Origin of the sequence: Psychrobacter sp. AH5 (assembly GCF_040371085.1) — a bacterium.
Lineage (GTDB): Bacteria > Pseudomonadota > Gammaproteobacteria > Pseudomonadales > Moraxellaceae > Psychrobacter.
This window is the reverse complement of sequence record NZ_JAMBMT010000001.1, coordinates 1845486-1903156: the sequence shown is the minus strand read 5'-3', so window position 1 is coordinate 1903156 and position 57671 is coordinate 1845486. Positions and strand designations below refer to the sequence as shown.

Here is a 57671-nt window from a genome sequence, read left to right as displayed (position 1 = left end):
CGTCACCCTCGATAGTAACTCAACCACTCGCGGCGCTGCTGCCGATTATATCGAAACCTTTCGCGAACACGTAGAGCGGGTAGGCAACCTGCATTATCCGCCGCAAGCGCGAGCGCAAGGCATCACGGGCGAAGTGCGATTGATGGTCATTATCAGTAATGATGGCACTATCAAAGCTATCCGTCTGCTTGAGAGCTCTAACTCCAACATTTTGGATGAAGCGGCGAAGCAATCGGTAAGGCAAGCTGCGCCATTTGGTAGATTTACTAAAGATATGCAAGATATCGTTGAGCTACGCCTGATTCGCACCTATCGTTATAGTGATAAAATAGCTGTTAGTTATTGACAGTTATTAGTGTTTATTGATTAAGTGGTTATTAACGACGGGTTGATGCTCATTTTTACATAAAGCTATAACCAAACTCATTTATAAACCCAGATATAAAATAAAGAGTCTGTATGGAATTTTTAGGTTTTACCCTTGATGCCGCCGCATTGACCGAAAGCGCTATAACTATAGCAATAAAAATCGGCCTTGCGCTATTGATATTTTGGGCAGGGCGCTGGCTGGCCAAAAAACTAGTGACTTTTGCTAATCGTCTGATGATTCGTAGCCATCTAGAGACGACTGCAGCAAACTTTTTGAGTCGTTTATTATACGGTATTTTATTAGTGGTCGTGGTGTTAGCCGCCCTAAATCAGGTCGGCGTTCACACCACCTCAGTGGTAGCGATATTAGGCGGCGCGGCGGTCGCTATTGGCCTATCACTCAAGGATCAGCTGTCAAACTTTGCCGCTGGCATTATGATTGTGACTTTTCGCCCTTTTATAAAAGGCGATTATGTACAAATTAGCAGTTACACTGGCACGGTGGCTGAGATTACCTTAGTTAATACCCATCTCACTACCATTAATAATCACGATGTTATTATTCCCAATAGCGATATTACCACCTCAGCGGTGATCAACTATACCGCGCTACCTAATCGCCGTGTCGATATCACTATTGGAGTCGGCTACGATGCCAATCTAAAAACTGCCAAAGCGCTGATATTAAAATTAGCCAAAGAAAATCCGATGTCTTTTAATGATCCTGAGCCTATCGTCAGAGTGACTAATTTGGGCGATAATGCAGTCGATCTAACTCTTAATGTCTGGACGACTAACGCGGATTGGTGGTCAATGCAGTGCGATCTACTTGAGCAGTTCAAAGAAGTGTTTGATAATGAAAAAATAGATATTCCGTTTCCGCAGCGTAGTGTGCACATCAAGGGTTTGGATCAGATGATCAATACCATGGACCAATCACAAAAGCTGCCCATGGACAAAAAGTCATAAAAACTGATTTTTGACTGTCTAAATATAAGGATTGGGTAGATGCAAACGCGCTAAAATAGTAATCTCCAACGCTTCCATCTCTTCTTGCTCCGCTTGACCTATTTCATGATCAAAGCCTAGCAGATGCAGTACGCCATGGACGATCAAATGGCTAATGTGCTGCGTTAGGCTTTTATCTTGCTCGCTTGCTTCACGCGCAATCACATCATGACAGATAATCAGCTCGCCTAGTGGTAGGGTTGGCATCAGCTCAATAACGCTGACTGGCATCTCACTAGGATAAGAGAGAATATTGGTAGCATAATCTTTGCCACGCGCCTCCAGATTTAGCGCTTTTCCCTCTGTAATATCGGTAATATAAATATCCAAAGCTTTGACTTTACTTCGCCATAACTCCTCATCAATATCTGCAAAGTAAGGTAGGCTTAAGCCCTTACTGAGGTGCTCATCGATATAGCTCAATGTCGCGGTTACCACGGGTAATATCCGCTCTTCGCTATATAGCTCTGCCACTAATTCATCCGTTATACTCTCTATAGCGCTGATATCTAGTGCCGCTAAATTAGCGTTTATCTGCTCATCATTTGGCATACTATTATGCTCCTTTGTAAGTCTTGATTATCGTTACTTATAAGCCTTTATTTTACTACAGATTCTTTTATTAGCCTTCTAACACGGTAGTGACGTTGCTGTTAATAATCATTAGTGTGAAGATATCATTAGCGCGAAGATAATGGCTAAAGTATAAAAAAACCGAACGTAGAGTCCGGTTTTTATTCATAAGTTTATTAAGTAATTGCGCCAAATATCACAGCTTAGCCGCGGCATCGGCCATTGCGGCGCGGCGATGTTGTTCCGCTAGGCGCTCTTGTTTGCGCTTTTCTTCAATGATTAATTGCTCATCATCATAGTCATCATAAGCTTCGACGATTTTTTGTACTAGCTGATGACGAACCACATCTTTTGAATCAAACTTAGTGATATGAATCTCTTCGATACCGCTCAAAATCTGTAACGCCTGTGTCAAGCCGGATTTAGCGCCGCGTGGTAAATCGACCTGAGTAATGTCGCCAGTGATAACCGCGCGTGAGCCAAAACCTAAACGAGTCAAAAACATCTTCATCTGCTCAGGTGTGGTGTTTTGCGCTTCATCCAAAATCACAAAAGAGTTATTCAAAGTACGACCGCGCATATAAGCTAGCGGCGCCACTTCAATGATTTGACGCTCAATCATTTTGCCCACTTTCTCAAAGCCTAGCATCTCATACAGCGCGTCATACAAAGGGCGCAAGTAAGGATCAATTTTTTGCGTCAAGTCGCCCGGTAAGAAGCCTAACTTCTCACCCGCTTCAACCGCCGGACGCACCAGCAAGATACGCTCAATCTCATTGCGCTCGATCATATCGACCGCGCACGCTACTGCCAAGTAAGTCTTACCAGTACCGGCAGGGCCAATACCGAACGACACATCGGAGCTGAGCACGTTTTTGACATAGCGCTGCTGATTGCCGCCGCGTGGGATGATTTTGCCTTTACGAGTACGTAAGCTGATAGGCGTAAACTCATCAGCAGCGTCAAAATCATCATCGCTCTCGCTCTTTACTTCTGCATCATCTCTCATATCTTCGTCACGAGAAATGCTCGATTGAATAATGAGATGCAGCTCTTCGGCAGTGATGTCTTTTGAATTTTGCGCCTCATCGACTAGCTTATAGATGATACGCTCGCCGCGCTCAACACCAGTGATATCACCACTTAAACAAAAATCTGTTTTGCGCTGACTGATCTTGATATCAAGACGCTCTTGAATGTATTTGATATGTTTATTGTATTCGCCCAATACCGTTTTTAGCTGGGCTTGGGTCAAAAATTCAAATGTTATATTACGGCTAATGGATTGAGTCAAGCGATTATCCTTGTCATAAATGCCCACTTTCTTGGGCTAAATAAGTAATGAAGTTGTCTTTATTATGGTTGATAATTATTTAAATTCAAGCCTTAGAAGTGGCTTGGCGCTACTGTTTTGTATGTCGATTGCAACGGCTTATTTTATTAATAGGATAGCTTTTATTTAACTATAGAGGCTTTATTTTACTCAATTTAGTACTCGCTGATTATCGCAACGAGGAGTCTCGATAATTAGCTTTAAGCCCACAGAGTTGACAATGATTTGTGGTAACCTATAGCTTATATAACTGACTAAAGCAGATGCTTTAAAATCTAACCAATAACTTATTTTAGCCAGTGGTTTTAGCCAATAGTTTTAATCCGTATTCTTTAGCTCGCATTTTTAGTTTTAGCCACTAGATAAAAACAACGATAAATCTCGCTAATTTTTTATAGCAAATACGAGGAGTAGTAATGCCAAGTTCTGAGTTTGATACTTCGCCCATTCAAAATAATATCTCTAAGTCTGAGCATAAGGCTAATAAAGACCGTCATTCTAGTGCTGCTACTGATCAGCAAGTGCTTATCGCTGGTGGCGGTCATGTCGGCTTATCTTTTGCTTTATTGCTCGCCCATCGCGGTATTGCCAGCACTTTGCTCGAAAAAAACAGCTATCCTGAGATGGGTCCTGAGGATGATGAGCAACGTAGTCATTATTTAGACAGCCGCAACACTGCCTTGTCACGTCGTACGGTGCAGATTTATCAAGAGATAGGGCTGTGGCCAGAGCTACAAAGCCACGCTTGCCGAATTGACGCGGTACAGATTAGCGAACAAGGCAGCTTTGGCCGCGCCCAGCTCAAAAGGGAAGAGGAAAAAGTCGAATCCTTTGGACAAGTGATGGAAAATGCTTGGCTTGGCCGCAAATTACTATTAGCCGCACAAAATGAGCCGCTGATTACCTTGATTGACAATGCCGATGTCACTGAGGTCAAGCAGCACGCCGATAGCGTTAGCGTTACTTTTAACTATTATGGCAGTAGTGAAGGCGAGCAGCAGCTGCAAGGTAGCGTGTTAGTGGCCTGTGATGGTCGCGACTCGACAGTGCGCCAGCTTTTAGGGATTAGCACTACTGATTACGACTATAAGCAAACGGCTATCGTAGGCGTGGTACATACCGATAAGGCTCATGAGCATATTGCCATTGAGCGCTTTAGCCCAGCAGGACCATTAGCGGTCTTGCCACTCACTGATCCAGAGGGTGATGGTAATAATGACTATCAACAGGGCTTTCGACGTTCGGTGGTTTGGGTTTGTCCTAAAGGCGAGGAGCAGCAATATTTGGAGGATGACGCGCATTTCTTGGCGACGCTACAACAAGCTTTTGGCGAGCGCGCAGGCAAGTTTATCGCTACGGGGCGTCGCGGCGCTTATCCCTTGACGCGTGTGCTCGCTGACAAGCAAGTTGATGGCCGCTGCGTCATCATGGGTAATGCGGCGCATACTTTGCACCCGGTAGCGGGTCAGGGCTTTAACCTGTGTATGCGTGACGCGCACGTCTTGGCGCAAATGATGAGCGAACAAGTCAAAAAAGGTGCAGATATCGGCGATACTACTATGCTAAAAAGCTATGAGAAATCACGAAAAACCGATCAAAAACGAGTAGTTTTGTTTTGCGATGCGGTGGTACATGGTTTTACTCATACCAATCCAGCCATCAAGCTGGCGCGTAATGTGGCCTTAGTTGCTTTTGATAAGCTGCCTAATATTAAGCCGTTAGTGGCTACTTATGCAATGGGGCTCAAGTCTTAATTGGTTTTTGTGCTCATTATCTATAGCTATTTAATTTGGAAAAAATATGAAAAACAACCATAGCTTAATTATCGGTGGCGGTATCGTTGGCGCAACCTTAGCGCTAAAGCTAGCCCAAGCCAAACGCCCTGTGACTTTAGTCGATGCTACTCCTGAGCGTGATAAAGAGAGTTGGCAACAGTTATTACGTCAACGTGATGCACGCGTTTATGCGCTTAGCCTCGCTAGTATTAATCTGCTAAAAGCGGTTGGCGCTTGGCAAAACATTCAAGCTAGCGGCCGCAAAGCTGACTATACTCAAATGCAGGTTTGGCAGCTCAACGGCTTAGGCGAATTGCTATTTGGTGATAGCGAGAGTCACAACAATACAGCGCCTATACTCGGCAGTATGGTTGAGCCATTAGTCATCGAACACGCCCTCTGGCAGCGCTTAAACGATACCGATGTCAGCGACTATCTAACAGTCATTAAAGGACAAAAAGTAGTCGCCATGGATTGGTTAGGCGCGCATAAAGGCTATCAAGTCAATTTAGAAAATGGCGAGCGTATTATCGCTAATTTATTGATTGGCGCCGATGGTCGCGGCTCATTTGTACGCAAACAAGCCGCTATTGAGCTTGACACCTTAGACTATAAGCAAACGGCGATTTGCTGCGCCATTCAAACCGATAAACCCCACCTTACTACTGCGCGACAAGCCATGCTGCCGACGGGTACATTGGCATTATTGCCGCTCGCTGATATCACCGATAGTGATAAAGCTAAGCCGCAGCACTGGCAATCGGTAGTTTGGACGCTGCCACGCAATCAAGCGTTAGCTCTTTTAGAAGAAGAGCCGCGCTTTATCGCGGATAAACTCGCTGCCGCTAGTAACTATGAGCTTGGCTCAATAAATAAAATAGAATCTATCGCCAGCTTCCCATTAGCAGCGCAGCAAGCCAAAAGCTACGTGAGTGACAACTTAGTATTGATAGGTGACGCGGCGCACGGCGTCCATCCATTAGCCGGACAAGGGCTCAATTTAGGCATGCTTGATGTACAAGCATTATTTGAGCAACTAGAGCATGACTATATGCGCAGTGGCAATAAACTCTGGGGTAGTCAGCAGACTCTACGCACCTATGAGCGCTTGCGTCGTCCACATAATAGTCTAATGATGCATAGCTTTTCGGCGCTGAATTGGTTATTTGCAGGCACGCTGGCGCAAACTCGTCCTATACAGCAGATTCGTAGCGAAGGCATGTACCGGGTTGGTAAGATTAAGCCGCTTATGCGCTTGTTTGCTCGGCAGGCGAGTGGGGTTTAAATCTAATTAGAGAGTATAGTGTGATGAATAAGTCATGGACGACAGTAGGTATTATATTCGGCGCTTTGGCATTGTCAGCGTGTCAGGCTTTCTCACTACCTTCTTCTAAGTCAAATGCTATACCTAAAAGTTCTAATAGTTATGAAAGTGAAAATCATGAAGCCCCTGTAACCTTAGTACCAGCTATTCCAGATTCAGACGGTGATGGTGTTTTGGATAATATAGATGCTTGCCCTAAAACGCTTGAACATGCAGTAGTGGATGATAAAGGTTGTCCTGCTGCTATAGACTTAATAGGCCGATTGAGTATGGATGTTCGGGTGTTCTTCGGTGCTCAAAGTTTGACACTTCAATCTAGTGACTCTATTTATAATGAATTAAATAAAGTAGCAATAAAAATGCGGGAGTTTCCACAAGCAACGACTGCTGTGTTTGGAAATATCTCGACGATAGAGGCACAAACGAATCCGAAAAACCGATTAGCGCATGATAGAGCGCAACTAGTAAAAGAAATATTGACTACTCAAGGCGTGCCTGCTAACAGTGTACAAACCTTTAACTGTGGCGATCGTAAGCAAATTGCGTCCAACGATACTGAGGCAGGCGAGATACTTAATCGCCGAGTCTACGTGCAAATGTTTCATAATGATGAGAATGACTATTTAGCTCAAAAAGATACCCACGATTGTACGCAATTTTAAGGGTTTTGAATTATGAAAAAGTTATGGACAATAATAACGATTTTAGGAAGCGCTTTGACATTGTCAGCGTGTCAAACGCCAATACAAAATTCTGCTTCAATGAATCAAAAAGATCAGATTGTTGATGTTTCTGTAATGGCAATCAATGATGATAGCGACGGTGATGGCGTCCCTGATGATTTAGATCAATGCCCGGCTACGCCATATAACATGGTAGTGGATGAAAGAGGCTGTCCCTTTGCGCCTATTGGCATAGGTTTAAAAATGGAATATCGAGCTTTTTTTGAAAAAGGAAGTAGTGAGCTATTACCTAAGTATCAAATTGAGCTGGATAAAGTAGCAGCGAAGATGAATGAATACGATAAATCCACTTTTAGAATTGAAGGCAGTGCTTCAGAGGATGAAATGGATAAGGGGCTAAACTCCTTAGCTAAAAATAGAGCGCTGATGGTCAGAGGTTATCTTTTATCAAAACACAGTATAGATGCTAAGCGTTTCATTACTTCAAGTTGTGATGCTAGAGCACCTATCGCACCTTCTGATAGCGAAGACGTATTTCTAAACCGTCGAGTTTATGGATTATTAACTGAACCTGAAGCAGAAAGCAACTACTTATACCCAGATGACTCAATGCCAAAAACCTGCGTTGAATTTTAAATAAAGCTATTATTGGTTATAGCTTTTAGCGTTATTTAGTTTAAAAGTTGATGCTTATTATATTAAGGAGGAGTAGTAATGATAATTGAAAGTCGTTTTGTGTTTTTACTACTAGCGGTATCTATAACTCTGACAGGATGCCAGACTGCTATCACTGTGCCGTCAAAGACTATACCTCAGTATGAAGACATCAAAACGATGCCAACGCTTACCGTTAGCATAGACAGTGATGGTGATGGCGTACCTGATGACTTAGACAGGTGCCCTAATACGCAACAGAATGCCGTAGTAGACGAAAGAGGCTGTCATATAACTACTGGGCCTGATAAGCGTTTAAAGATTGAACATCGAGCCTTTTTTGCTGACGGCAGTAGTGAGCTATTGCCAAGATATCAAGCTGAATTGGATATCATAGCAAGCAGAATGGATGAGCATAAGACAGCGACTATGCACATCGAAGGACATATTTCTAAAAGCGAAACGGACAATAATGATTTAGCTAATCAATCGAATGCGTTAGCAAGAAATAGAGCGATGATTATCAAGAATTACTTAATCATGAAGCATAAAATTGCCGCTGAACGCATCATGACGTATGACTGTGGCACTGAGATTCAGATCGCGCCTAACGATACGGTAGAAGGTAGGCATATGAACCGCCGCGTTTATAGCATAATCACTGAACCTAAAGCTACTGAACCTACAGTCACTGAGCCTGCTGAAGAAGTCGTTACTGACTATCCGCAGTATATACAATCAAAAGTATGTACTGAGTTTTGATATTGCAATTGAAAAGGCTTGTTTGATAGCCAAACTTCTAAACTATCCCAAAGCCGAAAAAACCACCATCAACACCGGCGAGACAATATTAATAATAAAGCCAAAGCTAATCGCTAATGGCACAACTTTAAGGCCGCCCGATTGCTGAATGATTGGGAGCGTAAAATCAAGACTCGTTGCACCGCCAAGACCAACCGCTGCCGATGGGTATTTACGCATAAACACCGGTATAAATATCAATGCAAAAAACTCGCGGATTAAATCATTAAACAGCGCCACACTGCCCCAAATCGCCCCATAAGCGTCCGTCATCACGATAGCAGAGAGCGAATACCAGCCAAAGCCCGACGCCAGTGCTAAGCCTTTGGTCCATGACACCTCGCTAAACAGCATGGCAAAGAGGAGTCCGCCAACCAATACGGCAAAGGTGAAGATAATGCTCATCTCCACGCCGCGCTTATTAAGTAGTACCTCTTTTAGAGTAATGCCTGAACCTTTAAGACCAATACCCACTAATAGAATCAAAATCATCAGCAAGATAGTCATCGTATTCTCTGGTGGTAAATAGTCCATCGGTAATAAATAACCAATCACCATACCGATAACCACGCAAAACACTTGCGCTAGGCTACCGCGAATACTGACGCGATGCTCCTTGGATTTGGCCACGGGTTTTTTGGCTTGCCAAGGTTTTAGCCGATCAAAGATCATCAGTCCAAACAGCCCTGTACCAATAGTCAATATCGCTAAAGCGGTAACATATAATGCAATCTCGCCCAACTGGCTTCCTAAGCCTTCCACTTGTGATAGTTCAATACCAATCAAGGTCAAGATAATGAACACCAGATAAGATAGGCCTTTATCAGCCAGGATAGTCATTCTGCGATTAGAGGGAATGGCAAAGCCAATGAACATCGGCATTAATACCAAAACTAGGGTAACTAGACTTTGCATAGGGCAGGCTCGACATAGCGGGGCAAATAGAACATTCACAACATTTTTACAAGCCGGCGATTGTATCATATTGAAGGCTGAATTTAGCGGATAAAATTGCTATATCAAGTTTGATAAAATAGCCACTATTGGCTCATATGCTAATTTTAACTATTAGCCAAAAAGCCAGTAAGCTAGCGTAAATAATGGCACGCCAATCAGTAAACTATCTGTTTTATCGAGGATGCCGCTATGCTCTGCTAGCATGTTACTAGTATCTTTGACCCCGTGCTGACGCTTAAAAGCTGACTGTAATAAGTCTCCTGCGATAGCGCTGATCGCTAGAGCATAAGCGCTGATAAAACAGATCCACTCGTTAAACGGCGTCAACCAAAGTCTTAGTAATGTCGCTAATAAAGCGGCAAATAAGCTACCTAATAGCGCCCCTTCCATACTTCTATTAGGACTGATTTTGGCTGCAAGACCACGGTTAAAGAGCTTGCCTTTAAAAAGCTTATTGCATAAATATTGAGCGATATCACTGAGCAGGCTAGCGAACAACACAAATAATAACACCCCGTATTGCTCACGATGCCAAGTCAGCTGCTGCAAAAACACCAAGCTGATAATGAGCAAAATAAACGCGCCGCTAAACAGTCCATCTAGCAAGTTTAGATAAATATAAGGTTGAATATTTGTATTGGTAGAGTTCTCAGTAGAGAGGTGGCTATTAGCAAAAGAAGAGCTTGAGTGTTGTTTTAGTAGTTTATTTTGTGAGACGGGTAAGGCCAAAGCGTTAGCTTGTAGACCACGGGCTTGTAGCTTACTAATTAGCAGAGCTTTGGTCTCAGAGCTCCATAAGCGACTGATCTCATAGCTACCGCGTAAACCAATAAGCACAAAAAAAGCGGCTAATAACCACTGATAAGGGTAGGAGATATCAAAAAAGCGACTACCATCGTTCAGCTTAGCAAGCAGATAACAGCCACAAAAAGCGGCAAGCAACCACCACCAAGACCGAGCAGTTAGATAAGCGCTAGGTAGCTTTGCCCGCAGCTTAGGGAGCGCTAGCAAGCTCCAAACCAAGCTGACGGTGAGCATAAGTAAGATAATGAATAGCGTATCAGTGGCCATTAGCTAATCACTCTGTAAGTTATTGTATCGTTAACTTACTGTACTGGATAATTTAGCTATTAAATAGTAGCGAGCGTCCGTAAAGACTCATGGCTAGCCTGAGTCAGTTTGCCGATATGGAGATATTCATGGTTATAATTGCTCTCACCCGCTATTGGCTTATTATCGCTTGGCGGTTCAATAACGCTAACTAAAGCCACGTCAGTTAAGTTTGGAAAGTCCAATCGATAATGCCCACCGCGGCTTTCATGCCGTTGTAGAGCCGATTGTACAATCAAAGTCGCTAGTTGTAATTGTCGCTGCAATTTAAACAGCTTTAATGGTTGAGCCGTTATAAGCGTTTCGGGAGCGTGTTGATTTTGTGCATTATCATTGTGGTCTAGGCTTAGTGTTTCTAATGTTTTCAACGTCTCCAATATTTTTAATGTCTCTGATGTTTCAAAGGCTTGAATCGTTTGTTGCCATTGCTGAATTTGCCCTAACGCTTGCTTGAGCTGCTTAGCATGGCGAACGATACCCAGATGGCTACTCATTAATGTCTTTAATGATGAAGTAATATCATCGCTATCGTTATTGTTGATATCCTCATTATTTAAATCAGTAGTTGTCGCTAGAAGAGGCTCGCTAGCGTAAGCGCTACCATTAGTTGTGATATTAGCCGTGACACTATTAGCAGTGACATTAAAAGCTTTGTTTTTTGCTAGACAGATAGTTTGAGGGTTTGCCACAGTAGTCGCGCGCCAGCTATCATCCACTAAATAATGCGGTAAATGCTTAGCAATATTGCGACCGACGACGATGCACTCTAATAGCGAATTGCTTGCTAAACGATTGGCACCATGCAGCCCAGTATAGGCCACTTCACCAGCTGCATACAGACCTCTGACATCGCTTAAACCTTGAGCACAAGTGACGATACCACCGCAGCTATAATGGGCGGTTGGCGCTACTGGAATAGGGTCGCTTGTGATATCTATGCCTAGCGCTAAAAGCGTCTGATAAATCTGCGGAAAGTGCTCGCGCAAAAATGAGGCTGGCAGGTGACTAACATCTAAATGCACATAACCCAAGCCGTTATTGGTGATTTGCTCAGCGATAGCGCGAGCGACAATATCACGCGGCGCTAATTCTGCTCGCTCATCAAGCTCTAACATAAAGCGCTTACCAGACAATGGACAATACAGTCGTCCACCTTCACCGCGTAAGGCTTCAGAGATCAAAAAGCTGGAATCCCCCAAAGCAAGACCTGTGGGATGAAACTGCACAAATTCCAAATTAGCTAAACGGCAACCAGCTTGCCAGGCCATCATCAAGCCATCACCGACGCAGACATTAGGGGCGCTGGCACGAGCAAATAATTGCCCTAAACCGCCGCTTGCCATTACGACCGCCGCACTATGAATAGTCAAGAGTTGCTGCTTATCATGATCAAAAGCTATCGCGCCTCGGCAGCGCTTGTCTTTGGATGTTTGTTGTGGTGCTGAAGTTAATAAGCTCAAGGCTTCACAAAAGGGCAGAATAGTGATATTGCTAGCCTTTTGTGCTTGGATGAGTAGCGCATTCATTACGTGGCGACCAGTAGCATCATCAGCGTGAGCCACGCGCCGACAGCCATGCCCGCCCTCTTTAGTCAAATGCAAGTCAGCGGTAGTTAATACAGTTTTTGTCGCTATTGTAGTAGGGCTTATCTCTGCACTTGCCAGTATTTGAGACACAGAGGTAAAAGGTACGCCTTGCTCGCATAGCCACTGCACCGCTTGCTGACCAGCACTTAGGATACTAGTCGTGTTATCCAAAGCACAGAGTCCAGCGCCCGCGACTAAGGTGTCGGCCACGTGATCGGCAACGCTATCGCTTTTATCTAAGCTTGCAGCGATACCGCCTTGGGCGTAATGACTAGAGCAAGCTTGCAGCTCCGCTTTACTTAAGATAGTGATGTTTAGCGATTTTGGCAGCGACAATGCGCTGCTAAGCCCTGCTAAGCCTGCGCCTATGATTAATACATCAGTGGTTATGACTTTTTTACTATCATTGCTAGCTGCTACAGTCGGCTTGGCATTAGCTATCGCGCTCATATTAGGCGGCTCCTACTTTTTCAAATAAGGGACGGTCTTTAACGATATCGCCGCTAGTCGCTACGCGCTGTTGTTTATTAGCGGCAAAGTCGAGCATGCGTTGTAGGGGTTTTCGAGCGGCGGCTGCCAGCTCAGTGCTCATAGTAATCTCAACGTTACTATTGCCATTATTTTGGCCACTGTTATTAATTAAGCATTGCTCAATAGCTAATAGACCATTCATCGCCATCCATGGACAAAAAGCGCAGCTCTTACAGCTAGCACTTTCGCCAGCTGTCGGCGCGGCTAAAAAGCGTTTATGGGGCGAGCGTTTTTGCATCTCATGCAAGATACCCAAATCCGTCGCCACGATAAAGGTATCGGTATCCATCTCATAAGTTGATTGCAATAGTTTACTGGTCGAGCCGACCACATCCGCGAGCGCTACCACACTATCTGGCGATTCAGGATGCACCAAAACCTTGGCCTCAGGGTATTGCTCTTTGAGCTGCATGAGCTCAGTCGCTTTAAACTCATTGTGCACTAAGCAAGAGCCTTGCCATAACAGCATATCTGCACCTGTTTGCTGTGCAATGTAGTTGCCTAAGTGACGATCAGGCCCCCAAATGATTTTCTCGCCTTGCTGGTGCAAATGACGGACGATATCGATACCGACAGAAGAGGTCACTACCCAGTCCGCGCGCGCTTTTACCGCCGCACTCGTATTGGCATAGACCACCACCGTACGCTCAGGATGTGCGTCACAAAAGGCTGAGAACTCATCGACAGGGCAGCCTAAATCAAGCGAGCATTCCGCTTCTAGATCAGGCATCAGTACTGTCTTCTCCATACTCAGTATTTTGGCAGACTCTCCCATAAAGCGTACCCCTGCGACCACTAAAGTCTGAGCACTATGCGCTTGACCGAAACGCGCCATCTCTAGCGAATCACCGACACAGCCGCCCGTGGCTAGGGCCAAATCTTGAATAAAGGGATCGACATAATAATGCGCGACCAATACGGCATTATGCTTAGTCAATAACTGCTTGATACTAGCTTCAACTTGCAAACGCTCAGCGCGTGGTAGCTCAGAAGGTAGTCTAGCTTTTGCGTATTCAATATCGGTTTGTATAGCGCTGCGTTTGTCAGCACTCAATATAGGAGCGTCATAGGGATAGTTTTTCATAAGCTTGAGCCTTATTTATGCCGTAATCTTTATTGAAAGGTAAGTCAGTATTGAAAGTTATGGCTAGCAGTAATGATAAATTTGCACTGGTTTATATTATGCTCATTTTGAGCATATATACAAGTATTTTTATTTAATTAATGGTTTGGTAGCAGTGGCTTCTCCTAGTTCATTTAAATTTATGACGACGACCTCTTTAACCGGCTATAACAAGGATAAAACAGCATAAAAAATAACATTCAAGTTATACTTAGTATTCCTAGTTAGAATGCTTGCTGCTTGAGACTCGAGTTCCTTCTCAATAGTGCTCATTCTTTTTATATGTTTTCATTAATTAAGGATAAAGATTACCAATATGAGCTTGTCTTATTCACATGCGCATCAGCAGGGCAGTGGTACTACCGAAGTGGTGGCGGTATTGATTGCTATCACCGATCATAAGGCGCGAGTATTGACGGTTGATCAGGGTAAGCTGTTGCCTAATGGGCCGCTGATGCCGCTACATCGCTCATTGCAAGCAGGTGTGCGCCAATGGGTTGAGGAACAAACGCAGCAGCCACTTGGGTATTTGGAGCAGCTATATACCTTTGTAGATACCAATAGGCGCAATGTCGATGGCCATGCTTTGGTCTATGTGAGCTATTTGGGCTTAGTGCAGGAGACGCAAACTGAGCTACAAAGTAAGGCAGTTTGGCGCGATTGGTATGATTATTTTCCTTGGGAGAACCATCTGCAAGGTGTGCCGCAGATTATTACTAGTTTTATCGTGCCAGCGTTAGTCGCTTGGGCTGATAGTGCCGAGGATAAGCGCATTAGACAGCGTCGTTACCAGCGTATTGAGCTGTGTTGGGGTGTGGAGTTGACGGACGATAAGCCAAAGCAAAAACTAGCAAATAGCGCTTATCATTATGGTGAATGGGTAGCAGAGCATGTATTGCTACGCTACGAGATGCTCTATGAAGCAGAATTAATACCAGAAGCTTCTAATTATCAGCCTAGTAAATTACCAGAGAACTGGTCAAAGATGATCGGTATGCCTATGTATTATGATCATCGCCGCGTGATTGCTACTGCTATCTCAAGACTGCGCGCCAAGATAGAATATCGTCCGCTTATCTTTGGTCTGATGCCCGATGTCTTTACCTTATCTGAATTACAACAGAGCGTTGAGGCTTTATCAGGAACCGCTTTACATAAACAAAATTTTCGCCGGCTGCTTGATTCGCAGAATTTAGTGCTGCCGACAGGTGAGAGTAGCAGTGCCCAACGTGGTCGTCCGGCCAAGCTCTATCGCTTTTGTCACGATATCGAGCTGCAAAGCCTACTTATGGATAGTAAATTACCCAAGCGTAAGTAGCCTAACTGTTTATAAATCACCTTCTATAAGTCAGTTTAGCCCAAATCATAATAATATCTTGCAGCTAATCTTAGTTTACGTTATATTTATGCTCATTTTGAGTTTAAAGAAAAGTAGCTTTATTATCTATACTTTAAACTTATATCAAGCATAGGATACAACCCTACGATGAAAAACCAATTAGAGCCGGCACTAGATCAAGTACTGCTAAAGCCTTTAGTTCGTGCTGCCTTAACAGAAGATTTGGGTCGACGGGGCGATGTCACCTCACAAGCGACTATTCCAGCTGATAAGCAAGCACAGCTACAGATCAAGGCGCGGCAAGCTGGAGTGATTTGCGGTATGGATTTGGCAAGATTAGCTTTTGCACTAATTGATGAACAGATTGAATTTGTAGCCAAAATTCAAGATGGTATGTCTGTAGAAGCGGGTACGATATTAGCGATAGTAAGCGGTAATGCGCGGCATCTATTGACAGCAGAGCGCACCGCTTTGAATTTTTTAACCCATCTAAGCGGTATCGCTACTGCGACTCAGCAAATCGTCGCTAGCGTCGCTGATTATCCAGCACAAATTACTTGTACCCGTAAAACCATTCCAGGGCTACGCACTATCCAAAAATACGCAGTACGCTGCGGTGGTGGCCGCAATCATCGTTTAGGCTTAGATGATGCAATCTTAATCAAAGACAATCATATTGCCATTGCCGGTGATATCCAGAGCGCTATCAAGCAAGCGCAGGATCTCGCCGGACATCTCATTCCTATCGAGGTTGAGGTCGATACTTTAGAGCAATTAGCGCTAGCATTAGAGGCCGGAGTTAGTTTGGTACTATTAGATAATATGAGTCCGGACACGTTGTCGCAGGCAGTTGCTATGTGTAAAGGCCGCGCCAAAACCGAAGCTTCAGGCGGCATTACTCCTGAGACAGTGCGAGCGGCGGCGCAGACAGGAGTCGATTTTATTGCTATGGGTTATCTAACGCACAGCACGACCGCTTTAGATATAGGGCTTGATTTTAGCGCTTAAAACGCTGCTGCGCTAACGCTATTTATTATTATCTGCTCTAGGTAAGTTAATGATTTAAGTCGCTTATCTGTCTATGCTACAATAACATTATCAAAAAATACTGGGTCATCGCTGCAATCGCACGATGGCCTTCTGTTATATCATCCAGCGCCGTAAAACCACGTCCTTCTAGGGCGTGGATATCAGGTGTCAACCGTTGTCACCTAAGATTGAGATTGCATTGATAACCAAACCCATTGAGATCATAATCATTCCATGAAAACGCTCAAACTACGCATCAAAGACAAACACGCGAGTCAGCTTAATATCTTAGCTGGTTCGGTCAACTTTGTCTGGAATTACGTTAATGAGCTAAGTTTTAAACATCTTAAGCGCACAGGTCAATTTTTTTCATCCTATGACTTGGCTACTTACACCAAAGGCGCGGGTGACTACCTAAATCTGCACAGTCAAACATTGCAAGCGATTAGTGAGGTTCACGCTAAATATCGCAAACAGTTTAAAAAAGCCAAACTGAACTGGCGAACCAATAATCATAAAGCCAAGAGAAGAAACTTGGGCTGGATTCCTTTTAAAAAGACCGCCATTAAGCATATCAGCACCAGACAGAGTGGTAAAAAATCTCTAAAGACCACTCTGCAATTTAGTCTGGCTAACAGCCAAAAGCTGATCATTGATTTGTGGGACAGCTATAACCTCTCCCTGTACAGCATTAATACTTGTGAGTTGGTACAAGACAATCGCGGCCACTGGTATACCTGTATCACCGTCAAAGAATTTCCAAAAACAGCTTGTGGCACGGGCCAAGTCGGTATTGATTTAGGCTGTAAAGATTCCGCAGTCAGTAGCGATGGTGATAAGCTACAAACCAAAGTCACTCATCAATATGCTGAAAAGCTGGCTATCGCTCAAAGAGCTAAGAATAAAAAGCGGGTTAAGGTCATTCATGCTAAGATCAAAAACACTAGATTGGATTTAATTCATAAATTCACATCAAGGCTTGTTAAAGCCAACAGCCTAATCGTTGTTGGAAAAATAAACACAAAATCGTTCACTTCAAGCAAACTGGCCAAATCCATCTATGACGCGGGTTGGTTTGAGATTAAGCGACAACTGTATTACAAATGCAAGTATGCAGGTTGTCACTATATCGAAGTGAATGAAGCGTACACCACCCAAACCTGCTCGTGTTGCGGCTGCCGCCAAGACAGTCCGAAAGGTAGATCAGCGCTTGGTATAAGAGAATGGTTTTGCAGTTCTTGTCAAACTGCCCATAACAGAGATGTTAATGGAGCAAAAAACATTCTCGCGGTCGGGCTTGACCGTCTTTAGTAGGAATTCCTGTTCCTTTAAGTCGGGGAGGAAGTCAAATTGAACTCACTATACAAGCGAGCGCTGAGTGAACACTGAAATTATCAAAATTATCTTAGCTTTTATGGTGTTGATCAATCCCTTTAGCGCTTTGACGTTATTTTTGGATTTGACTCGCGGCTATTCGATGATTAACCGCCGTAAAGTGGCGCGTATTGCTTGCTTGACTATTTTTATCACCATCAGCTTTTTTACCGTAGCAGGTGAGACGTTACTTAAGGCTTTGGGTATCTCTATCGGCTCGTTTCAGCTGGCAGGTGGCATCTTAGTCTTTTTAATCGCGCTAAATATGATGAACGGCGAGGGTAACCCGGTCAAACCCGATCAAGAGAACTTCGATGTCGATCATGTCCAAGACTCACCGCCCACCACAGCGGCGGCGGTAGTGCCGTTAGCTATTCCCATGATGATTGGTCCGGGTGGTATCTCAACGGTGATTATTTACTCCTCTCAAGTCTCTGGTATTTTGCAAATATCCGCTATCATTATCGCCGGTTTATTGATTAGTATCTTTTGTTATTTAGCCTTGATGGCCGCAGGGCGTATCAGTCGTCTGTTAGGTGATACTGGACTCAATATCATGAGCCGAATTATGGGCATGTTATTGGCCGCGGTCTCTATCGAGATTATCGTTAATGGCTTACGCACCTTGTTTCCTGACCTTATCTAACCTTTTTTATAGCTCTCTTATCAATATCTATAGCTAACTTATAGTGCTAAATAATAAACCATTGTCAGTTAAATAGCTTTGATCTGAGTTTGCTGCTAATAAGTCAAATTCTCCAAAAAACCGCCATCGATTACTAACGATATCTTGCCAAAACCTCATCCATGAAAATATGTTATAATAGGGCTCAACTATTTTAACAGGAGTAAATCTTGAGTAACAAAAGAATTGCTATTTTAGGAGCAGGTCCAAGCGGGTTGGCACAATTACGTGCCTTTGAAGCGGCGCGTTTAGCAGGTGCTAAGGATTTGCCAGAAATTATTTGTTATGAAAAACAGAACGCTATCGGTGGTATGTGGAATTACAATTGGCGTACCGGTTTAGATAGAAACGGTGAACCCGTTCACGGTAGTATGTATCGTTATTTATGGTCTAATGGACCAAAAGAATGTTTAGAGTTTGCTGATTATTCGTTCGAAGAACACTTTGGTGAACCTATTCCTTCTTATCCGCCGCGTGAAGTGCTAAAAGACTACATCATGGGCCGTATTGATAAGCAAGATATCCAAAAATATATTCGTTTTGAATGCCCTGTCCGCTGGGTGACTTTCGATGATGACACCAAAAAGTTCACCGTGACAGTTATGAATCACAAGTCTGGTGAGCAAGAAGTTGAAGAGTTTGATTATGTGGTAGTCGCTACAGGTCATTTCTCAACGCCGAATATGCCTTATTTTGAAGGGTTAGAGGCGTTCCCAGGCCGCGTATTGCATGCGCATGATTTCCGTGATGCTCTAGAATTCAAAGACGAAGATATTTTACTAGTCGGTAGTAGCTATTCTGCAGAAGATATCGGCACTCAGTGCTATAAGTATGGCACAAAGTCGGTAACTATTAGCTATCGTAGTCAGGCGCTTGGTTATGATTGGCCTGATGGCATTAGCGAGAGACCGCTAGTGACTCACTTTGAAGGCGATGTGGCCCACTTTGCTGATGGCACCAGTAAGAGCTTTGACGCTATCATCATGTGTACCGGTTATTTATTCCACTTTCCCTTTATGCCTGATGAGCTGCGTTTGCAAACGCATAACTGCTTGTATCCAGCAAATTTATATAAAGGTATCTTTTGGCAGCCAAATCCTAAGCTTATCTATTTAGGCATGCAAGATCAGTACTTCACTTTCAATATGTTTGACGCTCAAGCTTGGTATGCGCGTGATGTGATAATGGGCAATATTGAATTACCAGATCTAAAAACTCGTCAACAAGACGAGGAAAAATGGTTAGCCACTTATGATAAAACAGTCACTGTCAGCGATTCAATCGACTTTCAAGCAGCTTATATCCGTGACTTGACTAACGCTACCGATTACCCTGAGTTTGCTGTAGAAAAGCAAGGCGAGCTACTCAAGCAGTGGCAAAAAGATAAAGCTGATAATATCATGACTTTTAGAGAAAAGGCTTATCGCTCCACCTTGACCGGTAGCCTAGCTCCTGAGTTGCCTGAACCATGGCTTGATATCACTGATGATTCGCTAGAGCACTTTTTGAATTTAGCTTTTATCAAACCAAAAAAGCGTAAAAAGGCTTCTTAGAGTCATTTAAATGATTTAGCTGAGCTGATACTGTTTAGCTTCTATGGTATAGAGCTTAAGCTAAAAAGTAGTAAAACCAAACACTCTTTATAAGGGTGTTTGGTTTTTTTATGGGCGCTAGCCTTTATATTGAAGTGTCTTTATTTTTGAAAATGACTTTTGATAGATTTAGCTGTTATAAAGATGCCAAGCTAAATACAGCATTAATAAACCGACTAAGGCGTCGAGGATATTCCAAGCTTTGGGTTTGGCAAATAACGGTCTAAGTAGCCTTGCACCATAACCTAAAGCAAAAAAGAACACAAATGAGGCGCTGATTGCACCAATAGCAAAAGTCAATTTGCTGCTAGCGCCGGTTGAAACCATGCCTACTAGCACCAAAGTATCTAAGTAGACATGCGGATTGAGCCAAGTAAACCCAATGCATAATAGCAGCGCTTTTTTTAGGCTACCTACCGCTTGACCTTCAGTGGTTAACGCATGTGACAAGCGTACGCTAGCGTATAAGCTTTGCAAGCCATAAACCAATAAGAAAATTACTCCAGCGAACTTAGCGATTTGTACCAGCTGCGGAAAGCGAGCGGTCACTGCACCGAAACCTGCAACGCCAGCTGAGATTAATAAAGCATCACTGACCGCACAGAACAGACAAATAATAAAGACGTGTTCGCGCTTAAGACCTTGCTTTAGTACAAAGGCGTTTTGTGAGCCGATAGCAATAATTAGCGATAGCCCAAGCAAAAAACCAGAGAAGTAATCCGTAGTATTCATAATAAATTTTTATAGCTCACTTGTGCAAAGAGAATCATAAGCTTGAAAAGTTACTGCCTAGAAAGAGCAAAAGAGGAAGGTGCTATAGTGGATAAACTAGAGCACAAAACCTAGACGTTCGCTTACTGGCAGGCACGCAAAAAGCTGTTAAGATAAGCTATTAAATTGCTGAGTGCAATAGCGATTCACAAACGATATAACAGCGAGGAGCAGCGTAGGTCATGGTCATCAGTTTGGCAAGAATGCTACAGTCATTTGGGCAAGTCCAAGACGATCTGCCGACTAGGGCTGCCAAAAACGTACAACAGGCCGCAAGTCTTGCGAGCAGCGAAACTACTGCTAGTGAGGTGCAGACTGCCGCTTATAATGACGCCGCTAACGCTGAGCAATCAAAGCCAACCGCGCTAACAGCGCCTAAGCGTGCTGAGCGTATTTATAATGCTCTAGCTGAGGTCAGTGATATCGGTACGCCAACGCCGCTTACGGATCGCTATTTGGCCAACCGTGCTGCGTGGCGCTCCCCTAATCGACCTCCTTTTGACCCTGATACGTTATGGTATCTCAAACATGGACGCTGCCCAATTATGACTGAACTTGTCGATGTGGTTGATGAGGCCACTTTAAATGCCATGCCTATTGAGGCGGTAGCTATCTTAGATCGAATCAATGGCAAACTTAAGCGCTATCGTGACTGGAGTGACGAGCTTAATGAAGAGCAACAACAGCAGCATAATGAGCGTCAATTCGTCATCGATAAGCTAGTTAATGAAAGTATTCCTGAAGCGCTGCGCCATTATGAGCAGCTACTACGCTTTAGCCCGCACCGAACCAAAAACAGTATGGTGCAAGGCAAGATGACCGCTGGCGATATGCTAACCGATCTATTCTTAGAGATTGATTATGAGCTTGATGAGCTATTGGATGAGCTGCATCAAACGGTGCTCAATCGCTTGGCCTCGACGCATCGTTATGTCAAAAGTCGCACACAGAGCTAAACTTTATTAACTTTTAAAAAATAAAAGCTATTTAAATAAAATAGAGACGCTATATTAAGACGTGCTACTGGTATAAATTTTCCTGGCGTGCTGCGTTCCCAGAGGCTGCATAAAATTCATCCCAGTAGCACTACATTTATTTTATAGTGGATCGACTGCATATATTTTTATATCAGATTAACTATATTAACTACCAAAATTAGAGCGCTAAATAATAACAAGGATACCTTAATGACCCAAGTAACCGCCATGTTTGTGATGTTTATCCTATACGGTGTACTACCAGCCGCTGGCTTGTACTTGGGTTATCGCGGTATCAAAAAGGTAACCGCGCCAAAGATGCTTGAATATAAGGCTATGCCGCAATTGGGCTATATTCCCGAAAAAAGCTTGCCAGCTGAGGTAAAAGCATTGCTTGATGAGATCAATAAAAAAGGCGAAAAATTGCGAGTTATTTATGGCGATAGTAATAATGATGGCAAAATCGACGACACTGATACCGTCACCGAAACTTATATTATGATTCAAAACTTAATGGATAAGCATATCCCTGAGGCGGTTGCGGACTATCGTCGTCTTCATGACTTAGATGGCGCTCGTGCTGATACTACCAAGATTAAGCACTCTGATGTCACCGGTAAAGAAGCTTTATTAGAAGTGCTCAGCACCATAAACCGTCAGTTCGATGATTTACTTGAGGCCTCCTACCATCAAGATGGACAAAAGCTACTGATTACCAATCGCTATTTACAACAGCGCTTTGATAGCTCTAATAGTACAAATCTTTCACAGGCTCCACACATCGCTAGAGCTGAGACAGCACTAACAGATGATAGCAAGTCGTAACTATGATAAAGATTTTAGCCATTCATGATAGTAAGCGGCGTCAACACAATAAAGGGTAAAAGAATAAAGGGTTTAGTGCTATGAGCATACTGATAGGCGTTGGCATTGCGGCTACCATCGGCGTCATTTATGCAGGCAAAAAAAGCTGGCAAGCATTGCATAAAGCGGTCGGTATTACGCCAGGTGTGCTAGTGTATCAAGATCCTAACAAACCGCTAGCATTAGCCGATATACGTTGGCGACAGCTGACTTTGCATAAACAACATCTAGCGGTTTTGACTGAGCAGCAGTGGCAACAGCTACAGCATATTGATGAGCGAGTAGCAGTTTATAACGACTATCAGCACAGCTTGCAGCAGCAAAATGTTACCTTAGCCTTTACTGAGCAGCAGTTTGTACTACATAAGCTATTACATACGCGCCTGCCTGAGATGCTAGCCAGTCATTATCATTTGCTTAAACAAGAGAGTAAGACTGAAGATAGTAAGCAACAAGAAGCAAGCCAGTTATTGCAAGCGATGTTAAATGATATTGAGATAAGGCTGGAGTCATTATTAGAGCAAATGCAAAATAAACATTTGCAAGATTTACGAGTGATGAAGCAGTATATGGATAGCCATAGTTAAGAGCTTATGCTCAATAGTAAGGCGTTTTCGTAGATACCATCTTGCCGAATCATAATCAAGCAGCAATTTTTGTGGTTTGAGGCTGATAAGGCATTTGGTGTTTTAGAACACCAAAGCAGATATGTACCAGTTTACGCATGGCTGCACAGATGGCCTGCATCTTGCATTTACCATTAGCTAGCAGACGTTCGTACTGTGCTTTAATATCAGGGTTGTATCTCGTTGAGACCACCGCTGCCATGTAGAGCTTAGCTCTGATGCTACTTGAGCCGTTCTTAGCTAAGCGAGTTTTACCTCTAAACTGACCCGACTGTACTTGTTTGGGTATCAGTCCTAAGAAGGCAGCCGCTTGTGAGGCTTGGGTAAAGCTTTTATTGTGCATAAGCGTTAGCATCTGTCTTGAGGTGGCAGGACCGACGCCTTTAATACTCTTAAGTAGCTCTTGGTCTTGCTTAAGGTTCGGATGATTATTGATATGATCGTCAATATCACCGTTTAGCTTGGCAATGGCTTCTTGTAGAGCAGCTATCATCTGCTCAATGGAGGCACTAACAATGGGCGCAGTGTCCGTAGCCTCAGCTTTTTCTTGGCGATTTTGCTCTCGCTGTAAGTCATGTTGCAGAGCATCTAAGCGCGAAAGCAATGACTTTAGATGACGCGCCTCAGCTGGCGGCGGTGTCCATAAGTCCGGTTTCGTAGTCGCGGTATAGCGAGCTAATAGTATGCTGTCTTTCTTGTCGGTCTTATGACGCGAGCCTAAGCTGTCCGCATAGCTTCTCACAAATGCAGGATTGACGATACTCACTCTAAGACCTTGGTCATGCAGGTAGTAGGCAAGGTTTTCGTGATAAACGCCAGTAGCTTCAACCGTAATGTGAAGGTTGCTTAAGTCTTCAGTTACGTTCGCTTTGAGCCAGTGAATAAGGTTGGGATAGTCAGCGTGTTCATTTTTATAGACTTTGGTTTTAACTTTGTTCTTGTCGATGTCTCTAATCCAAGCTAAATCAAGTTTGGCTTTGCTGACATCGATACCGATATAATGAGTCATCTTATTATCTTCCCTTGTTCATTCAGTGTCACTCAAAAGAGGCACTTGGATACCATTCAGAGTATGAAGATGAAAGGATGAGCATTGGGCGTTATCTACGTCACAGTGTCTAGGCACTAAGGGTGCGCTCACGCTGCCAATGCTCGGATTAGATGATAAATTGTAGCAAGCTTCGATGAAGTTATCATCTAGTCAAGATACAAGGGTGCGCCTCGCGTACCAGCCTACGCGAACTTAACTCTCTTATGAATAAGTCTGGTAAAAATAGCCCATAAAAAACGGCCATTGATATCTAATATCAATGGCCGTTTTTGTGTATCAGCTTATATTCTCAAAAAAACAAGCCTAACTTAGCGCTTGTTATTGCGATCGCGGGTATTGCGCGAGCCGCGGCTAGCAGGACTACCGCTAGTTTTGGGTTTAGCGCCATTTCGGCTATCACTGCTGCGACTACTATCGCTACGACGCGCTTTTAAAGGCTTATTTTTGATCCGTTCTTGTTTTTCTTTGGCGGCGCCATGTAAGCCGGTGCCGTAGCGAGGACGCATAGCTACTAAGTCCGTCAAAGTATTGATCTCTTTTTTATCAAGCTCCATAAAGCGCCCGGTACGTAGCTCTTTTGGCAAGACAATACTACCGTAGCTGGTACGAAGGAGACGGCTGACTTTTAGCCCTTGCGACTCAAATAAACGACGTACTTCGCGATTACGTCCTTCTTTTAGTTTGACGTGATACCACTTATTGACGCCTTCTCCGCCGCCCTCTTTGATATCTTCGAACTGGGCCATACCGTCCTCTAACATCACGCCAGAGGTTAGGGTGCGTGCGATATCAGGGGTCACTTCGCCCAGTACGCGTACGGCATATTCGCGAGTAATCTCATTCGAGGGGTGCATCAAGCGATGGGCCATCTCGCCATCATTGGTAAATAATAATAAACCAGTAGAGTTGATATCTAAGCGGCCAACCATCACCCAGCGATCATGAGTGAGCTTGGGCAGGCGCTCAAAGACAGTAGGGCGGCCTTCTGGATCATTGGCAGAACAAATCTCGCCCTCAGGCTTATAGTAAGCGATGACGCGGCGACGCTTCTCATTTTCGCTGGTGTACTTGATTTGACGACCATCGACACGAATCTCATCGCCTGGACTGACTCTATCGCCGATAGTAGCCGGGCCATTATTGACGGACACGCGGCCTGCTTTGATCACTTCTTCCATTTGACGGCGTGAGCCAAGACCCATACGGGCCAGCGCTTTTTGGAGTTTTTCGTCTTTCATAACGATATCCTTGAATCGGGTGGGTGGTTACATTTCTCAATGTAGTAGTGTAAAGAGTGCTAAAATGTTGCGATGAGCAAGACATCAATCTAGCGCTCGATATTTTACGCTATTTTTGCTCATAAAGCAGCTTCTAAAATTAGAGAGTCATTTTTGAGCCCTTATTATCTTTGTTTATAGCACAAATATAATATCTACTTTGCAAAAGTAGCCTAGACTAGAAAAGAGTCTTGTCATGGTTGTGATTAATATTTGTTTTTAAAGAAAATTATATGATATTTGCAGTAAAGCACCAAAGGGTAATAACAAAAAAAGTGAACAAAAATAATAAGAAGAGATGAATTTTTAATCAATTATGCTATGATGGCTTTTTTTTTGGTAGTACGAATGTACTATTACTACATTAGCTATATTAAGCGGTTATTGACGACTATTGTTTATAATTGTACTTCATAAGGTATGCATTATGCGCCAATCCCTTAAACTTTTGAGTGCCTCAAGCTTATTGCTTATGACTTTATGGTCTGCTGGATGTGCAACGACGACAATAAATTCGGGCTTGCAAGCAGGTGATCTGCCTCCGGTAGGTGACTTTGTCGCTGCAAACGGGCTACAATTTCATATTCAACCGTTAAATCTGGCAACCTTGCCAGCTCCGCAAGTCAGCCGTCCTACCAATGATATCTACCAGCTTATTGCTAGCTCAAGAAAAGCAGAGTACCGTATCGCTCCGGGTGATATTTTAGCTATCAATTTGGTAGGCTATCCGGATATGAATGCGTCATCCTCCAGTGGAAATACGCCTAACGCATCAGGCTATCCGGTAGATCAGCAAGGGTTTGTGCAGTATCCTTTGGTCGGAAGAGTAAAAGCTAGTGGTATGAGTGTACCGCAATTTACGGCTAGTTTACAAAACAAGCTACAGCGCTATCTCAAGTATTCAGATCCACAAGTTAAGATCATCAATTATCGCGGTAATAAGTTCTTTATAGATGGCGAAGTCAAGCAGCCTGGCGAGTTTGCCATCGAGGACGCGCCAGTATCTTTGTATGGTGCAATCTCTAAAGCAGGGGGAGCCACGGAGACTGGCGACTCAAACAGTATTGTGCTAAATCGTAATGGCCGAAACTATAATATTGGCTTGCAAGATTTGCGGCAAATAGGCGCTTCTGGTAATCAGCTTTATATCCAAGATGGCGATTCTATCCATGTCAATAGTCAGAGCCGTAATACCGTTTATGTATTGGGCGAGTTCGGTCAAATTGAGCCAGTACCTATCTTAGAGCAAGGTCTGAGCTTAGCACAAGCATTAGGCCGCTCCAAAGGTTTGAATTCAGCTACCGCTAATGCGGCAAAGATATATGTAGTGCGTGACAATCCAAGCTATCAGCGTACCAATATCTATTATGTCGATATGCAAACGATCACCAACTTAGCCATCGCTAATCGCTTTGAGATGCAGCCGAACGATATTCTCTATGTCGATCCTACTGGCTTAGCACGTTGGAACCGAGTTATCAGCTCTATATTACCCTCAACTTCTGCCATCCGATCTTTATCAGGCTTATAGGTTACTAGCATTATGGCTTTTGAAAATATCTTGGTAGTTTGTGTAGGTAATATATGCCGTAGCCCTATAGCCGAGGCAGTATTAGCACAGCAGTATCCTAATAAAACTATTGACTCTGCTGGACTATCAGCAGTAGTAGGTAATGGCGCTGATCCTAATGCACTAGCGGTTATGTCAGAGCTTGGGATTGATATGTCTGATCATATTGCTAAGCAGATCGATGAAGATTTGGTGAGTAAAGCGGATCTTATTTTGACGATGTCTACTAACCAAACCAAATGGATAGAAGATCGTTGGCCGCATTGCCGTGGTAAGACCTTCCGTATTGGGCACTGGATTGATCAAGACATTGCCGATCCGTATCGGCATGATCTTTCAGTATTTGAAGACGCTAGACAAGATATTTTTGATAGCTTGAAGCCTTGGGCTGATAAAATAAGCTAAGCGCTTGCTATTAATTCAGTAATATCGATTTATTGATATTAAGCTACCTATTTAAAATGATGAACCCAAAGTTATGACTATAGATCCGCAAAATAGCTCCAAAACGGCTGTCGAAAAAGAAGACGATGAAATCGACCTAATGGCGCTACTATTAGTGTTATTACGTGGCTGGAAGACCGTTTTGTTTTTTGCTTTGTTAGGACTGGCAATCGGCGTATTATATAGCCGTTATGTCAACCCCACTTTTAAATCAGATGCACTCATTCAGATTGAAGAAAACTCTAAAGGGATTGCTGCATTAGGCGAGAGTATCTCGGATTTGGTAGGCTCAGAAGCTAGTAAGGCGCAAGCCGAGGCTGAGTTAATCAGGTCACGTATGATCTTAGAGCCAGTGGTTTCGCTATTAAATTTGCGTATCAAGCTTGCCGATCCTAATATTAGCGCTATCGATAGAATTGCTAATGATGCTATAGAAACTCAAGTCAATAGCGTAGAGGGAGTAGCATTAGATAGTGATAAGGGCCGTGCTCACGTCAGTCAGTTTGACGTCTCGCGCGGTTATCTTAATCGTAGCTTTACTTTGACTAAGTCAGAGAGCGGTTTTGTATTAAATGATGGTTTTGATGATTTTAAGGGCCAACTGGGTAAAGCTTATAAGTTTCGTGGCACCGATGGTGAGATCTTTATCACCGTCAATGAGTTACCTGATGATAACTATCCTATTAATATCAGTAAGCAGTCGTTAAAAGAAACGATAGACAATATTAATAGTTCGTTATCAGTGGTAGAACAAGGAAAGCAAACCGGAATTATTCAGCTGTCAATGACGGGCAATAGCCAGCAGCGAGTGACTAGCGTACTCAACCAAATCGTCTTATCATATATTGATCAAAACCAGTCGCGGGGCTCAGAAGAGACCACCAAAACGCTTAAGTTTATGGAAACTCAGATTCCAGCATTGAAGAAGAAGCTAGAAGATTCTGAGGCTGTGTTTAATGAGTTCCGTATCAAATACGGTACTATTGATGTTAGTAAAGAAGCTGAGCTCCTGCTAGCTGAAAACTCACAAATCGATAGCCAGCTCAACGAGCTAAAGCTTAAAAAAGCAGATTTAACCACTTATTATACTAATGAGCATCCATTAGTAGTACAGATCAATGAGCAGCTAGCGGTGCTCAATAGTAGAAAGCAAGAGATCGATAATACTATTGCTGGTTTACCTGAGATTCAAAGAGAGTTCTTAAAGCTATCAGAAGATACCGCCATCAATAGAGAGATATATCTAACGCTACTAAAAAACTATGAGCAGCTTAAGATCGTCAAAGCGGGTCAAATTGGCTTTGCGCGTATTATTGATTTGCCGATTAGTACTTACAAAGCTATCGCTCCCAAAAAGCTACAAATTATAGTTTTAGCGCTACTATTAGGCGCTATGCTAGGAACGATGCTAGTACTACTAAAAAGTTTACTGCGTAATGTGGTCAAAGATCCAGAACGTTTGGAAGCCAAGACAGGTATACCCGTCATCGCCACTATTCCGCGCTCGCCGCTGTTAACTCGGCTACGTAAGAATAAAAAATCGCCAGAGCGTTTGCTTGCTCATGTGGATAACAATAGCTTGAGTTATGAAGCGATTAAAAGCCTTAGAACCAGCCTTGTATTTGGTATGCCAGCTAGTACTGAAGTGGGTCATCGAGCGAAGGTCATTCTTATTACTGGTGAGAGCCCGGGGGTAGGTAAGTCTTTTATCTCCGCTAATTTATCTGAGGTATTTGCCCAGCTGAATAAAAAGGTGTTGATCATTGATGCTGATATGCGTCTAGGTGGGCTACATAAAACCTTTAATATGACTCAAGATAATGGGCTTGGCGATTATTTAACGCAGCAGACGGCATTAGCAACTGTCATACATCCGACTACTATGGATAATATCGACTTTATGCCGCGTGGACAGCATCCAAAGAATCCAACTTCGCTGCTATCTAGTGATAAATTTGAGCAAATGATGACTGAGCTTAACGAGCACTATGACTATATTGTCATTGATTCACCGCCCATATTAGCAGCTTCGGATGCGATGATTATGTCGCATTATGCTGATAAAGTGCTAATGGTAGCGCGTTATGATCAGTCGGTAGAAGGGCAGGTGACTTATGCTATCAAGCAGATGCAAAAAGGTAATATTCAAGTTGACGGGATTATTCTTAATGATGTAAAACAAGGCTTGATGAGTAAATACAGTTATCATTACAGCTATGCTTATGGCAATAATAAGTAATCTGCTTAGGGTTACTCATTGGCTTGCTTTTTTAAACTTTTATTCATATAAATTAGTGATTTGTTATGTCTATATCTTCAGAGCTAAACCCTACAGCAAAAAAGGGTAATAGACGTTTGACAAAGCGTAGCGCTGAGTATTTACTAGGCCTACCGCGCACCACCAAGCGTACTATCTTAATGCTAGCTGATTATATTATGTCAGCGGTATGCTTGTTCTTTGCTATTGCCGCGCGTTATGGTTATATCGATCAGCATATAAGTACCATAGCGCTAGCTTTTTATGCGCTGATACCAGTAATCGGTCTCTACCTTATTGGCTTTTATAGAGGGGTGGCGCGTAGCTTTTTCGATTCGGCGATGGGTAAAGTGCTACAGCTGTTCTTTATGTTGATTATCGCCGCGCAAGCGGTGCTTTATTTCAAGCTGATACCTGGTATGCCACGTGCGGTGCCTATTTTATATCTGTTTTTATTTTTTATTTGGTTATGGAATAGTCGCCTGACCATCAGAGAGCTATTATCGCGCTGGCAAGGTCAGCGTCCGCTGCGTCGTCAGCTCAATGATGACTATGATAATGTACTGATTTATGGCGCAGGTGAAGCCGGTAAAGAGTTGTTTGAGGGTCTTAGAAACTCACATAAATATAATGTCGTCGCCTTCATTGATGATGATACGCAGCTGACCGGTGCTTATGTCCTTGGCAAGCGTATCTATGGAGCGGATGAATTAATCGATATTGTCGCAAAGCTGGATATCTCACAAGTGTTCTTAGCGATCCCTTCTATTAGCCGTGCGAGCAAAAGAAAGATCATCGATAAGCTATCGGGTATCTCTATTCAGATCAAAGAGCTCCCAAGCCTAGAGGAGATTGTCGATGGCAAAGTGACAGTCAGTAGCATGCGCAAAGTCGATATCCTAGACGTATTAGATCGGCAAACGGTTGAGCCAGTAGAGAGCTTGCTTGAGCGTAATATCAAGGATAAATGCGTACTAGTCACCGGTGCTGGCGGCTCTATCGGTAGTGAGCTGTGCCGACAAATAATCAAAAACCGCCCTAAGCATTTGGTACTGTACGAGCTATCTGAATTTGCACTATATAGCGTACATCAAGAGCTGATAGCCAAGGTCGCTAGCAAGGATATTTACAAGGGCATCGAGGTCATCGCGGTCATCGGTAACGTCACTAACGAGGCCAATCTACTACGAGTACTTAAGCGCTATCAAATTCAGACGGTGTATCATGCCGCCGCCTATAAACACGTGCCTATTGTCGAGCATAATCCCTTTGAGGGCGCGATAAATAATAGCAAAGGTACTTATCACTGTGCTCGCGCTGCTATTGAGGCGAAGGTTGAGACTTTTGTATTGATCTCAACCGATAAAGCAGTGAGGCCGACCAATGTCATGGGCGCAACCAAGCGCTTAGCCGAGCTGGTCTGTCAGGCGCTGAGCCAAAAAAACAACCCCAATAATAATCATACCCTTATCAGTATGGTGCGCTTCGGTAATGTGCTAGGCTCATCAGGCTCAGTGGTGCCAGTATTTACCAAGCAAATCGCCCAAGGTAAGCCTATTACGGTGACGCACCCTGAGGTGACTCGTTATTTTATGACTATTCCTGAAGCGGCCAATTTAGTCATTCAAGCAGGCGCAATGGCTAAAGGTGGCGAGGTGTTCGTTCTCGATATGGGCGCTCCGGTAAAAATCGTCGATTTAGCAAAGCGTATGATTCAATTAAGTGGCTTTGAGGTAAAAGATCAAACCCATCCGTATGGTGATATAGAGATTACCTATACGGGACTAAGACCCGGCGAAAAGCTATATGAAGAGCTGATCATCGGCGAAGATAATGTGGAGGATACTGATCATCCGCTCATTATGCAGGCGATGGAGACGAGCTTTCCATTGCTAGAGATTGAAGAGACGTTACAACAGCTAGCGCAAAGAGCGCAGCACTATGATGTGGATTGGCTTAAGCAAGAGTTTCGCTATTTTGTCGCAGGGTATCAGGATGGTACGCCTACTGAAGAATTAGCGTTTAATGAAAATAATATTATTAAAGAGGTTGGTTAAAATCTTTATGATCAATATTGATGATATTGAAATTGTAAAGATATTTAGTACTTTTAGATTTTATAAGGTGATTTTATGATTTTATTGACTGGTGGGGCAGGCTATATTGGCTCACATATGCTCTTAACTCTATTGCAAGCGAATCATAACGTCGTTGTGTTAGATAATTTATCAAATAGTAGCCACGAGTCTGTTAAGAGAGTCGAAGCTCTGAGTAACCGTCAGTGTGATTTTATTGAAGGCGATATTAGGGATAGCCAGTGTTTAGATAATATTTTTAATAATTATGATATTGACGCTGTGTTGCACTTTGCCGGTCTAAAAGCGGTAGGTGAAAGCGTTGATAAGCCTATGCTTTACTTTGATAATAACATTAACGGCAGCTTACAATTATTGCAAGCTATGCAGCAGTTTGACGTTAAAAAAATAGTGTTTAGCTCTTCTGCTACCGTCTACGGTGATCCAGATGATTTACCCGTTGCTGAGGACTGCCCTATGTCCATGCCTACAAATCCCTATGGCTATACCAAAATGGCGGTAGAGCAAATGCTGATGCAGGTAATCAACTCTGATCCTACTTGGTCGGTAGCAGCATTAAGATATTTTAATCCAGTAGGCGCTCACGAAAGCGGTATGATTGGTGAAGATCCTAATGGCATCCCGAATAATCTGTTGCCTTATATCGCTCAGGTGGCTATCGGTAAGAGAGCTAAGCTTTCTGTCTATGGTGATGATTATGATACCCATGATGGAACAGGCGTGCGTGACTATATACACGTTATGGATTTGGTTGAAGGTCACTTAAGTGCGTTAGATTACATTAGTGGTCATCAAGGATATCATGTGTGGAATTTAGGAGCTGGTAGCGGTCACTCTGTCTTAGATATGGTAAAAGCGTTTGAGAGAGCCAGTAATACTAAGATCCCTTATCAAATTGTAGATAAAAGAGGGGGCGATATCGCCAGTTGTTACGCCGATGCAACTAAGGCTCATCAACAATTGAATTGGTCTACCCAAAGATCTGTTGAAGATATGATGCAAGACACTTGGCGGTGGCAAACTCAAAATCCAAATGGCTATGTTAATTAGCTTTTGCATCTTATAAATTAAAACTTAAAGATTATTTGTTTTACTGATATTTTGTAAACCTTGTCTAAAACACTATAAGAAATGAAACAAAATTAGAGTTTTTATTTAAATATATACTATAAGTAATTGATGAAAGATTGTAATTCTAAAAAAATTGATAAAACTCAAGAAAAATAGGAAATACATAATGAAAAAGATACTCTTAGTATTTGGAACACGCCCTGAAGCGATAAAAATGGCTCCTTTGGCAATATCGCTAAAAAAGTCAAGTGTGCACTTTGAAACTAAAGTCTGTGTGACGGGTCAGCACAGAGAGATGTTAGATCAGGTGCTGAGCCTATTTGAGTTGGAGCCAGACTTTGACTTGAATTTGATGAAGCCAGGACAAACTTTGGCTGATATTACCTCTGGGGTTTTGAAAGGACTTAATGAAGTATTTGATACTTGGCTGCCTGATGTCATATTGGTTCATGGTGATACGGCAACTACTTTTGCTGCCTCACTAGCCGCTTACTATCATAAAGTGCAGGTAGGTCATGTCGAGGCAGGCTTACGTACTGGCGATATATATTCTCCATGGCCTGAAGAAGCCAACCGACAATTAACCAGCGTCTTAACGCAGTATCATTTTGCCCCAACACGAAACTCTTATGACAATCTTATTAAAGAAAATATTGATGCCACTAATATTGTCATTACAGGCAATACCGTCATTGACGCTTTGTTAACGGTTAAAGAAAAAGTTGAAACTGATCAGGAGATGCAAGCAAAATTTGCACAGCAGTTCGATTTCTTGGATGCGAGTAAGAAGCTTATTTTAGTAACTGGTCATCGCCGAGAGAACTTCGGTCAAGGGTTTGAAGATATCTGCTTAGCACTTGCTAATATCGCTCAAAAAAACCCAGAGGTACAAATTGTTTATCCCGTACATCTTAATCCTAACGTACAGAAACCAGTCAATGAGTTATTATCAGGCATCGATAATATCAAATTGATTGAACCTCAAGATTACTTACCTTTTGTCTATCTAATGAATAAGAGTTATCTGATTTTGACAGATTCAGGTGGTATTCAAGAGGAAGCGCCTTCTTTGTGTAAACCAGTATTAGTCATGCGTGATACGACGGAACGTCCAGAAGCGGTATCAGCAGGGACGGTAAAACTGGTTGGGACTAATCCTGTTGTGATTGAGGGTTCAGTGATGGAACTGCTAGAAAACCAAGACTTATATAAAAAGATGACAGAAGCCCATAACCCTTATGGAGATGGTACTGCATGTCAGCAAATCATCAATTTTTTGAAAAATGTCTAACATAATATAAGTAGAAATAATAAATGAAAAACTCTCAATTTAGTCATATTTGTGTCATTGGCTTGGGTTATATCGGTTTACCTACGGCGGCTACTTTTGCTGCTCATGGGGTGACAGTTACTGGTGTTGATGTTAATGAATATGCCGTTGATATGATTAATCAAGGCAAGGTGCACATTGTTGAGCCTGATTTAGATATGTTAGTGCGAGATGTAGTCGCAAAAGGGACGTTGTCCGCACAGACGACTCCAGTGGCAGCAGATGCTTATATCGTCGCTGTACCTACGCCGTTTCAAGGCAATCATGATCCAGATTTAAAGTATATCGAAGCCGCATCCAAAGCACTAGCGCCATTCTTAACTTCAGGCAATCTCGTCATTCTAGAGTCGACCTCACCAGTAGGCGCTACTGAACAGATGGCGGAATGGCTAAGTCAAGCCCGTCCAGATCTAAGCTTCCCTCAGCAAGCAGGCGAACAGGCAGATATCAGAATCGCACACTGTCCTGAGCGTGTGTTGCCAGGTAAGGTACTACAAGAGCTCATCAGTAATGATCGTATCGTGGGAGGTATGACAGCCAAGTGCTCGCAAGCGGCTTGTGATTTATATAACGTATTTGTGGAAGGCAGCTGTGTGACGACGAATGCGCGTACTGCTGAGATGTGTAAGCTGACTGAAAATTCGTTCCGTGATGTCAATATTGCCTTTGCAAATGAGCTGTCTATGATTTGCGATAAGCTGAATATCGATGTATGGGAGCTCATTGCTTTAGCCAATCGTCATCCACGAGTAAATATCCTACAACCAGGTCCTGGCGTAGGCGGGCATTGTATCGCTGTAGATCCTTGGTTTATTGTAGCTAAAACACCCGATGAAGCTCAGCTCATTCGTACTGCTCGTGAGGTCAATGAGAGTAAACCTGAGTGGGTCATCGCTAAGGTGAATGAAAAGGTTATTGAGTTCCTACAAGATCATCCTGAAAAAAGCGTTAAAGATGTCACTATTGCTTGTTATGGCTTAGCCTTTAAACCAGATATTGATGATTTGCGTGAAAGTCCTGCCTTGAATATCACAAAGAAGCTAGCTCAACAAGGACTGAATATATTAGCAATTGAACCTAATATTGATAAGTTACCTGAAGATATGCAAGGTAATATTAAGTTGATTGGGTTGGATGAAAACATAGAGGCTGATATATATTTAATTCTTGTTGACCATAAAGTATTCAAAAAAATAAAATTTAAAGACTTAAGTAAAGTAATAGATACTAAGGGTATTATTTCCTGATGAAAGCTATATATTCTATATTATATACTTTAAGTGCAAAAGGATTTTCTTTTTTTTTAAACTATATTGCCGTCAGTCTCTTACTATTAGAAAGTTACGGAGAATTCTCACTAATATTTTCCACTATAAATAGTTTAGTTGTAGTAACTAGTTTAGGGTTATTATACTCTGGAAGTATTGTCTCATCCAAATGGATGAGTGTTAATAAAGATTATGTTTTCAATTATTTTAAATTTTCGCTGTATTTAATTTTCGTCTTATCACTGTTATTTTCATATTCGTTTTCTATTTTTTATGGAAATTTCATTTGGGTTTTTTTATCTGTTTTTATTTTTAGTTTAGTAAGTTTATTTGATGGTTTTTTCTATGGGATAGGGTCGATTAAAAAACTATCTATCATAGGCCTCATAAATATTATAATAATTATTCCTATAACGTATGTCTTTATAAAAAATCTCGGTCTATATGGATCAATATTAACAATTGCATTTTGTAAGGTTTTTATAGTTGTAATTCAAATTTATTTCTTTGCTAAGGAATTTGAAAAAAAATATTTCTATATAAAAATAAATTATTTCCGGCAAATTATGCTTTTCTATAGAAAGTATAATTTGCCGCTATTAATATCAGCATTTATAGCAACGCCTGTTGTAACAGCTTCAATTTATATATTGTCTATAAATAAAAATTTAGAAGAAGTAGCAATATTTTCTTGGATATATCAAATCTATCTCATAGGAATGTTTATACCTATATCATTAGGATCATATTATTTATCAATTCTGAATAAAAAAAATATCGAAAATAAAATTAATTATATTTTCATGATAAATAAATTCAATTTGTTAGTAACAATGTTTTCAATATTTATAATTTTTATGATAAAGTATTTTATATTGGAACTAGGAAAAATTGAGAAAATACCAAATTCTTCAAATGTATTTAATATGTTTCTAGTATGTATGCTTGTTTATAGTTTGAATTTAGGATTCTTAAGTTTTTGGTCTTCGATTGGTAAAAATTATTTTCATTTGGTGTTACAGATTTTATGGGCTTTTACATTGTTATTTACTGTATATTTATCAGTGAGTGAGTTGGGAGCTGTATCAATACCCTTAGGGATGAGCTTAGGATTTATGTTGCAATATGTGTTACAGTTTTTAACCTTAAAAAAACACATTAAGAAACTAAATGTTAATAAAGTAGGGGTTTGAATTTTAAGAACACTTATAGCTTATTATTCAGTTGATTAGTCTTACATAAGATAACCTATTATAAATAACTGATATAATTGCACCATGTTTTTCATAGGAAGTAATACAATGATGTTTTTCTTATTATTATTAGGTATCATTTTCTTATTACTTTCTCCAAAATTGTTTCTGCTAGCATATCTTGCTATTAATGCTTTTACTAGCAATTATGATGATAGATCAATAAAGCTTTTCAACTATTTGGTCTTTTTTTATTTAAGCATGACCCTATCGATTATGTTGGCAGATAGACCTTATTATATAGGAGAGGAAGTAGGATTTGGCGATGATATGCTGCATTATTACCATGCTTTCGAATGGGTTGTAAACAGTAGTTTTAAAGATTTTTTCTCAGAATTCTATATGATAACTAGTCTAACAGGGTCGTCTGAACCTGTTTTTTGGTTTATTGTAAAGTTAATAGGTTTGATTATTAGAGACCCCTATTATATTCATGTCTTCCTTACCTTCTTTGGATGTTTATTGATATTTATAGCTGGAGAAGTTTGGAATAAAAAAGGGCTTTTATTCTTATTTTTTTACACCAATACAATTACATTTTTTGCTTTTCAGGGTTCTGCTGTTCGTTCGGGTTTAGCTTTTAGTTTTGCTCTTTTAGGGTATGTGCTTTTCTATAAAAGAAATAATAAATGGTTTTATTTTTTACCTCCTTTTATTCATTACAGTTTAATACCATTTTCAGTTATTACTTATATCAGTAATATTAATTTTAAAAATAAAAAAAGTCTATTGCGTTTTATCTTTTTCAGTATTATATTTGCTTTTTCTTTTTTATTACTTGTAAGCAATAGTTTAGATTCGGGTCTAGGTAGAAAGTTGGAATCTAGATTTTCGGAAGATATTATGAATTTTAGCGCTTTATTACAATTCCTTATTGAGAGCATATTTACTATAGTGATTATTAATACTATATTTAAAGATAAAGTTGATAAAAAACTAAAGTTATCTTTGATATATTTTTTTATTTTATCATTGTTGATTGTTTTTGTTTCACCATCTATTTTTTCAAGGTTTTATCGTTATGAGTATATACTGTTGATATTGATATACGCTTCTATATATGAGCTTAGTAGGCCAGCAGTAAGGTTTTTTATATTGTTATTTTCTTTTTCATGGTATCTGTTTTTAGGGTATAGTAGGTTTATAGGTGTGTTCTCAGAGGATGTTTTTGCTTATATTAATTTTTTATAGAAAGTTATTAGATTAATAGACCTCTTGCAAAAGTAGCAAAGGGAATTAAAATAAGAAGACACTCATAACTTTTTAGGAACCATGCCAAACATAGATAAGCTACTCAAACAAAGTGACGCAGGTTTTAAACGCTATACAGGCATTCATAAAGCCACCTTTTATGACATGCTTGAGGCCATGCAAGAGCATGAAGCATCTAAAACCAAATCAGGCAGACCCAGCGTGCTCAGTCTTAAAGCACAAATACTATTAACCCTGACTTATTGGCGTGAATACCGCACGCTTTATCATATCAGTATGGACTTTGGTATTCATGAATCTTCTGCTAGCCGTATCATCCGTAAAGTAGAAGACATCCTGATTGACTCTGGCAAGTTTGAATTGCCCAAAAAGCTCCCTAGTCGCGTCGATGATGACATCAATTGGAGCGTCGTCATTGTTGATGCGACCGAAACCCCAATTGAGCGTCCAAAAAAAACCAAAGAGACTACTACAGCGGTAAGAAAAAACAACACACCTTAAAAGCGCAGGTTATCGTTCATTGGCAAACAGGGTTGATACTTGATGTACAAACCTGCAAAGGGTCAATCCACGATTTTAAGCTGTATAAAGATACTTGTCCTGACTGGCTTCCTGACAATGCTAAATTACTAGCAGATAGTGGTTATCAGGGTATAGCAAAGCTACATAAGCAAACCTTCACCCCTTTTAAAAAGCCACGTGGTGGTGAGTTACTGGAGATATGCAAACAGGCCAATTACTATCTGGCAAAGTTCCGTATTGTGGTTGAGCACAAAATAGGCTTAATCAAGTTGTTCAAAATCGTGGCTCATAAATATCGTAACCGTCGTCAACGCTATGAGCTTAGAATGAAGCTGTTTGCTGGTATCATTAATTTCGAGCTAAACCTATGACTTTTGCAAGAGGTCTAATATAATTAGCTGTTATTAAAGAGAAATAATGGTACTGGCATAATTTTTTCAAGGTGTTGGTTTTGCAAATCCAGTGGGCATAGATAAGTGAAGCAAGAAAAATGTATATCTGTTTAGTGCTATTGGATAATACATCAATTTTATTTAGCATCGATATATGATATATAGTAGGAAATAGCAATTCGGTTAACAAATGTAACAAGTTTTGATATAGTATTCAAAAATTGATTCATATATTTAGGATGTTTTGATATTTTATAAGTGGAATAAGAAATGAAGTTGCTTTTAGATTGTAGTTTACTAAGTATAGGTGGTGGTATCCAAGTTGGATTAAGCATTATAGAAAATGTGGCTAACGATCCTGATTTTGAAACCGTAATAGTATGTAGCCCTCAAATAAATGCTCAACTATCAGATGCAACACGCAATAAGTTGTACGCTTGTCATGTAGTGCCAAATTTACCATTTTATAAGAAAAGCAAACAAGGTAAATATTTATCTAAGCTGGAAAGAAAGTATAGACCAGATCAGGTGTTTGTAGTATTCGGCCCTTCTTATTGGCGTCCGAAAGTTAATAACTTACAAGGTTTTGCCTTAGGTAAAATGCTATATCCAGAAGTTAGAAAACACTATCCTTCTAAGGTCCAAAGGTTTAAAGAAGAAGTCTTTGATTTGATTAAGCAAAAGTTATTCTTTAGAAACGTAGGAAACTTCGTTGTAGAAACTGAAGTTGTGAAGAGTAGGCTAGTCAAAAATTTAGGTATTGATTCAGATAAGATTTTTGTTATCAGTAACAGCTACAGCCCTGCTTTTGAACAAAGATTACTCGAACGTCAGAGTCAGGTACAACCTTCAGATGATAAGATAGTTGTATTCATACCATCAAGTTTTTATCATCATAAAAACCTACTAATACTTCCCCAAGCGTTGAAAGAGCTTAAGAGTCTCAGTGATCGAAAAATATTTTTTAAATTTACTATTCCTGAAGAATCAAATGGTTGGAAGTTATTAAAGAAATCAGCACAAAACTTGGGAGTTAGTGAGTATTTCTTTACAGTTGGTCATGTTGCAAATAACGTAATTTGTGACGAGTATCTGAGCTCTCAAATCGTCCTATGCCCAAGTTTAGTTGAGTCTTCCACAGCTGTATTCCCTGAAAGCTTTATAGCGAAACGTCCTCTAATAGTATCTGATAGAGATTTTTCGAGAGACTTATGTGATGATGGTGCGATTTATTTTGATCCCTTAAATCCAATAGATATTGCTCAAAAAATTAATTTAGTTTTGGAAGACAGCTCTTTATATAAGCTATTGGTTAATAATGCTTCAGAAGTTTTGAAGAAGAACTATCTAACACCCGATGAAAAATGGAATGCTCAAAAGGCATTGTTAATGAAATTGTCACACAAATAATGGTGCTAATATGAAACAAATCCTTCAAGACATGGCTAACGGTCAAACTACTATAACAGAAGCACCAGCACCCAGTTGCTCATCTGGTCACTTACTGATTTCAACGACGAAATCGCTAATCTCAGCCGGTACGGAGCGTATGTTGGTTGGCTTTGGCAAAGCTTCTTATATCGATAAAGCTCGTCAACAACCTGAAAAAGTAAAAATGGTCGTTGAAAAAGTCCAGACTGATGGCCTTTTAACCACTTATGATGCAGTAAAGTCTAAACTGGGCCAACCTTTGCCTTTAGGCTACTGTAATGTCGGACAAGTACTTGAGATAGGTTCTTTAGTAGAAGGCTTCAAAGTAGGTGATAGGATCGTATCAAATGGCCCTCATGCAGATATCGTAAAGGTGCCAAAGAACCTATGTGCCAAGATACCAGATAATGTGTCGGATGAGACTGCGGCGTTTACCGTCGTTGCCAGTATTGGACTACAAGGCATTCGTTTGGCACAGCCAACGCTTGGCGAAAGCTTTGTCGTCACCGGTGCAGGATTAATCGGACTGTTAACCATTCAGATGCTACGAGCAAATGGTTGTCGAGTGCTTGCTATTGACTTTGATCAAAGTAAGCTTGAGCTAGCCAAGCAGTTTGGCGCAGAGATTTGTAACCCTGCTAATGGTGAAGATCCAGTAGCTGCAGGTATCGCGTTTAGTCGTGGTGTTGGTGTCGATGGTGTCATTATCACTGCGTCAACCAAGGCGAGCGATCCAGTTGTTCAGGCAGCGCGTATGAGTCGTAAACGTGGTCGTATTGTCTTAGTCGGTGTCACGGGGTTAGAACTCAATCGTGCCGACTTTTATGAGAAAGAATTAAGCTTTCAAGTGTCTTGTTCTTATGGTCCTGGACGTTATGACCCTAATTATGAAGAAAAAGGGCAGGATTATCCTTTAGGTTTTGTTCGTTGGACTGAGCAACGTAACTTTGTCGCTGTGTTAGATATGATGGAAGCGGGTACTCTTAATGTAGACAGCCTCATTACACATCGCTTTGAGTTTGAAGAGGCGGCTAAGGCTTATGAATCTCTAACAGAGGATAAATCAGGCTTAGGTATATTACTAAGCTATGAGTCAGAAGTAGAAACACGTTTAGATACAAAAGTAGTGTTACGTCCTATCAATATTGAACCAAAAAATGCAGTCGTTGGCTTTATTGGGGCGGGAAACTATGCTTCTAGAATTTTAATACCAGCATTTAAAGGTGCTTTTGCACAGCTACATACGATCGTGACATCGGGTGGTATCAATGGTGTTATTCATGGTGCAAAGACAGGGTTTTCTGAAGCATCTACCGATGTAGACGCGTTACTGGCTAATAAAGACATCAATACCGTCACGATTGCTACCCGTCATAACAGTCATGCGCAATTTGTACAGAAGGCATTGTCAGCGCATAAAAATGTCTTTGTAGAAAAGCCTCTAGCGCTAACGCTTGCAGAAGTTGATAGCATCGAAGCGATTTATAATAAGAATATTGAGACTGAACAATTTAGTCGTATTATGGTTGGTTTTAATCGTCGATTTGCGCCACAAGTTCAAAAAATGAAGTCTCTACTTGATAGTGTGAGTGAACCAAAAAGCTTTATCATGACTATGAATGCGGGTGAAATCCCTGCCGATCATTGGACACAAGATAATGATGTCGGTGGTGGACGCATTATTGGTGAAGCGTGCCATTTTATAGATTTAATGCGTTTTCTTGCAGGTTCAAAAATTGTCTCTATCCAAGCACGTCGCATGGGCGAAACCAATAGTGTTGCCGTCTTAGAAGACAAAGCCTCTATCACCTTAGGATTTGAAGACGGCTCATTCGGTACTATTCTTTATCTAGCAAATGGTGCAGCCAGCTTTCCCAAAGAAAGAATAGAAGTGTTCACAGCAGGTCGCGTTTTACAGTTAGATAACTTCCGCAAGCTCAAGGGCTTTGGTTGGCCTGATTTCAAAGCGATGAATTTGATGCGCCAAGACAAAGGACAAGACGCTTGCGCTGCCGCTTTTGTTGAAAGTATTCGGGAAGGAAAAGAAGCGCCAATTACGGCAGAAGATATCTTTGAAGTAGCACGAGCTACGATTGAAGTCGCTGAAATTTTGAGACAGCAATAGTGAGTATGGTTAATAAATCGATAACAGCCAAAGCAAACACTGCCTTAAATCTAGGATTAACTAATTTAGCTAGAGTTGCGACCTATCGACTAGGCGTCAAAAGTGGCATCAATCCAGTGACTAGGTTAGAGGCCACGCTCCCTTCGGGCACTTTTTTTGCCGATACTGACTTGCATACTGATATGGATTTATCTGAGCGCCTTAGTCTAAAGGCTTTTGGCTATATTCCTTATCGCCTAGAAGAGGATAAACCCAACTGGTTCTATAGTCCTTTGACTCAAAAGGTATTTAAGGATGTTGAGACAGTATGGTATAAAATCCCAGATTTCGATAATAATGTCGGTGATATCAAAGGAGTCTGGGAAGCGTCACGATTTGATTGGTTAATCAAATTTGTGGAGTATGAACACTATCATCAAGACGGCAGAGGCTTAGTCACACTAGATAGCTGGCTTAATGATTGGTGTGAAAAAAATCCAGCCTATTTAGGGCCGAATTGGAAATGTGGGCAAGAAGCTTCGATTCGAGTGATGCATCTTGTCACCGCGTTAATCGGTTTAGATAAACTTCATAGCATTAATGATAATCTACTCAGTTTAATCGAAATTCATCTAAAACGTATTGCGCCTACCTTAAGTTATGCAATAGCTCAAGATAACAACCATGGTACATCTGAAGCAGTAGCACTCTATATAGGCGGTGCTGTTTTAAATAAAACGAAGCCAAGCAAACGATATCTAGACTGGCAGCATTTGGGCGAAAAATGGTTGTCTAATCGCGCTTGTAAACTTATTATGAAAGATGGTGGTTTCAGCCAATACTCTGTTAATTATCACAGGGTCATGTTGGATTCATACTGCTTGGCTGAAATAGTAAGACGTCAGTTACAACTGCCGGCATTGCCAAAAAAAGTATATCAGCGACTTAGCAAAGCGACTGATTGGTTATATGTCTTGGTACAAGACAATGGAGATGCGCCGAACCTTGGTGCAAATGACGGCGCTAAGCTGTTACCTATTGGGCAAAGTGATTATAGAGATTTTCGCCCTACTGTACAGCTAGCCAGTACCTTATTTAATGGGCATAGCTATTATCAGGCTGCTGCATCTTATGATGAGAGTTTAAACTTCTTTGGTATAGACAAACTAAACAATAAGAGAGTTGCTCTACCTAATAAGTCCCAGCTTTTTGCAAGTAGTGGGCTTATGACTCATGAAAATCAGAACTTTTTTATTTGCTTTAAGATACCTAAGTTTAAATTCAGACCCAGTCAATGCGATGCACTACATGTAGATTTATGGTTTAAATGCGATAATGTATTACGTGATGGTGGCACCTTTAGTTATAACACTACTACAGACGATTTAGACTATTATTCAGGTGTAGAGAGTCATAATACTGTTCAATTTGATAATCATTTACAGATGCCTAGATTAAGTCGGTTTTTATTTGCGTCTTGGTTAAAACCATTAACGATGAAATATCGTAAGAACACGCTTTCCTCGAGCTATAAAGATGAATGGAGTTGTCAACATTCACGTGCAATAAAAGTTCAGAAGCAGCAGATAGTAGTGACAGATGAGATTCAAGGTTTTAAAGACCATGCTGTTTTGCGCTGGCGCTTGATGCCAGACCAATGGGTATTGAAAGATAATGTTTTGAGTAATGGCAAAATGACTTTAGAAATTCATTCTAAAAGCGCGCTCAAGATTCGAATGGTTGAAGGCAGAGAATCAAGGTACTATTATCAAGAAACGAATGTACCTGTTTTAGAGGTCACGGCTATTGAACCTACCACTATTCATACAACTATTAAAGATATCACATGAAAATACTTTACTTTCATCAGCATTTTTCTACCCCTAAAGGATCCGCTGGTATACGATCATATGCCATGGCTCAGAGCTTGATTAAAAATGGTCATCAAGTGACCATGGTATGTGGCTCATTCAGTAATGGACAGACAGGGCTAACTGGCGCTTTCATTAATGGGATGCGCCGTGGCAATGTAGACGGGATCGAAATTATAGAGTTTGAATTGTCTTATTCTAATAATTTAACTTTTGCACAGCGCGTATCATTATTTTTGAGCTTTGCTTCTAAGTCTGTCAAAGTGGCAATGACTGAAAAGTATGATTTGATATTTGCCACGACAACCCCTTTAACTGCTTCTATTCCTGGTATTATGGCAAAATGGCTACGCCGAAAGCCATTTGTATTTGAAGTGAGAGACTTATGGCCAGAATTACCAAAGGCAATGGGCGTCATAAAAAATCCTATTATACTATGGTTGATGTCGATATTAGAATGGGTGTCTTATCATTCAGCAGATCGCCTCATTGGACTCTCTCCAGGTATTGTCGACGGTATCATAAGCCGTGGTATCAACAGAGAAAAAGTTGCTATGATACCGAATGGCTGTGATTTAGATATTTTTGCTATTGAGCCAGATGGCTGGCGTCCTAAAGGCGTAGAAAAAACAGACTTGATGGCTATTTTTACGGGTACTCATGGCTTAGCAAATGGCTTAGATGCTGTTATAGAGGCAGCGTCAGAGCTGCAAAATAGAAAGCAGCAAGAGATCAAACTGGTCCTTGTTGGAAATGGTATGAAAAAAGCAGCTTTGCAAAAAAGAGCGCAAGAGTTAAAACTTTCGAATGTCATCTTTCATGATCCTGTAGATAAAACTAGGCTAGCAGGACTAATGTCTGAGGCTGATATTGGGTTGCAAATCCTAGCAAACGTTCCTGCATTTTACTACGGTACTTCACCTAATAAGTTTTTTGACTACATTGCTGCGGGCCTACCGGTCTTAAATAACTATCCAGGTTGGTTAGCAGAGCTCATCAAACAAGAAGATGCTGGATATACCGTTAGTCCAGAGAGTCCCATTCAGTTTGCTGATGCTTTAGAGAAAGCTGCTTTAAATCGCGAAAAATTAAAACAAATGGGTAAGAATGCTCAGGCACTAGCTAAACGTGAGTTCGATAGAGCCAAGCTTTCACAAAAATTTAATGATTGGGTTACTGGAGTGAAAAATGTTTAAACGCCTTTTCGATATCACTGCTGCGACCACCGCTTTGGTCGCTTTATCTCCGGTATACGCCATCACTGCTTATAAAGTCAAAAAGAACTTGGGCTCACCAGTGCTATTTCGTCAAACCCGCCCGGGTCTAGACGGTAAGCCGTTTGAGATGATTAAGTTTCGTACCATGAAGGATGCCATAGATAGTGCTGGCAATCCTTTGCCTGATAGTGAGCGCTTGACTGACTTTGGTAAAATGCTACGTAATAGTAGTTTGGATGAGCTGCCTGAGCTGTGGAATGTTGTCAGAGGCGATATGAGCTTAGTCGGACCACGCCCGTTATTGATGGAATATCTGCCGCTATATAGTAAAGAGCAAGCGCGTCGTCATAATGTACGCCCTGGCATTACCGGTTATGCGCAAGTCAATGGTCGTAATGCTATTGGTTGGGATAAAAAGTTTGAGTTAGATACATGGTATGTAGATAACCAATCATTATGGTTAGATATCAAGATATTACTTAAGACAGTAAGAAAAGTGGTCATCAAAGACGGTATTAGCGCTGATGGCGAAGCGACGATGAGTAAGTTTACAGGAAGTAAATAGTTAATAATAACAAGGAAGTCAAAATGCAGCAGTTAATCGGTATATATGGCGCTAGTGGTTTTGGTAAAGAATTATTGCCTTTAGTTCGTGAACAATATAGAGATGCGCAACTTTGTTTTGTCGACGATGGCTCGCAAGATAATAAATTAAATAATTATAAAATTTATACTTATACAGAGTATTTAGCATTACCCAATGCAGATAAGGCGGTAGTCTTAGCTATTGCAGATAGTAAAATACGTGAAGTATTAGTAGCTAAGTGTCGCAAAGACAGTGTATCGATTTTATCTTTAAAGGCTTCCAACTCAATTGTACTAGATAATGTTGAAATTGGAGAGGGCTCTGTACTGTGTCACTTTACCCAATTAACGTCTAACATAAAAATTGGTAAGCAATTTCAAGCCAATATTTATAGTTATATCGCTCACGATTGCGTGATTGGCGACTATGTCACCTTTGCCCCGCGCGTTAGCTGCAATGGCAATATTCATATCCATGACCATGCCTATATCGGCACAGGGGCAGTCATCAAACAAGGCACACCTGATAAGCCATTAATTATTGGTAAAGGTGCCATTGTAGGAATGGGAGCAGTTGTTACCAAAGACGTGCCAGCGGGAGCTGTCGTGGTTGGTAATCCTGCAAGACCCCTCAATAAATAAAAAGTATAAATAAAAAATCAGAATCAAATATTTTGTTATAAGTGATTAATCGTCAGTGATTAATCGTCAATTATAAATAAGCACCATCGAGGCAACTATGTTAAACACCCCATTTTCACCTTGGCCAGGCTTTACTCAAGAAGAAGCGGATGCCGTCAGTCAAGTATTATTATCCAACAAGGTAAATTACTGGACAGGGCAAGAGTGTCGTCAGTTTGAGACGGAGTTCGCTAAATGGGCTGATAGCAAGTATGCCATTGCGATGGGTAATGGTACGTTGGCATTAGACGTTGCCTTACAAGCGTTAGATATCGGCGCAGGCGATGAAGTCATCGTCACGCCGCGTACCTTTATTGCAAGTATCTCATCAGTCGTCAATGCGGGAGCAATCCCTGTTTTTGCTGATGTCGATGAGGCAACTGGTAATATCACGCCTGAGTCAATCGCCGCAGTACTGACGGCTAAAACCAAAGCTATCGTTTGTGTGCACTTGGCAGGTTGGCCTTGTGATATGGATGGCATCATGGCGTTGGCAGAACAGCATAATCTATATGTGATAGAGGACTGTGCTCAGGCGCATGGCGCAACCTACAAAGGCCGTAGCGTTGGTAGTATCGGTCATATCGGGGCGTGGAGCTTTTGCCAAGATAAGATTATGACCACAGGCGGTGAAGGCGGTATGGTCACGACTAATGATGAGCAATTATGGCGAAAAATGTGGGCATATAAAGACCATGGTAAAAGCTATGCGGCGGTCTATGAGACAGAGCATCCACCAGGTTACCGCTGGCTTCATGAAAGCTTTGGTACCAATTGGCGCATGACTGAAATGCAAGCGGTGCTTGGCCGAATCCAATTAACGAGAATGCCTGATTGGACCGCCAAACGTACAGCGAATGCTCAAGCTATCTTAGATGCCTGTGCTAAATGGGAAGGCAAAGGGTATCTTTCTGTACCAAGACTAGAAGAATCATCAGAGTTTGCAGATTCGACCCACGCCTATTATAAGCTCTACGTTTATGTGCAGTCAGATAACCTTCCTGAAGGCTGGTCACGAGATCGTATTATTGAAGAAATTAATAAATTAGGAGTTCCTTGTTTTTCAGGCTCCGCTTCGGAAGTTTATCTGGAAAAAGCATTTGATAATACAGGTTTACGTCCTGAAAGTAGACTGCCAGTCGCCAAGCAGCTTGGCGAAACCAGCTTGATGTTTCTCGTGCATCCAACGTTGACAGAAGACGAGATTAAGCAAACCGTACAGGCGATTGATAGCGTATTCACTAAGATTGATGACCAATAATTTATAATTTGTGGGGTTAGACTGAATTTAGTGACGTTATTTTAATTACGTTAATCCATATTACTGTTTGAGTGATAGCCTTTATAATAAACCCCTTTTAACCAAAGAGTATTTGATCATGTACAAGAAGCTAAGTATTTTATTGGGTTTTGGTGTCTTATCATCAGTGTCGATGCTAGCATCTGCACAAAACCTGTATATGAACGATCTCAAGCTGAAGGCAGATCTTGACTGGCTGAATACTCAAGGGGTCGCACAGATTAGCACCAGCACGTGGCCGCTAACTGCTAATGAAATCAAGCGCGCTTTAAATACGGCTAATGCTCAGACACGTGCGCAGCAGCAAATTCTGCAGTCGGTACAAACACGCCTGGCTCAAAACCGCAATTCTGTGGTAAAAGGGACGGCCGCCCTGCATATACAAACCGATAGAGATAAGCTACCACAAAAATTTGCTGATGATAAGCTGGCGGGTCAACAAGCAAGCGTTGGGGTGTCGCTTAGCGAAGCAGAGTGGGAGTTTAATCTACAAGCCAATCTAAAAAATGACAAACTTATCGATGACAGCTCAGACGTTAGCTTTGAAGGCTCGTATCTTGCTGGGACCGCAGCCAATCAGTGGTTGATTGCAGGTAAAATTCCAACGTGGTGGGGACCTGGTCATGATGGTAGCCTTATTCGAGGCGATGCAAGCTTGCCAGTGACAGGTTTTACCATGCAGCGTGATCAGCAGAGCGCGCCTGAGTATAAATACTTAAATTGGGTTGGACCTTGGCAGTATCAGCTATTTGCCGGTCAATTGGATGATTATACGGCAGTGCCAGATGCTAAGCTATTTGGCGCGCGTTTGACCGCCAGTCCTATGCCTTGGTTAGAGGTCGGTGCATCGCGTAGCTTTATGTGGGGCGGTGACGGTCGTCCACAGGACTTTAGCTCTTTTATTGATGCTATCAAAGGCACCAAGGATAATGGCGGTCGTGATGGCGGCGATCCGGCCAATCAGTTAGGCGGATTTGATGCCAAGGTGCAGCTAGCTTCCTTGATTAACGTACCGGCCAGCGTCTACGCGCAATATATCGGTGAAGATGAAGCAGGCGGATTGCCGGCGAAAAATATGTATCTAGCCGGCGTCGATTATGCTTCTAGTTTACAGGGCAAGCCTTATCAGCTTTATGCCGAATATACCGATACGCGTAGTAGTGGTGAGGTCAAAGGCATCTCTTATGATCATGGTACTTATACCGATGGCTACTATCAGCAAGGCTATCCATTAGGCTATGCGCTTGGCGGTGATGCTGAGAGTGTGGCGCTTGGCGGTCGTTTATGGCTGGATGAGCGAAACTTTATTCATACCAAGCTGCAACACGCCAAGGTTAATCAGGCGGATGAATCCATTAACCAAGCTTATCCGGCGACTGATAAGCTCACCGCTATTGACGTGGCTTGGGAGCATCAGCTACAGCCATTGACTAAAATAACGGGTAGAGTATGGGCAGTAGATTCAGATATTCAATCAACCGATGTCGGTGTCGGGTTAGGGATTGAGCTGGCGACTTATTGATACGGGTTATTTATAATTTAAATAGGATTTGTTGATTATTCGACAGGTCCTATTTTTTTGTCAAAGTATTAACTATTAGCCCCAATCGCCGCCAAATCCGGCATCGGTGGCAGTTCGTCTAGACTGCTTAGCCCAAACGCATCTAAGAACTGCGGCGTGGTATGCAAGAGTGCCGGGCGCCCAAGCGTGTCTTTATAGCCATTCTCCATGATCCAGCCTTTATCAAATAATTGTCTTAGAATATTACTCGATAGCGTCACTCCGCGCACGTACTCAATATCGCTACGCGTAACCGGCTGCTTATAGGCGATCACGCTTAACGTCTCTAGTAATGCTTGGCTAAGACGCTGCTGACGCTGTGGAAATACACGCTGAATGAGCGCGCTATAGTCATCCGCTATTTGCAAGCGGTAGCCGCTAGCGGTGCGCTGTAGCCTTAACGCAGTAGATAGTAGGCGCTGTTTTAAGTCCACTAAAGCAAGCTCTAAATCTTTAGTAGATAATGACAAGTGCTTGCATAGCGCCTTATCGGTCAGTGGCGCTTCTGCAGCATGTAGCAGTACTTCTATTTGTAAGCTATTTATTTGAATGTTGTCTGCGGCATTATTAGGATTATCATTTGCCATTAGGGATTGCTCTTTTTTATAGGAGTTATCGAGATGTAGGGTGTGGTTAGCGCAGCGTAACCCGTAACCCGCCATTTTATAGCACCAAGACATAAATATTAAAAAATAAATTAAAAATTCTTCTCTTCATAAGTATAATTTTATATTCATTTATTTTTAAAATATCGCTTTTATATTCCAAAAATCCTATCTAAAGGATTTTCCTTGCCAGCCTAACGAAGCAGTGCTTCGTTTTTACGGCTTTCAGGTGCGCGGAGCGCACCCTACCAATGAATCAAGTCTGCCATTCACACTAACCATTGTAATTGCAACTGATCCTTATCTTCATTGTTATCACCTTCAACCACTCCTACTAACTGACGTTTCATCAGCTCCAATACCGCCACAAAGCTCACCACCACGCCGATTTTACCTTGAGACTTGTCTAATAATTGATAAAAGGCTAGCGCATTAGCACCGCTTAATTGGCGACTGATACTAGCGATACGATCTTCTAGTGGCACCGCATCGACTTTGATATTATGCATCTGATAATCAGGCTGCAATTGCATCTTAAACAGACTATCTACCAGTAACGTTGGTGAGTAGCTCGGCAGCTGCGCTTGCATCACCTCAGTATTAGGCAGGCTTGCCATCGCTAAGAATACATCGCGCTCAAGACGAACCAGCGCATCTAAGCGCCGACTTGCCTCCTTAATCTGCGCGTAGGCTTCTAAGCGCTCTATTAGCTCAGCTTTGGGATCGCGCTCATCGGTAGGGGTTTGTGGTTTGGGTAGTAATAGCTCAGTCTTAATAGCTATCAAGGTCGAAGCCATCAATAGATAGTCGCCGGCCAGCTCAAAATGCGCTGTATCAAGCTCCTTGATATAAGCCAAATACTGCTCGGTAATCGGCAAGATGGCCATTTGCGTCAGATCAACGTTATTTTTTTTCACCAAATATAACAGAAAATCTAAGGGACCGGCGAACTGCTCAAGCCAAATCGCAAACGCCCCAGGCGGCACATACAAATCATCCGGCAAGTTGGCGATTGGCGTTTGATAAATACGTAAGGTGATGTCGTTTTTGATGCTAGCTTCAATATCAGTATTAATAGTAATAGACCCCGCGCTCAACCATCTAAAATTATAGCCTACAAATAGTTTGCATTAAGTTAAGGGTCAACCAATATAAGTGTAAAATTAGTCTTTATTAACAAAAATTTGTCTAATTACTTAAGCTTAGCAAGCGGGCGGATACCGATAGCGCGGCGGGTTTTATCCAGCTGCTTGCGGCTATGACGACGAGCCTTTTGCGCGCCCATTTGTAAGATTTCTTCAAGCTCTTTTGGATTGGCCATCAGCTCTTCATAACGAGCACGGAAAGGGGCAATCTCATTATTGATTTTCTCAAACAGCGCTTGCTTGGCATCGCCCCAACCAATACCGGTCGCGAATTGCTCGCGCATAGCGGCAATCTCAGCAGGAGTAGCAAAGGCTTTATAGATCTCAAAAATAGCAGAGTCATCAGCGTCTTTTGGCTCATCGGGTAGCTGTGAGTTAGTAACGATCTTCATAATGGCTTTATGCATTTGCTTTTCACTACTGACTTGTGGATTACCATCGCCAAACAGCGGAATAGTGTTGTTATAGCTTTTACTCATTTTGCGGCCATCAAGGCCAGTCAGCAGTGGGATATCGTCATTAACTACTGCATTAGGTAGCGTAAACAGCGGCTTATAGCGATGATTAAAGGTACCGGCAATATCACGCGCCATCTCGATATGCTGCACCTGATCACGGCCCACGGGCACATGCGTGGCGTTGAACATTAAGATATCAGCTGCCATCAGCACCGGGTAGCCAAATAGCCCCATAGTGATCCCTTGATCAACATCGACGTCGGATTTTTCGTTATTGATATCGACAGCGGCTTTATAAGCGTGGGCACGGTTCATCAGCCCCTTTGCGCAGGAACAATTGAGTATCCAAGCCAGCTCGGTGATCTCAGGCACATCGGACTGACGATAAAAAGTGACACGCTCAGGGTCTAGGCCACAAGCGATCCAAGTAGCAGCGATGGCTTTGGTTGACTCGTGAATGATAGCAGGATCATAGCAGCCGATAATCCCGTGATAGTCGGCTAAAAAAAAGAACGCTTCATCATCGCTGTTTTGAATAGATTCAATAGCGGGGCGAATAGCGCCGACATAATTGCCTAAGTGCGGAATACCGGTAGGCTTGATACCGGTCAAAATACGTTTGACTTGCGAGCTATTGGCTTCAGTGTTGTTATTATTGGTCATGAAAAGTCCATTATTTATAAGAGTAAATCGTTATTAGTGGTCAGTTAAGCATAGGGCGAGTCGCCGATATATTAGCGCCATAGTATAGCAAATGTATAAATGGCTTTTGGCAATAATGTGCTATTTATAAATATCGCTGCGTCCGTCAGGGCTATTTTTGAAGCGCCGATGAAACCACATCCACTGAGTTGGGTCAATACGAATAAGCCCTTCTAACAGCTCATTAACGCGCGTAGCATCTGCGACCTCGTCACTGCTAGGATAATTATCAAGCTTTGGGGTAATGGTCACATGATAATGCGGACGTTTGCCGCGCGGCAGATTGTCAGGGGTTTGCCGATAAGTATGTAGCGCCATAACCGCTGGCGGATGCTGCTTACTGCCCATCTTAGCAATACGTCTAGGCGCGATAATCGTCGCTGCTGGCACACCAAAAAAAGGCGCCATGACCCCTTGCTTAAGGCCATAGTCTTGATCGGGGGAGTACCAGATGACGTGACCTGCTTTTATAGAAGTGACTAAGCTGCGCATATCACGGCTGGAGATTTGCTTACCAAATAAGTGGGTACGTCCGTTATAAATAAACCAATCTAGCAGCTCATTGTTTTGCGGGCGATACATACAGTCGGTGGCAAAGAACTGAGTACAGAACAGGCCGCCCAAATCAAGCATAGTATAATGAGCGCCTAGTAAGATGACCGCGCGCCCTTCATTTTGTGCGTTGATTAGATGCTGTAACCCGGATATCGAAACCGTACGGGTAAAGATATTGGGACGAAACCAAGCGCATAGCGTCTCAAACACCCCAATACCTTGATTGACAAACACTTGCTTGGCCATCAGCTCGCGCTCAACCTCCGGCTTTTCTGGAAAAGCCAGTTTTAGGTTAATCAGCGTATCACGGCGGCGCGAGCCTGCTACTTGATAGATCAGGATACCTAGCTTACGACCCAACCAAAACTGATAACGCAGCGGCAAATAAATCATCGGTAGTATAAGAGCTAACACTAGCCAAATACCCCAATATTTGGGTAATAAAAACTGCCACTGAAAAGGCTTTTTGTCAGCTTGCGCGGTTTTCTTTTGCGTCGCGCGAATCGATGGCGTACCAGCAGGTATAGCAGGCGACTTTGTAGGCTTGCTAGAGAGAGTATTTTGCGCTTGCAGATTGGTTTTGTTTTTGGCTTGATTTTTTGCTTTGCTAGGGTCGTATTGTTCAGGCGCTTTCATAATAAGGATGCTGTAATAAAAGGTGTTATTATGATGGGGCAGAGCCGATTACTTTGCAAGTGAGTTTTTAGCCCTATTTTTAACCAAAAAAAACCTTATAAATGGCGAACCACTTATAAGGTTTTGCAAATCTAGGCTTGTATGAGTGACTACTATTAATACTATCTGACCAATATTATCTAATGAGAGATAGCGTAGTAGCCAGCCAACAAGCGATAGCTTTGATTAACGTTTTGAGAATTGTGGGCGCTTACGTGCTTTACGTAGGCCAACTTTCTTACGCTCAACTTGACGTGAGTCACGAGTCACAAAACCAGCAGCTTTTAGCGCAGGCTTGTTGGTTTCGTCAAGCTCAACTAGCGCACGAGTGATACCGTGGCGAATTGCGCCTGCTTGACCACTAATACCGCCGCCTTTTACTGTGATGTAAAGGTCGTACGAGTTAGGAGTTTCAAGTAGCTCTAATGGCTGACGAACGACCATGCGTGAAGTTTCACGGCTGAAGTATTCATCAAGTGGCTTACCGTTGACAACGATGCTACCAGTACCTTTGGCTAAAAAGACACGAGCAGTAGACGTCTTGCGGCGACCAGTTCCGTAATTGCGTTCCATAAAATTATCCTTAGATGTCTAGTTCTTTAGGTTGCTGGGCTTCATGTGGATGCTCAGTACCGGCATAGAGCTTTAGCTTCTTGATCATCGCATAGCCAAGAGGGCCCTTTGGAAGCATACCCTTAACTGCTTTGTGTAGAACATCTTCAGGCTTATGTGCAATCAGCTTGGTGAAGTTGGTTTCTTTAATACCACCTGGGTAACCACTGTGGCGATAGTACTTTTTATCTTGTGCTTTTTTGCCCGTTACCGCGATTTTTTCGGCATTGATGACGACAATGAAGTCACCAGTGTCAACGTGCGGAGTATAAGACGTTTTGTGCTTGCCACGTAAGCGAGTAGCGATTTGGGTGGCTAAGCGACCAAGGGTCTTGCCGTCAGCATCGACGACATACCAGTCATGGGTCACTTCAGCTGGTTTTGCACTAAGTGTTTTCATGATAAAACCTTAAAATTAGAATTCGTTGAGAGTTTAGCTGGGAACGGGGCTCTCAAAAAACAGACTGCACATTATAAGCAGTAGCGCCTACGCTTGCAAGCTGCATTGGGGTTTATTTTCGCCTTATATACATTAAACTGCAGCGTCGGCCAGTTTTTAGCGGTTCTAAACATTTGTAAATTTTGTTAACGGCTTTCATTAACTAGGCAATTATGACGATGATAGACGATAAAGTCCAGCAACAACTTGACCAACTTTACTTTGTTTTAGACAAATAAAGTCCGTTAGTGTTGCTAGCTCGCTGTGGTTACTTGCATCGTCTAAGCTTTTGGCTAATGCCGCTAATTGCGTGCTCAAGTCTTTATCCGCTTCTAAATAAATCAGCGTTTGTGTGCTGATTAACGCTTGATTGATAAGAGAGCGCAAAATAGGCTGCCACAGATCATCTGCATAGGGCGGATCGATAAAGACAATATCGAACGCTTGACCATAGTTGTGATTTTGCGTCAGTACTTTTTGTGCTTTACCGGCTATTATAACGAAGCTGTCTGTATCAAGGCGTAGCTGCTCAGCGTTTTGGACTAGAGTCTTTACTTGCGCCGGATTGGCTTCGATAAAAGTGCAGTGCGCCGCGCCGCGTGATAAAGCTTCAAAGCCTAATACGCCGCTACCGGCGCAGCTGTCTAATACCCGCGCGCCATGAATATCGGCAAGCAACCAATTAAATAGCGTCTCACGTAAGCGATCAGGAGTCGGACGCAGACCTTCGCCATCGATAAAGCGGACATTACGCCGTTTGAGCTGACCGCCGATAATACGTACTTGACCGGCAGTGTTTGCTTTAGCCTTTTTTGTGTGAGCGGCTTTAAGCTTAGTTTTTTTATTCGATGATACGGGCGAGGTTTTTTTCATAATTTATGGTTTATCAAATGGTGGTTTTGAATGGCTATAGCAAAAGTCTAGGTCGCAGGGCTAGCAGTATTTGCCGCTGATGAAGCTTCTGCTGCTTGCTGTTCTTTTAAGGCCAATGCGGCTTCCTCTTCTTTAGCTTGAGCATCACGAATAGCGTCAAGCCGTGCTTTTTCAAGCGCTTTATGATGCTTAATAATTTTGAGCTGATCCGGCGTTGGCGGCAAAATAGGATCCTCTTTACGCTGCAATATCCAGTAGTCAAATAATGCACGACCAATAGGCGCAGCTACGGCGCTACCACCGCCGCCATTTTCGACCAGTACTGCCAAGGCAATCTCTGGGTTTTCAACCGGCGCAAAACCATTGAACCAAGCGTGATCCCAGTGGCGCTTATCAAGAGCAGCTTTATTATAGCTCTTACCCTGAGCGATAGATTTGACCTGCGCGGTACCAGTTTTGCCAGCGATACGATAGCGATCGGTATAGATACCGCGGCCAGTACCCGCTTTGACCACGTTTTCCATCGCATCATGCATGCGCAGCCAGTCGGATGGCTTACCATTATAGTCAATCTTGCCATCCGGCTTGGTGATGACCTTGACGGCAGCGGCTCCTTCGCTACTTTTGAGGAGATGCGGGGTAATATGATTGCCCTGATTAGCGGTCATAGCGGTAGCATTAGCAATCTGTAGTGGCGTCGCTAAAAAGTAGCCTTGACCGATACTGACCGAGATAGTCTCGCCCGGTAGCCAGCCTTTATCATAAGTCTCTTTTTTCCATTGGGGCGAGGGCATAATACCCGCTTTTTCATTCGGCAGATCTATACCGGTCGGCTCACCAAAACCAAACTTCACCATCCAGTCATGCAAGCGCTGGATACCCATCTCATAAGCCAATTTGTAATAATAAGTATCAACCGACATCACCACCGATTTTTTGAGATCAACAGTACCATGACCGCCTTTTTTCCAGTCACGAAAACGATGCGAGTCGCCAGGTAAGCTAAAATAGCCAGGATCATAAATAGTAGTATTCCAGTCGCGTAGACCATAGTGAATACCGCCTAAACCCTCAAAAGGCTTAATAGTCGAGCCGGGCGGGTACATTCCCTGTAGCGCCCGATTATAAAGCGGCTGATCAAGATCATCCCGTAGCGCGCCATAGTCTTTAAAAGAGATACCAGAGATAAAAGGATTGGGGTCATAGCTTGGATTACTAACAAAAGCGAGTACATCGCCCGTCATCGGATCTATCGCCACAATAGCGCCGCGGCGACCATCTAGCTGCTGCTGCGCGACGGTTTGTAGACCATAATCTAGACTCAAAGTAATGTCGTTACCAGCGACAGGGGGCTTGGTTTCTAACTGGCGAATGATATTGCCATGAGCATCGGTCTCCACCGACTGATAACCGGGCTGACCTAATAAGATGTCCTCGTAATGATCCTCAATACCAATTTTACCAATCAAATCCGTACCAGCATAACGATCCTTATCGATACGCTTGGTTTCTTTATCATTAATGCGGCCCACATAACCAATCACATGCGCAAATAACTCATCATAAGGATAAGAGCGCGTAAGCTTACTCTCAATGGTCACCCCTGGGAAAAAAGGCTTACGCTCGCTAAACTGCGCCAGTTGAGTTTCGGTCAAATCAATCTTGACGGTCACCGGATCATTTTTACTTTTGGCTAAGCGCGCCAAAATATCTTTGATATCGTCATCTGATAAATCAAAAATAGGCGCGAGTAAGTTCAGTACCCGCTCCGGATCTTCTATCGCATCAGCGCTGATCATCGCCGTAAATACCGGCTGATTGTCCGCCAATAAAATACCGTTACGATCATAGATATAGCCGCGACTCGGCGGCGCAGATATCAGTTTGATACGGTTATTGTCAGCCTGCGTACGGTATCTATCATGCGCATAAACCTGTAAAAACCCGTAACGCGCTATCAGACCTCCTAACCCCAAAAAGATCAGTACCCCAAGGATAATGACGCGGCGCATAAAAACGCGGTTGATCTG

General features: G+C 42.3%; 50 protein-coding genes and 1 pseudogene (2 of these 51 cut by a window edge). 34 read left to right on the top strand and 17 right to left on the bottom strand.

All coding sequences use genetic code 11. From position 1 onward, the window contains the following. Together M0N77_RS08040 and M0N77_RS08035 are read left to right on the top strand one after the other, a co-directional pair. A protein-coding gene (locus M0N77_RS08040) for an energy transducer TonB (RefSeq protein ID WP_353104704.1) crosses the window boundary here: on the top strand, positions 1–346 show its final stretch. Its footprint begins 542 nt before the window's first position; only the last 346 of its 888 coding nucleotides appear in the window; its start codon lies beyond the left edge, outside the window; the stop codon is at positions 344–346. Between the two features lie 113 nt (positions 347–459). Continuing rightward, positions 460–1338, top strand: coding sequence for a mechanosensitive ion channel domain-containing protein (locus tag M0N77_RS08035; protein ID WP_353104703.1), 879 nt, complete (start codon positions 460–462; stop codon positions 1336–1338). An 18-nt stretch (positions 1339–1356) separates the two neighbouring features. On the opposite strand, the gene ybeY is transcribed toward M0N77_RS08035, so the two are convergent. Both ybeY and M0N77_RS08025 read right to left on the bottom strand, forming a co-directional pair. After that, positions 1357–1929: an rRNA maturation RNase YbeY gene (ybeY, locus tag M0N77_RS08030; protein ID WP_353104702.1), complete on the bottom strand. Its 573-nt coding sequence runs from the start codon at positions 1927–1929 to the stop codon at positions 1357–1359. A 217-nt stretch (positions 1930–2146) separates the two neighbouring features. Then, positions 2147–3244, bottom strand: a complete 1098-nt coding sequence (locus M0N77_RS08025) for a PhoH family protein (protein ID WP_353104701.1) — start codon at positions 3242–3244, stop codon at positions 2147–2149. A 455-nt stretch (positions 3245–3699) separates the two neighbouring features. On the opposite strand from M0N77_RS08025, the gene M0N77_RS08020 reads away from it, so the two are divergent. From M0N77_RS08020 to M0N77_RS08000, 5 genes are all read left to right on the top strand, one after another. Next, on the top strand, positions 3700–5037 hold the full coding sequence (locus M0N77_RS08020; protein WP_353104700.1) for an FAD-dependent monooxygenase: 1338 nt from the start codon (positions 3700–3702) through the stop codon (positions 5035–5037). Positions 5038–5083: 46 nt separating this feature from the next. Next, positions 5084–6343 (top strand): FAD-dependent monooxygenase, encoded by a 1260-nt coding sequence (locus tag M0N77_RS08015; protein WP_353104699.1) that lies wholly within the window; start codon positions 5084–5086, stop codon positions 6341–6343. A 23-nt stretch (positions 6344–6366) separates the two neighbouring features. Next, on the top strand, positions 6367–7044 hold the full coding sequence (locus tag M0N77_RS08010) for an OmpA family protein (RefSeq protein ID WP_353105601.1): 678 nt from the start codon (positions 6367–6369) through the stop codon (positions 7042–7044). A gap of 12 nt (positions 7045–7056) precedes the next feature. Next, the gene (locus M0N77_RS08005) at positions 7057–7701 is read left to right on the top strand and encodes an OmpA family protein (RefSeq protein WP_353104698.1); all 645 of its coding nucleotides are present in this window, start codon (positions 7057–7059) and stop codon (positions 7699–7701) included. A gap of 78 nt (positions 7702–7779) precedes the next feature. After that, positions 7780–8481: an OmpA family protein gene (locus M0N77_RS08000; RefSeq protein WP_353104697.1), complete on the top strand. Its 702-nt coding sequence runs from the start codon at positions 7780–7782 to the stop codon at positions 8479–8481. Positions 8482–8523: 42 nt separating this feature from the next. On the opposite strand, the gene M0N77_RS07995 is transcribed toward M0N77_RS08000, so the two are convergent. The 4 genes from M0N77_RS07995 to nadA form a co-directional block, all read right to left on the bottom strand. Continuing rightward, positions 8524–9435 carry a lysine exporter LysO family protein gene (locus M0N77_RS07995; protein ID WP_353104696.1) on the bottom strand — a complete coding sequence of 304 codons (912 nt, stop codon included), beginning with the start codon at positions 9433–9435 and terminating at the stop codon, positions 8524–8526. 153 nt (positions 9436–9588) lie between these two features. Beyond that, positions 9589–10548, bottom strand: coding sequence for a phosphatidate cytidylyltransferase (locus M0N77_RS07990; protein ID WP_353104695.1), 960 nt, complete (start codon positions 10546–10548; stop codon positions 9589–9591). 59 nt (positions 10549–10607) lie between these two features. Beyond that, the gene (gene nadB, locus M0N77_RS07985) at positions 10608–12623 is read right to left on the bottom strand and encodes an L-aspartate oxidase (protein WP_353104694.1); all 2016 of its coding nucleotides are present in this window, start codon (positions 12621–12623) and stop codon (positions 10608–10610) included. Position 12624: 1 nt separating this feature from the next. Continuing rightward, positions 12625–13788, bottom strand: coding sequence for a quinolinate synthase NadA (nadA, locus tag M0N77_RS07980; RefSeq protein WP_353104693.1), 1164 nt, complete (start codon positions 13786–13788; stop codon positions 12625–12627). A 355-nt stretch (positions 13789–14143) separates the two neighbouring features. Between nadA and M0N77_RS07975 the strand changes: the two genes are divergently transcribed. The 5 genes from M0N77_RS07975 to M0N77_RS07955 all read left to right on the top strand — a co-directional run bounded on the left by M0N77_RS07975 (position 14144) and on the right by M0N77_RS07955 (position 19807). Beyond that, the gene (locus M0N77_RS07975) at positions 14144–15145 is read left to right on the top strand and encodes a hypothetical protein (protein WP_353104692.1); all 1002 of its coding nucleotides are present in this window, start codon (positions 14144–14146) and stop codon (positions 15143–15145) included. Between the two features lie 168 nt (positions 15146–15313). Continuing rightward, entirely contained in the window at positions 15314–16174 is an 861-nt protein-coding gene (gene nadC, locus M0N77_RS07970) for a carboxylating nicotinate-nucleotide diphosphorylase (RefSeq protein ID WP_353104691.1), read from the top strand. Positions 16175–16429: 255 nt separating this feature from the next. Further along, positions 16430–17506: a transposase gene (locus M0N77_RS07965; RefSeq protein ID WP_353104690.1), complete on the top strand. Its 1077-nt coding sequence runs from the start codon at positions 16430–16432 to the stop codon at positions 17504–17506. A gap of 67 nt (positions 17507–17573) precedes the next feature. Further along, complete coding sequence (locus tag M0N77_RS07960; protein ID WP_353104689.1) at positions 17574–18215, top strand: MarC family protein; 642 nt, start codon at positions 17574–17576, stop codon at positions 18213–18215. A gap of 209 nt (positions 18216–18424) precedes the next feature. Further along, positions 18425–19807 carry an NAD(P)/FAD-dependent oxidoreductase gene (locus tag M0N77_RS07955; RefSeq protein WP_353104688.1) on the top strand — a complete coding sequence of 461 codons (1383 nt, stop codon included), beginning with the start codon at positions 18425–18427 and terminating at the stop codon, positions 19805–19807. A 168-nt stretch (positions 19808–19975) separates the two neighbouring features. Here M0N77_RS07955 and M0N77_RS07950 read toward each other — a convergent pair whose 3' ends face one another. Further along, positions 19976–20578, bottom strand: a complete 603-nt coding sequence (locus M0N77_RS07950; protein ID WP_353104687.1) for a LysE/ArgO family amino acid transporter — start codon at positions 20576–20578, stop codon at positions 19976–19978. A 221-nt stretch (positions 20579–20799) separates the two neighbouring features. Between M0N77_RS07950 and M0N77_RS07945 the strand changes: the two genes are divergently transcribed. The 3 genes from M0N77_RS07945 (at position 20800) to M0N77_RS07935 (ending at position 23045) form a co-directional block, all read left to right on the top strand. Continuing rightward, positions 20800–21573: a hypothetical protein gene (locus M0N77_RS07945; protein ID WP_353104686.1), complete on the top strand. Its 774-nt coding sequence runs from the start codon at positions 20800–20802 to the stop codon at positions 21571–21573. Between the two features lie 231 nt (positions 21574–21804). Next, complete coding sequence (locus M0N77_RS07940) at positions 21805–22419, top strand: hypothetical protein (RefSeq protein WP_353104685.1); 615 nt, start codon at positions 21805–21807, stop codon at positions 22417–22419. An 80-nt stretch (positions 22420–22499) separates the two neighbouring features. Continuing rightward, on the top strand, positions 22500–23045 hold the full coding sequence (locus M0N77_RS07935; protein ID WP_353104684.1) for a hypothetical protein: 546 nt from the start codon (positions 22500–22502) through the stop codon (positions 23043–23045). Positions 23046–23100: 55 nt separating this feature from the next. Here M0N77_RS07935 and M0N77_RS07930 read toward each other — a convergent pair whose 3' ends face one another. Both M0N77_RS07930 and rluB read right to left on the bottom strand, forming a co-directional pair. Beyond that, a complete protein-coding gene (locus M0N77_RS07930; RefSeq protein WP_353104683.1) occupies positions 23101–24093 on the bottom strand; it encodes an IS110 family transposase in 993 nt (330 codons plus the stop codon). Between the two features lie 350 nt (positions 24094–24443). Continuing rightward, complete coding sequence (rluB, locus tag M0N77_RS07925) at positions 24444–25373, bottom strand: 23S rRNA pseudouridine(2605) synthase RluB (protein ID WP_353104682.1); 930 nt, start codon at positions 25371–25373, stop codon at positions 24444–24446. Positions 25374–25839: 466 nt separating this feature from the next. On the opposite strand from rluB, the gene M0N77_RS07920 reads away from it, so the two are divergent. The 19 genes and pseudogenes from M0N77_RS07920 (at position 25840) to M0N77_RS07830 (ending at position 49538) form a co-directional block, all read left to right on the top strand. Beyond that, complete coding sequence (locus M0N77_RS07920; protein ID WP_353104681.1) at positions 25840–26943, top strand: polysaccharide biosynthesis/export family protein; 1104 nt, start codon at positions 25840–25842, stop codon at positions 26941–26943. Between the two features lie 12 nt (positions 26944–26955). Next, on the top strand, positions 26956–27387 hold the full coding sequence (locus M0N77_RS07915) for a low molecular weight protein-tyrosine-phosphatase (protein WP_353104680.1): 432 nt from the start codon (positions 26956–26958) through the stop codon (positions 27385–27387). Positions 27388–27460: 73 nt separating this feature from the next. Continuing rightward, on the top strand, positions 27461–29665 hold the full coding sequence (locus tag M0N77_RS07910; RefSeq protein WP_353104679.1) for a polysaccharide biosynthesis tyrosine autokinase: 2205 nt from the start codon (positions 27461–27463) through the stop codon (positions 29663–29665). A 65-nt stretch (positions 29666–29730) separates the two neighbouring features. Further along, complete coding sequence (locus tag M0N77_RS07905; RefSeq protein ID WP_353104678.1) at positions 29731–31740, top strand: nucleoside-diphosphate sugar epimerase/dehydratase; 2010 nt, start codon at positions 29731–29733, stop codon at positions 31738–31740. A gap of 75 nt (positions 31741–31815) precedes the next feature. Beyond that, a complete protein-coding gene (gene galE / locus M0N77_RS07900; RefSeq protein ID WP_353104677.1) occupies positions 31816–32829 on the top strand; it encodes a UDP-glucose 4-epimerase GalE in 1014 nt (337 codons plus the stop codon). A gap of 187 nt (positions 32830–33016) precedes the next feature. Next, positions 33017–34141 carry a non-hydrolyzing UDP-N-acetylglucosamine 2-epimerase gene (gene wecB, locus M0N77_RS07895; RefSeq protein ID WP_353104676.1) on the top strand — a complete coding sequence of 375 codons (1125 nt, stop codon included), beginning with the start codon at positions 33017–33019 and terminating at the stop codon, positions 34139–34141. A gap of 23 nt (positions 34142–34164) precedes the next feature. Beyond that, positions 34165–35427, top strand: a complete 1263-nt coding sequence (gene wecC, locus M0N77_RS07890) for a UDP-N-acetyl-D-mannosamine dehydrogenase (protein ID WP_353104675.1) — start codon at positions 34165–34167, stop codon at positions 35425–35427. Continuing rightward, complete coding sequence (locus M0N77_RS07885; protein WP_353104674.1) at positions 35427–36641, top strand: hypothetical protein; 1215 nt, start codon at positions 35427–35429, stop codon at positions 36639–36641. The genes wecC and M0N77_RS07885 overlap by 1 nt, the downstream gene beginning before the upstream one ends. A gap of 108 nt (positions 36642–36749) precedes the next feature. Then, positions 36750–37892, top strand: coding sequence for an EpsG family protein (locus M0N77_RS07880; protein ID WP_353104673.1), 1143 nt, complete (start codon positions 36750–36752; stop codon positions 37890–37892). A gap of 81 nt (positions 37893–37973) precedes the next feature. Continuing rightward, entirely contained in the window at positions 37974–38414 is a 441-nt protein-coding gene (locus tag M0N77_RS07875; RefSeq protein ID WP_353104672.1) for a transposase family protein, read from the top strand. An 8-nt stretch (positions 38415–38422) separates the two neighbouring features. After that, a pseudogene (locus tag M0N77_RS07870) lies at positions 38423–38806 on the top strand (transposase family protein); the annotation flags it as partial. Between the two features lie 291 nt (positions 38807–39097). After that, on the top strand, positions 39098–40237 hold the full coding sequence (locus M0N77_RS07865) for a glycosyltransferase (RefSeq protein ID WP_353104671.1): 1140 nt from the start codon (positions 39098–39100) through the stop codon (positions 40235–40237). A 10-nt stretch (positions 40238–40247) separates the two neighbouring features. After that, positions 40248–42383 carry a bi-domain-containing oxidoreductase gene (locus M0N77_RS07860; RefSeq protein WP_353104670.1) on the top strand — a complete coding sequence of 712 codons (2136 nt, stop codon included), beginning with the start codon at positions 40248–40250 and terminating at the stop codon, positions 42381–42383. A 5-nt stretch (positions 42384–42388) separates the two neighbouring features. Next, complete coding sequence (locus M0N77_RS07855; protein WP_353104669.1) at positions 42389–44212, top strand: heparinase II/III family protein; 1824 nt, start codon at positions 42389–42391, stop codon at positions 44210–44212. Continuing rightward, the gene (locus M0N77_RS07850; RefSeq protein WP_353104668.1) at positions 44209–45429 is read left to right on the top strand and encodes a glycosyltransferase family 4 protein; all 1221 of its coding nucleotides are present in this window, start codon (positions 44209–44211) and stop codon (positions 45427–45429) included. Before M0N77_RS07855 ends, M0N77_RS07850 begins: the two co-directional genes overlap by 4 nt. Then, positions 45422–46015, top strand: coding sequence for a sugar transferase (locus M0N77_RS07845; RefSeq protein WP_353104667.1), 594 nt, complete (start codon positions 45422–45424; stop codon positions 46013–46015). The genes M0N77_RS07850 and M0N77_RS07845 overlap by 8 nt, the downstream gene beginning before the upstream one ends. 23 nt (positions 46016–46038) lie before the next feature. After that, on the top strand, positions 46039–46677 hold the full coding sequence (locus M0N77_RS07840; protein ID WP_353104666.1) for an acetyltransferase: 639 nt from the start codon (positions 46039–46041) through the stop codon (positions 46675–46677). A 97-nt stretch (positions 46678–46774) separates the two neighbouring features. Continuing rightward, positions 46775–47977, top strand: coding sequence for a DegT/DnrJ/EryC1/StrS aminotransferase family protein (locus tag M0N77_RS07835; RefSeq protein WP_353104665.1), 1203 nt, complete (start codon positions 46775–46777; stop codon positions 47975–47977). A gap of 112 nt (positions 47978–48089) precedes the next feature. Continuing rightward, on the top strand, positions 48090–49538 hold the full coding sequence (locus M0N77_RS07830) for a capsule assembly Wzi family protein (protein ID WP_371834192.1): 1449 nt from the start codon (positions 48090–48092) through the stop codon (positions 49536–49538). Positions 49539–49606: 68 nt separating this feature from the next. Here the strand turns inward: M0N77_RS07830 and scpB are convergent, their stop codons facing one another. The 8 genes from scpB to mrdA form a co-directional block, all read right to left on the bottom strand. Continuing rightward, positions 49607–50164, bottom strand: coding sequence for an SMC-Scp complex subunit ScpB (gene scpB, locus M0N77_RS07825; protein WP_353104663.1), 558 nt, complete (start codon positions 50162–50164; stop codon positions 49607–49609). A 287-nt stretch (positions 50165–50451) separates the two neighbouring features. After that, positions 50452–51264 carry a segregation/condensation protein A gene (locus tag M0N77_RS07820; protein WP_353105600.1) on the bottom strand — a complete coding sequence of 271 codons (813 nt, stop codon included), beginning with the start codon at positions 51262–51264 and terminating at the stop codon, positions 50452–50454. A 110-nt stretch (positions 51265–51374) separates the two neighbouring features. Continuing rightward, positions 51375–52448: a tryptophan--tRNA ligase gene (locus M0N77_RS07815; protein ID WP_353104662.1), complete on the bottom strand. Its 1074-nt coding sequence runs from the start codon at positions 52446–52448 to the stop codon at positions 51375–51377. Positions 52449–52568: 120 nt separating this feature from the next. Then, complete coding sequence (locus M0N77_RS07810) at positions 52569–53678, bottom strand: lipid A biosynthesis acyltransferase (RefSeq protein WP_353104661.1); 1110 nt, start codon at positions 53676–53678, stop codon at positions 52569–52571. A 225-nt stretch (positions 53679–53903) separates the two neighbouring features. Beyond that, on the bottom strand, positions 53904–54290 hold the full coding sequence (gene rpsI / locus M0N77_RS07805) for a 30S ribosomal protein S9 (protein WP_353104660.1): 387 nt from the start codon (positions 54288–54290) through the stop codon (positions 53904–53906). Positions 54291–54300: 10 nt separating this feature from the next. After that, a complete protein-coding gene (gene rplM / locus M0N77_RS07800) occupies positions 54301–54729 on the bottom strand; it encodes a 50S ribosomal protein L13 (RefSeq protein WP_353104659.1) in 429 nt (142 codons plus the stop codon). Between the two features lie 210 nt (positions 54730–54939). Then, the gene (gene rsmD / locus M0N77_RS07795) at positions 54940–55641 is read right to left on the bottom strand and encodes a 16S rRNA (guanine(966)-N(2))-methyltransferase RsmD (RefSeq protein ID WP_353104658.1); all 702 of its coding nucleotides are present in this window, start codon (positions 55639–55641) and stop codon (positions 54940–54942) included. Between the two features lie 47 nt (positions 55642–55688). Beyond that, a protein-coding gene (mrdA, locus tag M0N77_RS07790; protein ID WP_353104657.1) for a penicillin-binding protein 2 crosses the window boundary here: on the bottom strand, positions 55689–57671 show its 3' portion. 30 nt of this gene lie beyond the right edge of the window; only the last 1983 of its 2013 coding nucleotides appear in the window; the start codon falls outside the window, past its right edge; its stop codon occupies positions 55689–55691.

Bases quoted from the DNA above. Each gene is read 5' to 3' on its own strand.
- M0N77_RS08035 (WP_353104703.1), top strand. From the start codon at position 460: ATGGAATTTTTAGGTTTTACCCTTGATGCCGCCGCATTGACCGAAAGC.
- ybeY (WP_353104702.1), bottom strand. From the start codon at position 1,929: ATGCCAAATGATGAGCAGATAAACGCTAATTTAGCGGCACTAGATATC.
- M0N77_RS08020 (WP_353104700.1), top strand. From the start codon at position 3,700: ATGCCAAGTTCTGAGTTTGATACTTCGCCCATTCAAAATAATATCTCT.
- M0N77_RS08015 (WP_353104699.1), top strand. From the start codon at position 5,084: ATGAAAAACAACCATAGCTTAATTATCGGTGGCGGTATCGTTGGCGCA.
- M0N77_RS08010 (WP_353105601.1), top strand. From the start codon at position 6,367: ATGAATAAGTCATGGACGACAGTAGGTATTATATTCGGCGCTTTGGCA.
- M0N77_RS08005 (WP_353104698.1), top strand. From the start codon at position 7,057: ATGAAAAAGTTATGGACAATAATAACGATTTTAGGAAGCGCTTTGACA.
- M0N77_RS08000 (WP_353104697.1), top strand. From the start codon at position 7,780: ATGATAATTGAAAGTCGTTTTGTGTTTTTACTACTAGCGGTATCTATA.
- M0N77_RS07995 (WP_353104696.1), bottom strand. From the start codon at position 9,435: ATGCAAAGTCTAGTTACCCTAGTTTTGGTATTAATGCCGATGTTCATT.
- M0N77_RS07990 (WP_353104695.1), bottom strand. From the start codon at position 10,548: ATGGCCACTGATACGCTATTCATTATCTTACTTATGCTCACCGTCAGC.
- nadB (WP_353104694.1), bottom strand. From the start codon at position 12,623: ATGAGCGCGATAGCTAATGCCAAGCCGACTGTAGCAGCTAGCAATGAT.
- nadA (WP_353104693.1), bottom strand. From the start codon at position 13,788: ATGAAAAACTATCCCTATGACGCTCCTATATTGAGTGCTGACAAACGC.
- M0N77_RS07975 (WP_353104692.1), top strand. From the start codon at position 14,144: ATGAGCTTGTCTTATTCACATGCGCATCAGCAGGGCAGTGGTACTACC.
- nadC (WP_353104691.1), top strand. From the start codon at position 15,314: ATGAAAAACCAATTAGAGCCGGCACTAGATCAAGTACTGCTAAAGCCT.
- M0N77_RS07965 (WP_353104690.1), top strand. From the start codon at position 16,430: ATGAAAACGCTCAAACTACGCATCAAAGACAAACACGCGAGTCAGCTT.
- M0N77_RS07950 (WP_353104687.1), bottom strand. From the start codon at position 20,578: ATGAATACTACGGATTACTTCTCTGGTTTTTTGCTTGGGCTATCGCTA.
- M0N77_RS07945 (WP_353104686.1), top strand. From the start codon at position 20,800: ATGGTCATCAGTTTGGCAAGAATGCTACAGTCATTTGGGCAAGTCCAA.
- M0N77_RS07940 (WP_353104685.1), top strand. From the start codon at position 21,805: ATGACCCAAGTAACCGCCATGTTTGTGATGTTTATCCTATACGGTGTA.
- M0N77_RS07935 (WP_353104684.1), top strand. From the start codon at position 22,500: ATGAGCATACTGATAGGCGTTGGCATTGCGGCTACCATCGGCGTCATT.
- M0N77_RS07930 (WP_353104683.1), bottom strand. From the start codon at position 24,093: ATGACTCATTATATCGGTATCGATGTCAGCAAAGCCAAACTTGATTTA.
- rluB (WP_353104682.1), bottom strand. From the start codon at position 25,373: ATGAAAGACGAAAAACTCCAAAAAGCGCTGGCCCGTATGGGTCTTGGC.
- M0N77_RS07920 (WP_353104681.1), top strand. From the start codon at position 25,840: ATGCGCCAATCCCTTAAACTTTTGAGTGCCTCAAGCTTATTGCTTATG.
- M0N77_RS07915 (WP_353104680.1), top strand. From the start codon at position 26,956: ATGGCTTTTGAAAATATCTTGGTAGTTTGTGTAGGTAATATATGCCGT.
- M0N77_RS07910 (WP_353104679.1), top strand. From the start codon at position 27,461: ATGACTATAGATCCGCAAAATAGCTCCAAAACGGCTGTCGAAAAAGAA.
- M0N77_RS07905 (WP_353104678.1), top strand. From the start codon at position 29,731: ATGTCTATATCTTCAGAGCTAAACCCTACAGCAAAAAAGGGTAATAGA.
- galE (WP_353104677.1), top strand. From the start codon at position 31,816: ATGATTTTATTGACTGGTGGGGCAGGCTATATTGGCTCACATATGCTC.
- wecB (WP_353104676.1), top strand. From the start codon at position 33,017: ATGAAAAAGATACTCTTAGTATTTGGAACACGCCCTGAAGCGATAAAA.
- wecC (WP_353104675.1), top strand. From the start codon at position 34,165: ATGAAAAACTCTCAATTTAGTCATATTTGTGTCATTGGCTTGGGTTAT.
- M0N77_RS07885 (WP_353104674.1), top strand. From the start codon at position 35,427: ATGAAAGCTATATATTCTATATTATATACTTTAAGTGCAAAAGGATTT.
- M0N77_RS07880 (WP_353104673.1), top strand. From the start codon at position 36,750: ATGATGTTTTTCTTATTATTATTAGGTATCATTTTCTTATTACTTTCT.
- M0N77_RS07875 (WP_353104672.1), top strand. From the start codon at position 37,974: ATGCCAAACATAGATAAGCTACTCAAACAAAGTGACGCAGGTTTTAAA.
- M0N77_RS07865 (WP_353104671.1), top strand. From the start codon at position 39,098: ATGAAGTTGCTTTTAGATTGTAGTTTACTAAGTATAGGTGGTGGTATC.
- M0N77_RS07860 (WP_353104670.1), top strand. From the start codon at position 40,248: ATGAAACAAATCCTTCAAGACATGGCTAACGGTCAAACTACTATAACA.
- M0N77_RS07855 (WP_353104669.1), top strand. From the start codon at position 42,389: ATGGTTAATAAATCGATAACAGCCAAAGCAAACACTGCCTTAAATCTA.
- M0N77_RS07850 (WP_353104668.1), top strand. From the start codon at position 44,209: ATGAAAATACTTTACTTTCATCAGCATTTTTCTACCCCTAAAGGATCC.
- M0N77_RS07845 (WP_353104667.1), top strand. From the start codon at position 45,422: ATGTTTAAACGCCTTTTCGATATCACTGCTGCGACCACCGCTTTGGTC.
- M0N77_RS07840 (WP_353104666.1), top strand. From the start codon at position 46,039: ATGCAGCAGTTAATCGGTATATATGGCGCTAGTGGTTTTGGTAAAGAA.
- M0N77_RS07835 (WP_353104665.1), top strand. From the start codon at position 46,775: ATGTTAAACACCCCATTTTCACCTTGGCCAGGCTTTACTCAAGAAGAA.
- scpB (WP_353104663.1), bottom strand. From the start codon at position 50,164: ATGGCAAATGATAATCCTAATAATGCCGCAGACAACATTCAAATAAAT.
- M0N77_RS07815 (WP_353104662.1), bottom strand. From the start codon at position 52,448: ATGACCAATAATAACAACACTGAAGCCAATAGCTCGCAAGTCAAACGT.
- M0N77_RS07810 (WP_353104661.1), bottom strand. From the start codon at position 53,678: ATGAAAGCGCCTGAACAATACGACCCTAGCAAAGCAAAAAATCAAGCC.
- rpsI (WP_353104660.1), bottom strand. From the start codon at position 54,290: ATGGAACGCAATTACGGAACTGGTCGCCGCAAGACGTCTACTGCTCGT.
- rplM (WP_353104659.1), bottom strand. From the start codon at position 54,729: ATGAAAACACTTAGTGCAAAACCAGCTGAAGTGACCCATGACTGGTAT.
- rsmD (WP_353104658.1), bottom strand. From the start codon at position 55,641: ATGAAAAAAACCTCGCCCGTATCATCGAATAAAAAAACTAAGCTTAAA.